Source organism: Streptomyces sp. WAC 06738, from assembly GCF_003945505.1.
In the GTDB taxonomy this organism is placed as follows: Bacteria; Actinomycetota; Actinomycetes; order Streptomycetales; family Streptomycetaceae; genus Streptomyces.
This window is the reverse complement of sequence record NZ_CP029618.1, coordinates 56,618-113,599: the sequence shown is the minus strand read 5'-3', so window position 1 is coordinate 113,599 and position 56,982 is coordinate 56,618. Positions and strand designations below refer to the sequence as shown.

Annotated in this window: 46 protein-coding genes and 4 pseudogenes (2 of these 50 only partly in view); 30 read left to right on the top strand and 20 right to left on the bottom strand. The window is 72.9% G+C overall.

Going from position 1 to position 56,982, the window contains the following annotated elements; translation table 11 throughout:
* On the top strand, nt 1–8,053 hold the 3' portion of the coding sequence (locus tag DMB38_RS00480; protein WP_240661871.1) for a type I polyketide synthase. 6,800 nt of this gene lie to the left of the window's left edge; 8,053 of the gene's 14,853 nt are visible here — the last part of the coding sequence; its start codon lies off the left edge, out of view; it ends in the stop codon at nt 8,051–8,053.
* 127 nt (nt 8,054–8,180) lie between these two features.
* On the opposite strand, the gene DMB38_RS00475 is transcribed toward DMB38_RS00480, so the two are convergent.
* From DMB38_RS00475 to DMB38_RS00460, 4 genes are all read right to left on the bottom strand, one after another.
* Nucleotides 8,181–9,098: a 2-oxo acid dehydrogenase subunit E2 gene (locus DMB38_RS00475; protein WP_125933459.1), complete on the bottom strand. Its 918-nt coding sequence runs from the start codon at nt 9,096–9,098 to the stop codon at nt 8,181–8,183.
* Nucleotides 9,095–9,322 carry an acyl carrier protein gene (locus DMB38_RS00470; protein ID WP_047014281.1) on the bottom strand — a complete coding sequence of 76 codons (228 nt, stop codon included), beginning with the start codon at nt 9,320–9,322 and terminating at the stop codon, nt 9,095–9,097. Before DMB38_RS00470 ends, DMB38_RS00475 begins: the two co-directional genes overlap by 4 nt.
* A 28-nt stretch (nt 9,323–9,350) precedes the next feature.
* On the bottom strand, nt 9,351–10,133 hold the full coding sequence (locus tag DMB38_RS00465) for an alpha/beta fold hydrolase (RefSeq protein ID WP_240661869.1): 783 nt from the start codon (nt 10,131–10,133) through the stop codon (nt 9,351–9,353).
* Between the two features lie 206 nt (nt 10,134–10,339).
* On the bottom strand, nt 10,340–13,069 hold the full coding sequence (locus DMB38_RS00460) for a LuxR family transcriptional regulator (protein ID WP_125933457.1): 2,730 nt from the start codon (nt 13,067–13,069) through the stop codon (nt 10,340–10,342).
* 421 nt (nt 13,070–13,490) lie between these two features.
* Between DMB38_RS00460 and DMB38_RS00455 the strand changes: the two genes are divergently transcribed.
* Nucleotides 13,491–13,751, top strand: coding sequence for a DUF6059 family protein (locus DMB38_RS00455; protein WP_125933456.1), 261 nt, complete (start codon nt 13,491–13,493; stop codon nt 13,749–13,751).
* A gap of 321 nt (nt 13,752–14,072) precedes the next feature.
* Here the strand turns inward: DMB38_RS00455 and DMB38_RS00450 are convergent, their stop codons facing one another.
* Nucleotides 14,073–14,540: a pyridoxamine 5'-phosphate oxidase family protein gene (locus DMB38_RS00450; RefSeq protein ID WP_125933455.1), complete on the bottom strand. Its 468-nt coding sequence runs from the start codon at nt 14,538–14,540 to the stop codon at nt 14,073–14,075.
* Nucleotides 14,541–14,682: 142 nt separating this feature from the next.
* On the opposite strand from DMB38_RS00450, the gene DMB38_RS00445 reads away from it, so the two are divergent.
* On the top strand, nt 14,683–17,565 hold the full coding sequence (locus tag DMB38_RS00445; protein ID WP_125933454.1) for a LuxR C-terminal-related transcriptional regulator: 2,883 nt from the start codon (nt 14,683–14,685) through the stop codon (nt 17,563–17,565).
* Here the strand turns inward: DMB38_RS00445 and DMB38_RS00440 are convergent.
* Nucleotides 17,558–18,013: a DUF1801 domain-containing protein gene (locus DMB38_RS00440; RefSeq protein WP_125938724.1), complete on the bottom strand. Its 456-nt coding sequence runs from the start codon at nt 18,011–18,013 to the stop codon at nt 17,558–17,560. The two genes, DMB38_RS00445 and DMB38_RS00440, sit on opposite strands and share 8 nt — an antisense overlap.
* A gap of 270 nt (nt 18,014–18,283) precedes the next feature.
* Between DMB38_RS00440 and DMB38_RS00435 the strand changes: the two genes are divergently transcribed.
* Nucleotides 18,284–18,670 carry an SH3 domain-containing protein gene (locus DMB38_RS00435; RefSeq protein ID WP_125933453.1) on the top strand — a complete coding sequence of 129 codons (387 nt, stop codon included), beginning with the start codon at nt 18,284–18,286 and terminating at the stop codon, nt 18,668–18,670.
* Nucleotides 18,671–18,734: 64 nt separating this feature from the next.
* Here DMB38_RS00435 and DMB38_RS00430 read toward each other — a convergent pair whose 3' ends face one another.
* The 3 genes from DMB38_RS00430 to DMB38_RS00420 all read right to left on the bottom strand — a co-directional run bounded on the left by DMB38_RS00430 (nt 18,735) and on the right by DMB38_RS00420 (nt 21,713).
* The gene (locus DMB38_RS00430) at nt 18,735–19,748 is read right to left on the bottom strand and encodes a squalene/phytoene synthase family protein (protein ID WP_125933452.1); all 1,014 of its coding nucleotides are present in this window, start codon (nt 19,746–19,748) and stop codon (nt 18,735–18,737) included.
* Nucleotides 19,735–20,457: a tRNA-dependent cyclodipeptide synthase gene (locus DMB38_RS00425; protein WP_240661867.1), complete on the bottom strand. Its 723-nt coding sequence runs from the start codon at nt 20,455–20,457 to the stop codon at nt 19,735–19,737. Before DMB38_RS00425 ends, DMB38_RS00430 begins: the two co-directional genes overlap by 14 nt.
* A gap of 239 nt (nt 20,458–20,696) precedes the next feature.
* Complete coding sequence (locus tag DMB38_RS00420) at nt 20,697–21,713, bottom strand: glycoside hydrolase family 6 protein (protein ID WP_125933450.1); 1,017 nt, start codon at nt 21,711–21,713, stop codon at nt 20,697–20,699.
* A 601-nt stretch (nt 21,714–22,314) separates the two neighbouring features.
* Here DMB38_RS00420 and DMB38_RS00415 point away from each other — a divergent pair.
* From DMB38_RS00415 to DMB38_RS00375, 10 genes are all read left to right on the top strand, one after another.
* On the top strand, nt 22,315–22,959 hold the full coding sequence (locus DMB38_RS00415) for a hypothetical protein (protein ID WP_125933449.1): 645 nt from the start codon (nt 22,315–22,317) through the stop codon (nt 22,957–22,959).
* A gap of 131 nt (nt 22,960–23,090) precedes the next feature.
* Entirely contained in the window at nt 23,091–23,723 is a 633-nt protein-coding gene (locus DMB38_RS00410) for a superoxide dismutase family protein (RefSeq protein ID WP_125938723.1), read from the top strand.
* Nucleotides 23,724–23,740: 17 nt separating this feature from the next.
* Nucleotides 23,741–24,637 (top strand): DUF3152 domain-containing protein, encoded by an 897-nt coding sequence (locus DMB38_RS00405; RefSeq protein WP_125933448.1) that lies wholly within the window; start codon nt 23,741–23,743, stop codon nt 24,635–24,637.
* Nucleotides 24,638–24,882: 245 nt separating this feature from the next.
* Nucleotides 24,883–26,355 (top strand): AMP-binding protein, encoded by a 1,473-nt coding sequence (locus DMB38_RS00400; protein WP_125933447.1) that lies wholly within the window; start codon nt 24,883–24,885, stop codon nt 26,353–26,355.
* A 180-nt stretch (nt 26,356–26,535) separates the two neighbouring features.
* Entirely contained in the window at nt 26,536–27,639 is a 1,104-nt protein-coding gene (locus DMB38_RS00395) for an acyl-CoA dehydrogenase family protein (RefSeq protein ID WP_125933446.1), read from the top strand.
* 14 nt (nt 27,640–27,653) lie between these two features.
* Nucleotides 27,654–28,346: a transglutaminase-like domain-containing protein gene (locus tag DMB38_RS00390; RefSeq protein WP_125933445.1), complete on the top strand. Its 693-nt coding sequence runs from the start codon at nt 27,654–27,656 to the stop codon at nt 28,344–28,346.
* Nucleotides 28,347–28,352: 6 nt separating this feature from the next.
* A complete protein-coding gene (locus DMB38_RS36005; RefSeq protein ID WP_164715899.1) occupies nt 28,353–28,508 on the top strand; it encodes a hypothetical protein in 156 nt (51 codons plus the stop codon).
* Nucleotides 28,492–29,346 (top strand): indole-3-glycerol-phosphate synthase, encoded by an 855-nt coding sequence (locus tag DMB38_RS00385; protein WP_125933444.1) that lies wholly within the window; start codon nt 28,492–28,494, stop codon nt 29,344–29,346. Before DMB38_RS36005 ends, DMB38_RS00385 begins: the two co-directional genes overlap by 17 nt.
* Before the next feature lie 284 nt (nt 29,347–29,630).
* Nucleotides 29,631–31,925, top strand: a complete 2,295-nt coding sequence (locus DMB38_RS00380) for a molybdopterin cofactor-binding domain-containing protein (RefSeq protein ID WP_125933443.1) — start codon at nt 29,631–29,633, stop codon at nt 31,923–31,925.
* A 15-nt stretch (nt 31,926–31,940) separates the two neighbouring features.
* Nucleotides 31,941–32,417, top strand: a complete 477-nt coding sequence (locus DMB38_RS00375; protein ID WP_125933442.1) for a (2Fe-2S)-binding protein — start codon at nt 31,941–31,943, stop codon at nt 32,415–32,417.
* A 10-nt stretch (nt 32,418–32,427) separates the two neighbouring features.
* Here DMB38_RS00375 and DMB38_RS00370 read toward each other — a convergent pair whose 3' ends face one another.
* Entirely contained in the window at nt 32,428–32,829 is a 402-nt protein-coding gene (locus tag DMB38_RS00370; RefSeq protein ID WP_125933441.1) for a Rid family hydrolase, read from the bottom strand.
* A gap of 100 nt (nt 32,830–32,929) precedes the next feature.
* Between DMB38_RS00370 and DMB38_RS00365 the strand changes: the two genes are divergently transcribed.
* The gene (locus tag DMB38_RS00365) at nt 32,930–33,313 is read left to right on the top strand and encodes a helix-turn-helix domain-containing protein (protein WP_125933440.1); all 384 of its coding nucleotides are present in this window, start codon (nt 32,930–32,932) and stop codon (nt 33,311–33,313) included.
* A 23-nt stretch (nt 33,314–33,336) separates the two neighbouring features.
* On the opposite strand, the gene DMB38_RS00360 is transcribed toward DMB38_RS00365, so the two are convergent.
* The gene (locus tag DMB38_RS00360; RefSeq protein ID WP_125933439.1) at nt 33,337–33,723 is read right to left on the bottom strand and encodes a VOC family protein; all 387 of its coding nucleotides are present in this window, start codon (nt 33,721–33,723) and stop codon (nt 33,337–33,339) included.
* A 91-nt stretch (nt 33,724–33,814) separates the two neighbouring features.
* On the opposite strand from DMB38_RS00360, the gene DMB38_RS00355 reads away from it, so the two are divergent.
* Both DMB38_RS00355 and DMB38_RS00350 read left to right on the top strand, forming a co-directional pair.
* Nucleotides 33,815–34,090, top strand: a complete 276-nt coding sequence (locus tag DMB38_RS00355) for a hypothetical protein (protein ID WP_047014262.1) — start codon at nt 33,815–33,817, stop codon at nt 34,088–34,090.
* A 77-nt stretch (nt 34,091–34,167) separates the two neighbouring features.
* Nucleotides 34,168–34,497 (top strand): hypothetical protein, encoded by a 330-nt coding sequence (locus DMB38_RS00350; RefSeq protein ID WP_125933438.1) that lies wholly within the window; start codon nt 34,168–34,170, stop codon nt 34,495–34,497.
* 12 nt (nt 34,498–34,509) lie between these two features.
* Here the strand turns inward: DMB38_RS00350 and DMB38_RS00345 are convergent.
* Nucleotides 34,510–36,326, bottom strand: a pseudogene (locus tag DMB38_RS00345) (alkyl sulfatase dimerization domain-containing protein).
* A 237-nt stretch (nt 36,327–36,563) separates the two neighbouring features.
* On the opposite strand from DMB38_RS00345, the gene DMB38_RS00340 reads away from it, so the two are divergent.
* Together DMB38_RS00340 and DMB38_RS36525 are read left to right on the top strand one after the other, a co-directional pair.
* Nucleotides 36,564–36,842: a hypothetical protein gene (locus tag DMB38_RS00340; protein WP_125933437.1), complete on the top strand. Its 279-nt coding sequence runs from the start codon at nt 36,564–36,566 to the stop codon at nt 36,840–36,842.
* A 332-nt stretch (nt 36,843–37,174) separates the two neighbouring features.
* Nucleotides 37,175–37,498, top strand: coding sequence for a phospholipase A2 (locus tag DMB38_RS36525; protein WP_240662655.1), 324 nt, complete (start codon nt 37,175–37,177; stop codon nt 37,496–37,498).
* 121 nt (nt 37,499–37,619) lie between these two features.
* On the opposite strand, the pseudogene DMB38_RS37625 reads toward DMB38_RS36525, so the two are convergent.
* The 5 genes and pseudogenes from DMB38_RS37625 to DMB38_RS00310 all read right to left on the bottom strand — a co-directional run.
* Nucleotides 37,620–37,793 (bottom strand): annotated as a pseudogene (locus DMB38_RS37625) (nuclear transport factor 2 family protein); the annotation flags it as partial.
* Nucleotides 37,794–38,135: 342 nt separating this feature from the next.
* The gene (locus DMB38_RS00325; protein WP_125933435.1) at nt 38,136–39,389 is read right to left on the bottom strand and encodes an FAD-dependent oxidoreductase; all 1,254 of its coding nucleotides are present in this window, start codon (nt 39,387–39,389) and stop codon (nt 38,136–38,138) included.
* Nucleotides 39,386–40,822, bottom strand: coding sequence for an NAD(P)/FAD-dependent oxidoreductase (locus DMB38_RS00320; protein ID WP_125933434.1), 1,437 nt, complete (start codon nt 40,820–40,822; stop codon nt 39,386–39,388). The genes DMB38_RS00325 and DMB38_RS00320 overlap by 4 nt, the downstream gene beginning before the upstream one ends.
* A complete protein-coding gene (locus DMB38_RS00315; RefSeq protein ID WP_125933433.1) occupies nt 40,819–42,246 on the bottom strand; it encodes an FGGY family carbohydrate kinase in 1,428 nt (475 codons plus the stop codon). Before DMB38_RS00315 ends, DMB38_RS00320 begins: the two co-directional genes overlap by 4 nt.
* Nucleotides 42,243–43,781 carry an amino acid permease gene (locus tag DMB38_RS00310; RefSeq protein ID WP_125933432.1) on the bottom strand — a complete coding sequence of 513 codons (1,539 nt, stop codon included), beginning with the start codon at nt 43,779–43,781 and terminating at the stop codon, nt 42,243–42,245. Before DMB38_RS00310 ends, DMB38_RS00315 begins: the two co-directional genes overlap by 4 nt.
* 201 nt (nt 43,782–43,982) lie before the next feature.
* Between DMB38_RS00310 and DMB38_RS00305 the strand changes: the two genes are divergently transcribed.
* The 6 genes and pseudogenes from DMB38_RS00305 (at nt 43,983) to DMB38_RS00285 (ending at nt 49,862) form a co-directional block, all read left to right on the top strand.
* A complete protein-coding gene (locus DMB38_RS00305) occupies nt 43,983–44,759 on the top strand; it encodes a DeoR/GlpR family DNA-binding transcription regulator (protein WP_125933431.1) in 777 nt (258 codons plus the stop codon).
* Nucleotides 44,760–45,074: 315 nt separating this feature from the next.
* The gene (locus DMB38_RS00300) at nt 45,075–46,205 is read left to right on the top strand and encodes an MFS transporter (protein ID WP_276314987.1); all 1,131 of its coding nucleotides are present in this window, start codon (nt 45,075–45,077) and stop codon (nt 46,203–46,205) included.
* A 175-nt stretch (nt 46,206–46,380) separates the two neighbouring features.
* The gene (locus DMB38_RS00295) at nt 46,381–47,367 is read left to right on the top strand and encodes a PHB depolymerase family esterase (protein WP_125933430.1); all 987 of its coding nucleotides are present in this window, start codon (nt 46,381–46,383) and stop codon (nt 47,365–47,367) included.
* Between the two features lie 287 nt (nt 47,368–47,654).
* A complete protein-coding gene (locus DMB38_RS00290; RefSeq protein ID WP_240661865.1) occupies nt 47,655–49,253 on the top strand; it encodes a serine/threonine-protein kinase in 1,599 nt (532 codons plus the stop codon).
* Nucleotides 49,254–49,289: 36 nt separating this feature from the next.
* A pseudogene (locus tag DMB38_RS37415) lies at nt 49,290–49,391 on the top strand (GntR family transcriptional regulator); the annotation flags it as partial.
* A gap of 15 nt (nt 49,392–49,406) precedes the next feature.
* On the top strand, nt 49,407–49,862 hold the full coding sequence (locus tag DMB38_RS00285) for an FCD domain-containing protein (protein WP_276314986.1): 456 nt from the start codon (nt 49,407–49,409) through the stop codon (nt 49,860–49,862).
* A gap of 24 nt (nt 49,863–49,886) precedes the next feature.
* Here DMB38_RS00285 and DMB38_RS00280 read toward each other — a convergent pair whose 3' ends face one another.
* Nucleotides 49,887–50,810, bottom strand: coding sequence for an NAD(P)-binding domain-containing protein (locus tag DMB38_RS00280; RefSeq protein WP_125933427.1), 924 nt, complete (start codon nt 50,808–50,810; stop codon nt 49,887–49,889).
* Between the two features lie 383 nt (nt 50,811–51,193).
* Between DMB38_RS00280 and DMB38_RS00275 the strand changes: the two genes are divergently transcribed.
* Entirely contained in the window at nt 51,194–51,829 is a 636-nt protein-coding gene (locus DMB38_RS00275) for an alpha/beta fold hydrolase (RefSeq protein WP_125933426.1), read from the top strand.
* A 66-nt stretch (nt 51,830–51,895) separates the two neighbouring features.
* Here the strand turns inward: DMB38_RS00275 and DMB38_RS00270 are convergent, their stop codons facing one another.
* Nucleotides 51,896–52,234, bottom strand: a complete 339-nt coding sequence (locus DMB38_RS00270; RefSeq protein ID WP_125933425.1) for a DUF6191 domain-containing protein — start codon at nt 52,232–52,234, stop codon at nt 51,896–51,898.
* Between the two features lie 181 nt (nt 52,235–52,415).
* On the opposite strand from DMB38_RS00270, the gene DMB38_RS00265 reads away from it, so the two are divergent.
* The gene (locus tag DMB38_RS00265) at nt 52,416–53,216 is read left to right on the top strand and encodes a MerR family transcriptional regulator (RefSeq protein WP_125933424.1); all 801 of its coding nucleotides are present in this window, start codon (nt 52,416–52,418) and stop codon (nt 53,214–53,216) included.
* Entirely contained in the window at nt 53,213–54,427 is a 1,215-nt protein-coding gene (locus DMB38_RS00260) for a glycosyltransferase (RefSeq protein WP_125933423.1), read from the top strand. Before DMB38_RS00265 ends, DMB38_RS00260 begins: the two co-directional genes overlap by 4 nt.
* Nucleotides 54,428–54,556: 129 nt before the next feature.
* Here the strand turns inward: DMB38_RS00260 and DMB38_RS00255 are convergent, their stop codons facing one another.
* Complete coding sequence (locus tag DMB38_RS00255; RefSeq protein WP_125933422.1) at nt 54,557–55,189, bottom strand: TetR/AcrR family transcriptional regulator; 633 nt, start codon at nt 55,187–55,189, stop codon at nt 54,557–54,559.
* A 138-nt stretch (nt 55,190–55,327) separates the two neighbouring features.
* Between DMB38_RS00255 and DMB38_RS00250 the strand changes: the two are divergent.
* Together DMB38_RS00250 and DMB38_RS00245 are read left to right on the top strand one after the other, a co-directional pair.
* Nucleotides 55,328–56,899: pseudogene (locus DMB38_RS00250) on the top strand (bifunctional 3-(3-hydroxy-phenyl)propionate/3-hydroxycinnamic acid hydroxylase); the annotation flags it as partial.
* A 75-nt stretch (nt 56,900–56,974) separates the two neighbouring features.
* Nucleotides 56,975–56,982, top strand: the beginning of a protein-coding gene (locus DMB38_RS00245; protein ID WP_206337792.1) for an alpha/beta hydrolase. 838 nt of this gene lie beyond the right edge of the window; only the first 8 of its 846 coding nucleotides appear in the window; its start codon is at nt 56,975–56,977; the stop codon falls past the right edge of the window.

The window sequence follows — 56,982 nt, the reverse complement described above, 5'->3', positions numbered from 1 at the left end:
CACCCTCGGCCCCGCCGCGCCGGTCCCCGACACCGCCGCCCAGCACCACCCCGACCTCACCGCGCTCCTCGCCACCGACGACCAGCCCACCGCCGTCGTCTACGCCCCCGCACCCGGCGCCCCCACCCCCGCCGCCGCCCACCAGGCCGTACGCGACCTGCTCAGCCTGTTGCAGGACTACCTCGCCGAACCCCGCCTGGCCGACACCCCCCTCGTCCTCCTCACTCGCCACGCCCACACCGCCGAGCCCGACCCCGTACACGCGGCGCTCTGGGGCCTGGCCCGCACGGCGCAGGCCGAGCAGCCGGACCGTATCCACCTGGTCGACACCGACGACCACCCCGATACCCGCACCCACCTCCCGCGCGTCCTCGCCCACGCGCTGACCTCCCCCCAACTCGCCCTCCACGTCGGCACCCCCCACACCCCGCACCTCACCCACCTGCCGCCCCCGGGCGACGCGGTACAGGCACTCGGCCGCCGCAACGGCACCGTGCTGATCACCGGCGGGGCCGGGGCGCTGGGCGGGCTGGTCGCGCGTCACCTGGTGGCGGCGCACGGCGTACGGCACCTGCTGCTCGCCGGCCGCCGCGGCATCGACACGCCCGGAGCGCCCGAACTCCAGGAGGAACTGCGGGCGGCGGGCGCGGAGGCCACGTTCGCCCGCTGCGACCTCACCGACCGCGACGCCGTGGCCCGGATGCTCGCGGACCTGCCCGACGACCGCCCGCTGACCGCGGTCATCCACGCCGCAGGCGTCGTCGCCGACGCCACGATCGCGTCCCTCACCCCCGAGGCGCTGCGCGACGTCCTGGCCCCCAAGATCGACGCCGCGTCGCACCTCGACGAGCTGACGCGCGACCTCGACCTCGACGCCTTCGTCCTCTTCTCCTCGATCGCCGGCGTGCTCGGCACTCCGGGCCAGGGCAACTACGCCGCGGCCAACGCCTGGCTCGATGCTTTGGCCGCCCGCCGCCGGGCCCAGGGCCTGCCGGGACAGGCCCTGGCGTGGGGCCTGTGGGGCGACGTCGGCGGCAGCGGCGGCATGGGCGCCGCGCTCGGCGAGGCCGAACTCGCGCGCTGGCACCGCAGCGGCATCGCCCCCCTGACGCCGGAACTCGGGCTCGCCTCCTTCGACGCGGCCCTCCGCACCCGTACGCCGAACCTCGTCCCCGTACGCATGGACCTCCCCGCGCTCCGCGCGCAGGCCGAGGCCGGCGAAGTCCCCTACCTCCTCCGCGACTTCGCCCCCCGCCGCCGCGCCCGCCGGGTCGCGGCGGCAGGGACCGCGACCGGCACGTCCGCTCTCGCCGCCCGGCTGGCGGGGCTCGACGCGGAGGCTCAGGACGCCGAGCTGGTCGGGCTCGTCCGCACCCAGGCCGCGCTGGTCCTCGGCTACGACGACGCCGCAGCCGTCGACGCCGACCAGGACTTCAAGGCACTCGGATTCGACTCCCTGACCGCCGTCGAGCTGCGCAACCGGGTCAACGCCGCGGCAGGCGTGCGCCTCGCCCCCACGGTCGTCTTCAACTACCCCACGCCCGCCGGCCTCGCCCGCCACCTGCGCGAGGAAGTCCTCGGAGCCGCCACCGCCTCCGCCGCGACGGCGCCCGTGACCGCCGTGGACGCGGACGACCCCGTGGTCGTCGTGGGGATGGCGTGCCGCTATCCCGGCGGCGTCACCTCGCCGGCGGAGCTATGGGACATGGTCTGGTCCGGCGGCGAGGGGATCTCGGAGTTCCCGGTCGATCGCGGCTGGGGGGCCGATCTGTTCGATGCGGATCCGGGTAAGTCGGGGAAGTCGTATGCGCGTCATGGCGGGTTTCTGCATGATGCGGGGGATTTCGATGCGGAGTTCTTCGGTGTGTCGCCGCGTGAGGCGCTGGCGATGGATCCGCAGCAGCGGTTGGTGCTGGAGGCGTCGTGGGAGGCGTGTGAGCGCGCGGGTGTGGACCCCGACAGCCTGCGCGGCAGCCGCACCGGCGTCTACGTGGGCGTCATGTACCACGACTACGCGCCCCGCATGTCGACCGAACGGCAGGAGATCGAGGGCTACGCGCTGACGGGGAACCTGTCGAGCGTGCTGTCGGGACGGGTGGCGTACGCGTTCGGGCTCGAAGGCCCGGCGATGACGATCGACACCGCGTGCTCCTCGTCGCTCGTCGCGCTGCACCTGGCGGCACAGGCGATGCGGAACGGGGAGTGCGATCGGGCGCTCGTCGGCGGCGTCACCGTGATGGCGACGCCGAACACCTTCGTGGAGTTCTCGCGGCAGCGGGGTCTTTCGCCGGACGGCCGCTGCAAGGCGTTCGCGGAGGGTGCGGACGGTACGGGCTGGAGCGAGGGTGTCGGGCTGCTGCTGGTGGAGCGGCTGTCGGAGGCGCGGCGGCAGGGGCACGAGGTGCTGGCCGTGCTCCGCGGCTCCGCCGTCAACCAGGACGGTGCGTCGAACGGGCTGACCGCGCCCAACGGGCCGTCTCAGCAGCGGGTCATCCAGCAGGCGCTGGCCAGCGCGGGACTGAGCGCCGGACAGGTCGACGTGGTCGAGGGCCACGGGACCGGGACCAAGCTCGGCGACCCCATCGAGGCGGAAGCGCTGCTGGCGACGTACGGGCGGGAGCACTCCGACGACCGGCCGCTGTGGCTCGGCTCGATCAAGTCGAACCTCGGCCACACGCAGGCCGCGGCCGGTGTCGCGGGCGTGATCAAGATGATCGAGGCGATGCGGCACGGCGCACTGCCGCAGACCCTGCACGTGGACACGCCGAGCACGCATGTCGACTGGGATGCGGGTGCGGTGTCGCTGTTGACGGAGGCGCGGGAGTGGCCGGAGACGGGTGAGCCGCGGCGGGCGGCGGTGTCGTCGTTCGGGATCAGCGGCACGAACGCGCACGTCATCCTGGAGCAGCCGGCAGCCGAGCCGGTGCGCGAGGAGCCGGGTTCGGCTCCGCTTCCGGTGGTGCCGTGGGTGGTGTCGGCGCGCAGCGCGGAGGCGTTGCGGGATCAGGCGGCGCGGCTGGCGGAGTTCGTGACGGCGGCCGGGGGAGGGGTCTCGCCGGTCGACATCGGTTCGTCGCTGCTGTCGAGGGCGACGGGCGACTACCGGGCCGTGCTCGTCGGTTCCGACGCGGACGAACTCGGCGCCGGGCTCGCGCGGTTGGCCGAGGGAGAGGCCGCGCCGGTGGCGCCGGGCGGCGGTGTGGGTCTTCTCTTCACCGGTCAGGGTGCGCAGTGGCCGGGGATGGGTGCGGGGCTTACGGGTTTTGGGGTTTTCCGTGAGGTGTTCGAGGAGGTTTGTGGGGGGTTCGATGGGCTGCTGAGTCGGCCGTTGGGTGAGGTGCTGGCCGATGCGGGCGCGGGTGGGTTCATTCATCGGACGGAGTTCACGCAGCCGGGGTTGTTCGCGTTCGAGGTGGCGATGTTCCGCCAGCTCCGTGCCTGGGGTGTGGAGCCGGGTGTTCTCGTGGGCCACTCGGTCGGTGAGCTGGCCGCTGCGCACTGCGCGGGGGTGTGGTCGCTGGAAGATGCGTGCCGTCTGGTGGCCGCTCGCGGGCGGTTGATGGATGCGCTGCCGCCGGGTGGTGCGATGGTGTCGCTGCGCGGCAGTCTGGATGAGGTCCGTGCTCTGGTGGAGGGCAGTTCCCAGGTCGACGTGGCGGCGGTGAACGGACCGCGGTCGGTGGTCATTTCCGGCGATGAGCGGGAGATTGAGGGGCTGGTGTCGCGCTGGGAGGCGGACGGCGGCCGGGCCCGGCGGCTGCGTGTCTCCCACGCCTTCCACTCGCCGCTCATCGAGCCGATGCTTGCCGACTTCCGCCGAGTCGCCGAGGACATCGAGTACCACCGGCCCTCCCTGACGCTGGTCTCGAACGTCACCGGCCTGCTTGCCGATGCGGAGACGGTCTGCGATCCCGAGTACTGGGTCCGCCACGTACGCGAGGCGGTCCGCTTCGCGGACGGCGTCCAGGCCGCCGCCCGCAGCGGCGCGTCGATGTTCATCGAGGTGGGGCCCGCCCCGGTCCTGACCGCCATGGGACAGGAATGTCTCCCGGACGCGCCGATCCAGTGGATCGCCCTCTCCCGCGCACCGCGCGACGAGGAGCCGAACGGCGCGGCGGGCTCCCGTGCCGCGGCCATGCTGATGTCCGGTGTGGGCTCCGCCTACGCCGCCGGGGCGCGCGTGGACTGGCACGCGGTGTTCGCGGGGTCCGGCGGCCGGAGGGTCGCGCTGCCGACGTACGCGTTCCAGCACCGCCGCTACTGGCTGTCCGGCCCCGTCTCCGCGGGTGACCCGGCGGGTCTCGGCCTGGGGGCCTTCGGGCATGGGCTGTTGGGTGCGGCGGTGACCGTGGCGTCGTCGGGTGCGGTGGTGCTGACCGGTCGTATTTCGCGTGCCGAGCACGGCTGGCTTGCGGGGCATCGGATCCAGGGCCGTGTGCTGGTCCCGGGGGCCGCGTTGGTGGAGATGGCGCTGCGGGCAGGGGACGAGGCCGGCTGCCCCGTTCTCGAAGACCTCACCCTGGAAGCCCCGTTGGAGCTGCCGGAGACCGGAGGCGTGCAGATCCAGGTCACCGTCGACCCCGCCGGGGACGACGACTCGGCTCGTACGGTCAGCGTGCACGCCCGTCCCGACGACGATCCCGATCGCCCGTTCACCCGGCACGCCACCGGCCGCCTCACCCCCGCCACCGACGACACGAACGGCGAACCGTGGCAGGCCGCATGGCCCCCCGCGGGCGCCACGAGCGTGGACCTCACCGACACGTACGGCTGGCTGGAGAAGCAGGGCTACGAGTACGGCTCCGGCTTCCGCGGTCTGACCGCGCTCTGGCAGGACGGGACGACCCGCTATGCCGAGGTCGTACTGCCGGAGGAGCACACGGGAGAACACGGACCGGACGCCTTCGGGCTTCACCCGGCCCTCCTCGACGCCGCCCTTCACACGCTCCTCGTCGACAGCGGCGACAGTCCCGACGCCGGTATCCGCGTGCCGTTCTCGTGGTCCAAGGTGGCGCTGCACGCCACCGCCGCCAGCCACCTGCGCGTCAGGGCCACCACCGTCGGCCCCGACACCGTCGAGATCACCCTCTACGACACGCAGGGCGGCCTCGTCGCCGAGGTCGGCGAGCTGACCCTGCGCACCCTGCCCGCCGGCCCCCGGCCGACCGGCATCCCCGACCACCTCTACGCCCTGCGCTGGACCCCGCAGCAACTCCCGGCCGACGCGACGGACCTCACCGGCTGGGCCACCCTCGGCCCCGCCGCGCCGGTCCCCGACACCGCCGCCCAGCACCACCCCGACCTCACCGCGCTCCTCGCCACCGACGACCAGCCCACCGCCGTCGTCTACGCCCCCGCACCCGGCGCCCCCACCCCCGCCGCCGCCCACCAGGCCGTACACGACCTGCTCACCCTCCTCCAGCAGTACCTCGCCGAACCCCGACTCACCGACACCCCCCTCGTCCTCCTCACCCGCCACGCCCACGCCCTGCCCACCGACCCCGACCCCGCGACCGACCCCGCGCACACCGCGCTCTGGGGCCTGGCCCGCTCCGCGCAGGCCGAGCACCCGGGCCGTATCCACCTGGTCGACACCGACGACCACCCCGACACCCGCACCCACCTCCCGAACGCCCTCGCCCACGCGCTCACCCACCCCCAACTCGCCCTCCACCACGGCACCGCGCACACCCCCCTCCTCACCCACCTCCGCGACGATCCGCCGCTGACCCCGCCCGCCGACGCGGGCGCCTGGCGGCTGGACACCGCGACGCCCGGCACCATCGAGTCCTTGCGACTGCTGCCCGCGCCCGAGGCGTTGGCGCCGCTCGCCCCCGGCACGGTGCGGGTGTCCGTGCGCGCCGCCGGGCTCAACTTCCGCGACGTGCTCATGGCGCTCGGGATGTACCCCGGCGAGCAGATCATGGGCAGCGAGGGCGCCGGCGTCGTCACCGAGGTGGGCCCGGGCGTGACGGACCTCGCGCCCGGCGACCGGGTGCTCGGCCTCCTCCCGCACTCCTTCGGCCCGGTCGCCGTCGCCGACCGGCGCATGCTGGCGCCGATGCCGGAGGGCTGGACGTTCGCGCAGGCCGCCGCCGTGCCCGTCGTCTTCCTCACCGCGTACTACGGCCTGCGCGACCTGGGCCGGCTGGCCAAGGGCGACGCGGTGCTCGTGCACGCCGCCACCGGCGGCGTCGGCATGGCGGCCGTCCAACTGGCGCGGCACTGGGGCGCGGACGTGTACGCCACGGCCAGCCCGCCGAAGCAGGGGCTGCTGCGCGAGCTGGGGCTGCCGGAGGAGCGCATTGCCTCCTCGCGCGACCTCGACTTCGTCGAGCGGTTCCGGCGCGCGTCCGGCGGCGCCGGCATGAACGTCGTCCTCAACTCGCTGGCCCGGGAGTTCGTGGACGCCTCGCTCGAACTGCTCCCCGCGGGCGGGCGGTTCGTGGAGATGGGCAAGACCGACATCCGCGCCGCCGCCGACGTCGCGGAGCGGCACCCGGGGGTCGCCTACCAGGCGTTCGACCTGATGGAGGCGGGCCCCGACCGGATCCGCGAGATGCTCGCCGAGATCGTCACGCTGCTGGAGTCGGACGTGCTCACCCCGCTGCCGCTGCGCACCTGGGACGTGCGGCGCGCGCCCGAGGCGTACCGCTTCATGAGCCAGGCCCGGCACGTCGGCAAGATCGTGCTGACCGTACCGGTGCCGCCGAACCCCGCCGGCACGGTGCTCGTCACCGGCGGCACGGGCGCGCTGGGCGCGCAGGTCGCACGCCACCTGGCGACCGTCCACGGCGTACGGCACCTGCTGCTCACCAGCCGCCGCGGGATGGACGCGCCCGGGGCCGCGGCGCTCCGGGCCGAGCTCGCCGCGCTCGGGGCCGAGGCCACCATCGCCGCGTGCGACGTGTCGCGGCGCGAGGACGTCGTACGGCTCCTGGCCGGCGTACCGGCGGAGCACCCGCTCACCGCCGTCGTGCACGCGGCGGGCGTGACCGCGGACGGCACCGTCGAGACGCTCGACGGTGCCGCCGTCGACCGGGTGCTGGCACCCAAGGTGGACGCGGTCGCGCACCTGGACGAGCTGACCCGCGGCCTCGACCTCGGCGGCTTCGTGCTGTTCTCGTCCATCGCCGGCACCCTCGGCACGGCGGGGCAGGGCAACTACGCCGCCGCCAACGCCTGGCTGGACGGGCTGGCGCAGCGCAGGCAGGCCCAGGGCCGGCCGGCGGTCTCGCTCGCCTGGGGCTACTGGGCCGAGGAGAGCGAGCTGTCCGGCCACCTCAGCGACGCGGACGTGGCCCGGCTGAGCCGCACCGGCATCCTGCCGCTGGCCACCGACGAGGGCCTGGCGCTGCTCGACGAGGCCGTGGCGCTGGGCGATGCCACCGTGGTGCCCGCGCGGCTGAGCACGCGCGCCGAGGAGGGCGTGGCGGTGCCTGCGGTGCTCCGGCAGGTGGTCAGGCCGGCGCGGCGCACGGCCGCGGCGGACGACTCGACCGCGGCGGGCGGCTCGCGGGCGCAGCTCACGGAGCTGCCGGCGGCGGAACGGGCGGAGGCGCTGGTGCGTCTCGTACGTACGCACGCAGCCGCTGTGCTCGGGCACGGCTCGGCCAACTCCGTACCGCGCGATGCCGCGTTCAAGACCATCGGCTTCGACTCGCTGGCCGCCGTGGAACTGCGCAACCGGCTCAACGCCGCGACCGGCCTGCGGCTCCCTGCCACGGCCGTCTTCGACAACCCGACAGCGGAGGCGCTCGCCGCCCTGGTCGACGGAGAGCTGCCGGGCGCACCGGCCGCGGCAGCCCCTGCGGACGCCGGGGCGGGCAGCCTCGGCGAGCTGGAGGACATGCTGGCCGCGGGCGCGCTCGACGAGCAGGAGCAGACGCGGCTCGCCGCGCGGCTGAAGGCCCTGCTGTGGCAGCTCGAAGACGTGCGGCAGGGCGGGGCGCAGGAGGCCGGCGCGACGGCCGGGGAGCCCGGCGACGCGCTGGACGCGGCGAGCGACGAGGAGATGTTCGCGATGATCGACCGGGAGCTGGGCCGGGACTGACTCCCGCGTCCGCCCCGGCCGGTGGACCGGGGCGGACGAAAAGACCGCCGGCCCGCGACGAGAGTACGCGGGCCGGCGGGGCAGGCGGCGGGGGTGTCGAACCCCCGCGGGTGCGGTGCGGAGAGGGTCAGGTGCTCGGAGCGGGCGAGGCCGGGTCGCGGGCGTCGACCGCCTCGTGCACGACCTCCTCCTGAGCGGCAGGTTCCTCCGCGGCAGGCTCCCCGGACGGCTCTTCCGCGACCGGCTCGGCGACGTCCGCCTCCCCGGCGGCAGCCGTCTCGGGGGCCGCCTCCGGCGCGTACCCCTCCAGGAAGTCCTTGAGTTCGGACAGCACGTCGGCCGCCTCCGCCCCGTCGATCACCCGGTGGTCGAAGGCGAGGCTCAGCCGCATCACCGGCGCTACCACGACGGCACCGTCCCTGACGACCGGGCGGTCCACGATCCGCCCGAGGCCCAGCGTGACGGTCGTGCCGCCGACCGAGTGGAAGCCGTCCACCGCGCGGTGGCCCAGCGAGGTGACGGCGACGGTGCCCCGCAGCTCGGGCCGGTGCGCGAACGACCGCGTCGCCAGCCGGAACAGCGTGCGGCCCACCGGCACGGGCAGCCGGTGCAGCTTGCGCACCGCCTCGAACTCCGGCATCGTCTCGGGGTCCCCGTCGCGCAGCCGGTCCACATGCTGCTGCACGTCGTCCAGGCTCGACTGCTCCAGCCTCGGCACGACCGAGGACAGCACCACGCGGCGCCCGCCCAGGGTCTTGTCCAGCGTCACCTTGCCGCCGACGGTCGCGTAGCGCGCGACCTTGGGGCGGAGCCGGCCGCGGATGGCCGCGTTGGCCTCCGGGTGCGCGGCCAGCACGCTGCCGGACGCCTTGAGGACGTACGAGACGACCGAGTACCGGCGGCCGGCGAGCCGGGCCTCCGCCCGGTGCTCCTGGATCCGGCTCATGTCCACCTCGGTGTCGAGGAAGACCGGCGCAGAGGCCCGTATCTCGTCGCAGTGGTAGAGCGTGTGGCGGCGCTCTGCGGGGAAGCGGCTGACGCTCACGCCGCGACCGCCGCCTTGTGGATGCCGCTGAGGCTGCCGGCCTCCAGCAGGTCCGGCAGCGACACGCTGCGGCCGGTGCGGCGCTCGATGGCCGCCGTCAGCCAGAGCAGGTGCACCGAGTCCCAGCCGGCGATCTCGTCCAGAGGCCGGTCGGCGTCCTCGACGGACACCGGCAGCCCCAGTTCGTCACGGATCAGCACCACAAGATCGTCGATGGTCGTCATGAAGCGGGCACTACCTTTCGGGGATGGGTCAACGGGGCTGCGTCGCGGGCGCGTTCGTGAACGCCCGGATGTCGCGCAGGAGGGCGGTGGCGACGGCCCGCTCCGCGCCGTCGAGGTAGAAGTGGCCACCGGGGAACCGCTCGATGCGGAACGCGCCGGAGGTCAGCGGCTCCCAGGCCGCCGCCTCGTGCTCGGTCACCTTCGGGTCCGCGGTGCCGGTGAAGACGCTGACGGGGCAGCGCAGCAGGAAGCTCCGGTCGTAGCGGTACGTCTCCACGGCGGTGTAGTCGGCGCGCAGCGCCGGAAGGATCATGGCGCGCATGTCCGGGTCGGCGAGGATCTGCGGGTCGGTGCCGCTCAGCTTGGTGATCTCGTCGATGAGCCCGTCGTCGTCGCGCTGGTGCACGGTCTCGACGCGCGGCGTCGCCGGCGAGTGCCGGCCCGAGGCGACCAGCCCGAGGGGCGGGTTGGCGCCGTCCCGCTCCAGCCGGGCGGCGGTCTCGAAGCCGACGACCGCGCCCATGCTGTGCCCGAAGAGGACCAGGGGCAGGTCGGTCAGCGGCCTGAGCGCGGCAGCCACGCGGTCGGCGAGGGTGCGGACGTCGCGCAGCGGCTGCTCGTGCCTGCGGTCGTGCCGGCCCGGGTACTGCACGGCCACCAACTCGACCGACGGCGGCAGTTCCCGCTGCAGCGGGAAGAACGTGGTCGCCGCGCCGCCCGCGTGGGGCAGGCAGACAAGCCGTACGTCCGGCTGCCGGGCCGTGCCGAAGCGGCGCAGCCACGTCTCGTCGAACGGGATCTCAGTGGGCACCGTGCCAACGCCTTCCCGCGCTCTCCCGGGTGCGAGAGGCGGCACACGTGGAGAGCGCACCTTGAGCACTCCGACTCGCTTGTGGACCGCGACGCTACGGACACCGGTTGAAAGCCCGACAAAGAGCTTCTAAAGAGGTACGGACCGGGGGACGGTGCCAGGGGGCGCGGTGCCGGCGACGGCCGCGCCCCCGCGGCGTGCGGTGGTCAGGGCGGGATGCTCTTCAGCCGTGTGCCGATGTCGGCGCGCTGGGAGATGCCGAGTTTCTGGTAGATGCGGGTGAGGTGCTGCTCGACGGTGCTCACGGTGATGTGCAGCCGGTTCGCGACCTGACGGTTGGTCAGGCCCTTGGCGACGAGCGCGGCCACGCGGTGCTCGGCCCGGGTGAGCAGCCGCTCCTTGCCCAGGGTGTCGTGCACGGCCTTGCTGGTCCGTTCCGGTACGGGCGTGCGCGCCACGGCCTGGTCGGGCAGGCAGTTGCGGGCGATGTGCGCGCCCGCGGCCTGCGCCCTGGCGGCCCAGGATTCGTGCCCGAGCCCGCGCAGCGCGACGCCGAGTTCGTGCAGCGTACGCGCCTGGTCCAACCGGTCGCCGGTGGCGAGGAGTTCGTCCATCGCCCGGAACAGCAGCCCGGGGCGCTTGTGCGGCGGCGCCAGCCGGGCCTGTAGCCGCAGCACCATCGCGTGGTCGCGACCGCCGTGGCCGGGGGCGCGGGCCGTGTGTTCGGCGAGCATGCGGGCGGACATCTGCTGGTCGCCCAGGTGCAGCCACGCCTGGGCGACGTAGAGCCGCCAGGGCACCAGCGTGGGGTGGTCGACCAGGGTGCGCTCGGCGACCTTCCCGATCCGCAGGAAGTCCGCGAGCGCCGAGTGCGGCCTGTTCGTGGCGAGGTGGAAGCAGCCGCGGATGCAGAGGTAGCTCATCCAGTAGACGCTCTTCTCCCACGCCGGGGGAATCGGCTTGGCGAACACCCGCGCCACCTCGTTATAGCGCCCCATCTCCATGTGCAGCGCCGCGAGTACGGCCTCGGCCGCGCACGCGTAGCCCGTGCTGCGCTCCGTGATGACGCTCTCCACCAGCCGGACGCAGTCCAGGCCGGCGGCCAGCTTGCCCTGCCGCAGCGCGACGATCGCCTGCTGGAGCGAGAAGATCGCCTGCCAGCCGGGCGCGTCCCGGCTCGCCGACTCCTTGACCAGCCACTCGCACCACTGCCAGGCCGCGTCGAGCCGGTCCGCGATGACGAGGGCCTTGATCGAGCTCGCCAGCGACCAGACCGTGGCGTCGGAGAGGGTCGAGACCTCCAGCAGGTTCTCGGCGGCGGCGGCCCAGTCGCCCCGTCCGCCGAAGAGGAACGTGCCCTCGAAGGTCTTGAAGAGGGAAGTCGCCGACGCGTACGGGCTCTGCGAGCCGCCGTCGGCCGGCGGGAGCCGCGCGTTCTGCGCCTCGCCCTCCTGACCGGCCTCCCGGCAGTCCTGCCCGGATGAATGGTGGCTGTACCAGGCCCACAGCCAGGCGATGCTGGGGTGGTCGCCGGCGCGCACGTCCGCGGCGCTCGACTCGGCGCCCTGCCGCTGCAGCACGGCGAACGCCTCCTCGACCTTGCCGTAGCTGAAGAGCAGGTCCGCGAGGCCGTCGTACGCCGTGCTCGGCATCTTGCCCGCGTGGAAGGCGCTGAGCAATGCGGTGAGATGCCGGATTTCCGTGGCCGCGGGGCTGATGCGCTGCGTGATGAGCGCCAGGCGCATGTATATCTCGATACGGTCCGGGCCGCTCGGGCTGTTTTCCAGCGCCAGTTCGAGATACCTGACGGCCAGCCGTATGTCTTCCTGTCCGATGGCCGTCTCCGCGGCGTCGCGCAACGCGGACCGCTGCCACGCCTCCGCCGCGTGCCGGGCGGCGAGGAGATGCCGGGCGACTTCCGTGGTGGGACTGCCGGCATTGTTCTGGACCACCGCCGCGCGCCGGTGCAATTCGTTTCGCTGCAGGGTGCCGAGGTCCGCAAGAATTTCCCGGGGAGCGCTCTCGTGCCGGAAATTCGTACCGTCCAGGAGGCCGGAGTGGCGCAGCGCCTCCAACTGCTGGTCCATGACGGCCGGTGAAATACGCGTCATGCCCGACAGCAGCTCGGGCGCCGCGGAATCCCCGAGCACGGAGATGAGCCGCCCCAGCTCCACGGCGGTGGCGCCGCTGCGGTAAAGGCAGGACACGACGGCACGGCCGTACATCCCCAGCTCCGCCGCGGACTCCGCGCCCGTCGGCCGGGCCTCCATGTCCTCGTCCCGCAGGTCCTCGAGGAGCGCGCGCAGCAGCAGCGGGCTGCCGCCGCTGAGGTGGTGCAGCAGCTCGATCCACTGCTCGTGCGGGCGGTTGACGCGCGTGGTGACCGCCGCCCGCACCCCGCGCTCGTCCAGCGGACCCAGGTGGATGCGCTGGGCGTTCGGCCGCCGCAGCAGCTCCGTCTTGACCGGCTGGTCGCGATGGCGCAGGTGCGGGCAGTGGGACAGCAGGATGAGGGTGCGCCGGCTGCGGTGCCAGCCGACCGCCTGGAGCAGGAAGTCCAGCTCGGACCAGGGGATGTCCTGCACGTCGTCGATGCTGATCACCACCGCGCCGTTCTCCGCGACATGCGGCAGCGCGGCACTGAACTGCAGCGCGGGCGTGGCCCCCGCGGGGCCCTCGCCGGGCGGCGGGGCGGGCACCTGCGCGACGAGCTGCTGGAACAGGGAGATGGGCGGGTGCGCCGCGGTGCTCCTGCCCTGGACGCTGAGAATGGTCGCGCCCATATCGGCCGCGTGTTCTGTGATGGCGTGTAAAAGAGCGCTCTTGCCGCACCCCACGCCGCCTTCGATCAGAATTGTGCGCGACATTCCGTGGAGACAGCGAGAGAAAGCAGACCGCAGCGCCTCGAATTCGGCCGCACGGATGACGAAAGCCATACCGGATTACTCACCTCCCGTTGGCACAATTGATTCGTCGTGGGAATCGATTGCGCCTGAGCAAGTCCAGGTCATACGGCGCTCAGGGGAAGCACCGTACCGCGTATTCGGTTAGTAGTTTCACAGGTCGAGTTTGGTTACGCAAGGCCGGGTTTTCTCAGGTCCCGAGATTATGCCTAGGTCCGTTTTGCGCCATTCATCCTGGCCTTGTCGTGGTGCTGCGGAGTATACATCCCCTGGGACAATCGCATCGGTCCGCGAGCGCCGCTCCCGACTTACGGGAGCGAAGGTGGGCGTACCGGACGGCGCGTGAGCCCCCGAGGTGCGCCCGCGGGTCCCATCGTGGCGCCGCGGACGGTCCGTAGGGGGTGGCGCAGCGAGATTTTGGCGGGACTTTGGCGCCGCGCAACAGTCTGCCCGGATGGTTGCTGCCCTTGCCTGGCTGCTGCGCGCGCTGCAGGAAGCCTTGACGTCGCTCGGCCGGGTCTGGTTCTTCATCCCGCCCGCGCCCCCTGCCTCGCCCCCGCCCCCGCCTCCGCCTCCACCGGGTCCCGTCCCGGGGCACCCCGAACGGCTGCGCCCCGACGTCCCGCTCACGGAGCAAGAGGAGGCCCTGCGCCGCCAGTTGGACGACATAGCCCTGCCCGACGCCATCGGCGAGGAGAAGGGCCCGGGGGCGTAGCCGCACGGACACCGGCGGTCAGGCACCCGGGCAGAGCCCGTACGAGGACGAAGGGGCCGCCGTACGCGGCAGGCGGCAAAGGGGAAGCCCCGGTCGGAGGGGGGATCCGACCGGGGCGGTCTGAGGGGATACGGAGGGCGGTCGCCTCGCGGCGAAAGGCTCCATGGGGCTTCAGCCGAACGATCTTCCCCACGGGCGAGAGGTGAGGCCCGGGGACACTGTTCCCTCCGTACCCACGCCCGGTTCAACGGGAGGTGACCTCCGGTTGTTCCATGCCCGCCTCCGGGAGGGTGTGAAGCGCGACACAGCGGGGCCGCGGTGTCAGTCCAGCCAGCGGCCACCGCGCATCAGCTCGCGCCCCGGCAGCTCGTTCACCTCGCGCCACGCCTGGATCCGCCGCGGGGTGATCCGGAACCAGCGGTACCGGGCGGCCAGCCCGCGCGGGTCGAAGCCCGAGCGCGCCGCGAAGCGGTCCCCGTGCTCCCGCGGCAGCGCCTCCAGCTCGAAGAACTCGACCTCGCCGTCGATCACCGTGACGTCCCGCGTCGGCCCCAGCGCCAGCCGCGCGGTTCCGGTCGCGGCCAGGTTCCTGCCGGTCTGGCTCTCCGCGGGCGTCGCCACCCACAGCGCCTCGCCGTCCCAGGAGAACGACAGCGGTACGAGATACGGCATGCCGTCCGGCGCCGCGCTCGCCACCCAGACGTCGACGTCGTGGGCCAGCCGGTGCTCGGTGTCCCGGCGGCGCAGCGCGCGGGTGCGGGGCTCGGCGGGGTGCGTGGCTGCGGTCATCTCTCGCTCCTGGTCGTCGTGAGGCTCGTACGCGATCCGCCGGCCGGAACCGCACCGGGCCCGATCGCCACCACAGCCTCGCCCCGCCCACCCCCGCACCGCCTCCGTGCTGACCACGGAGAACACCGCGGATAATGAGATCGTGTCCACCCCGCCGATCTCCGCCCGCGAAGCCGAAGTGCTCGCGCTCCTCGGCGAGCACCTGAGCAACGCCGAGATCGCCGGCCGCCTCTTCATCTCCGTACGCACCGTCGAATCGCACGTCTCCTCCCTCCTGCGCAAGCTGCACCTGCCCGACCGGCGCGCCCTCGCCCGCCACGCGGCCGCCTCCACCGCCCGCCCCGGGCAGGCCGCGCCCGCCCTGCCCGCGCCGCTCACCTCGTTCGTCGGCCGCGCGCGGGAGCGCGCCGAGCTGGCCGCCGCCGTACGGGAACGGCGGCAGGTGACCGCCGTGGGCCCCGGGGGCGTCGGCAAGACCCGCCTCGCGCTCGCCGTCGCCGGCGACCTGGCCGGCGAGTTCGCCGACGGCGTGTGGTTCGCCGACCTGGTCCCGGTCACCGAACCGGCACGGGTGGGCGCCGCGGTCGCCGCCGCGGTGGGCGTGGGCGAGCAGCCGGGACGCGACGTGGACGACGCCGTACTCGCCGCGCTCGCGGACCACGACGCCCTGCTCGTCCTGGACAACTGCGAGCACGTACGCGAAGGAGTCGCCCCGCTCCTGGAGCGGCTGCTCGCCGCCTGCCCCAAGCTGCGCGTGCTCGCCACCAGCAGGGCCCGCCTCCTGGCCCCCTTCGAACGCGCCTTCCCGGTGCCCCCGCTGTCCCGCGACGGCGGCGACGAATCCGACGCCGTGGCCCTGTTCATGGACCGCGCCGCCGCGGTCGGCTGGCCGCCGGGACCGGGCGCGAGCGCGGGCGTCGCGGCCGTCTGCGAACGGCTCGACGGCATGGCGCTGGCCATCGAGCTGGCCGCCGCCCGCTGGGCCACGCTCGGGCTCGACGGCTTGACCGCGGGCCTCGGCGACCAGCTCCGGATCCTCACCGGCGGCGCCCGCGCGGACGACCGCCACCGCTCGGTGCGCGCGGTCCTCGACTGGAGCCACGACCTGCTGGAGCCGGAGGACCAGGCGCTGCTGCGCCGGGTGTCGGTGTTCGTCTCGCCGTTCACCGCCGCGGCGGCGGCCGAGGTCGCCGGAGACGGCCCGCAGGACGCCGCCGCCGTCGCCGACGGCCTCGGCCGGCTCGCCGAGCAGAGCCTCCTCGCCGTCGCCCCGACCGCGGCCGGCACCCGCTACCGGGCCCTGGAGACCATCCGCCAGTACGGGGCCGGGCACCTCGCCGCCGCGGGCGAGGAGACCGCCGTACGCACCCGCCACCTCGGTTGGTGCACCGCCGCCGCCGAGGAGCTGACCGGCGCCGGCGGCCCGGACTGGCGCGCCCGGTTCGACGACCTCGCCGAGGACCTGCGGGTCGCGCTCGGCTGGGCCGCTGCCCGGCCGGAGCTGCGCGCCGGCGCCCACCGGCTCGCCCTGTCGCTGGCCGGGCTGGCGTTCACCCGCACCCTGCTCGGCGAGGCCCAGCAGCGGTACGAGCAGGCCGCGGCCCTCGCCGATGACGATGGCGCCGCGGTCGCGCTGCGGCAGGCCGCGGCGGTCGCCGGCTGCCGGCGGCTCGGCGACGACGTGTACCGCCTGCACCGCGCCGCCGCGGAGGCCGCCGAGCGCGCGGGCGACCCCGCGGCCGCCGGCCGCGATCTCGCCGAGGCCGCCACCGCCGCGTACCGCTTCTCGACCTCCTTCGTCCGGCTCCCCGCCGTCACCGAGGTCACCGCGATGCTCGCCCGCGCCCGGGAGCTGGCCGGCGCCGACGCCCGCGCGGCCGCGGCCGTCGCGCTGGCCGAGGCGGCGGTGGTCAGCGACGCGTACGGCGCCGTGCAGGGCGACGCGGAGAACGCCGTGGCGGAGACGATCGAGCGCGTCGAACGGGCCGTCGCCCTGGCCCGCCGCGCGGCCGACCCGGTGACGGAGTCCGCCGCCCTCGACGCCCTGTCCGGCGCCCTGAGCTGGGCCGGCGACGCCTTCGCCACCGCATCCGCCACCCGCCGCAGGACCGAGGCGCTGGCGCCCCTGCCGCCCACGCCCGCCGCCACCCACGAGCGGATGGACGCCCTCGCCATGGCCGCCGGCACCGCGGTCGGCGCCGGGGAACTGGAGCGCGCCCGCGAGTGGGGCAGGGAACTCGCCGAGCACCCGCTGCTCGCAGAAGCAGGCCACCACGCCACCTCGTGGCTGCTCGTCGCCGACGCCTTCGCCGGCCGCGCCGACGAAGCCCTCGCCCACGCCGTCCGCTTCCGCGACTCCTTCGAGCACAGCGGCGGGCAGCAGTCCCTCTCCCTCGCCGCCGGAGCCGCGTCGGTCGCCATGGTCCACGGGCTGCGCGGCGACGACACCGCCCGCGCCACCTGGCTCGCCCTCGCCGCCCGCGCGGACACCACGCCGGAGCACCGGCACGGCTACGGCGCGGTCTTCGACGCCACCGTCCTGCTCCACCGCGGCGACGCGCGGGCCGCGCTGGAGCGGGTCGCGCCCGAGCCGGAGGAGGTGTGGAAGTGGGTGTGCTGGATCTGGCTGCACTGGTACGTCGCGCTGCGCGCGGAGGCGGCGGTGCTCGCCGGCCACCCGGCCGCCCGCGAGCGGATCGCCGCGGCCCGCGGCGTCGTCACCGGCAACCCGGTCGCCGCCGCCCAGGTGGACCGCGCCGAAGCGCTGCTCGACGGCGACCTGTCGCGGCTGCCCGCCCTCGCGGGGGCGTTCGCCGCGGCGGGGAGTCCGTACCAGGCGGCCCGGACGCTGCTGCTCGCCGGCGGCGACCACACCGCGACGGGGGAGGCGGCGCTGGCCGGCCTCGGCCTCGTACCGGACGACACGGGCACGCGGGACGCCGGACCGCAGGACGCGGAGCGGAAGGACGCCGCACCCGAGGACGCCGGACCGCCGCCGCGGCGGCGCCCGCGCCCGGCTAGCTGACCGCCTGCTTCACCAGCGCCGCGATCCGCGCCTCCACCTCGTCCGTCACCTCGGTCAGCGCGAAGCCCGCCGCCCACATCGTGCCCTCGTCCAGGTTCGCCAGATCGCTGAACCCCAGCGTCGCGTAGCGCGCGTTGAACTTCCCCGCGCTCTGGAAGAAGCAGACGACCTTGCCGTCCCGCGCGTACGCCGGCATGCCGTACCAGGTCTTCGGCGCCAGCTCCGGCGCCGTCGCCGTGACGACCGCGTGGATCCGCTCGGCCATGACCCGGTCCGAGCCGTCCATCTCCGCGATCTTCGCGAGCACGTCCCGCACCGCCTCCGCCGCCTTGTCCGCCTTCGAGCCGCGGCGCGCCGCCTTCTTCCGCTCCTGGGCGTACTCCTTCATCGCGGCCCGCTCCTCGGCCGAGAACCCCTCGTACGCGCCACCGGTCTCGCTCGTGCCCATGATCACTCCCGCCTTCCCGGCTCCGGCCCGGTCCTTCACCGGGCCGATCGCCATGCGCACAGCCTCGCTCCGGAGAGCCGCGGAACGCCTCCGTGCCCACCACGGAATCCGTCACGGACGTACCCGCCCGTGGCCCAGGGCCCCGCCCGGATTGGGCTGGACGGGGGGCAGTTGGGTGTGTCTGCCCGTAATAGTGCGGCGCCGCGACCGGCTTCTCCTACGGTTCTCACGTTCCGCTCTGGTGCGTAGCACCGCGAAAGGAGATCCCCGATGTCGATCCGCAAGGCTGCCGCCGCCCTGGTGGCCACCGCCGCCCTGACCCTGGGCGCGCTCGCCACGACGCCGTCGCTCGCCGCAGCCGACTCCGAGGGGCAGAAGGCGCAGGCCGCGCCCGCCGCGCAGGTCAACCCGTTCCCGTACCGCGGCAAGGTGCTCGGCAACAGTGTCGTCTACAAGCGGGCCAAGCCGACGACGCGCAGCGACATCCTCGGGTGGGCCGACTCCGGGACGATCGTCCGTATCCAGTGCAAGGTCATCGGCCAGAACGTGCTGGGCAACAACAGGTGGTACCGCGTGCCCGTGCGCGGCGGCGGTTACGGCTACATGTCCGCCCGCTACGTGCTGAACCTGGACCAGATTCCCTTCTGCCGGCCGTGACCCCGCCGCGGCTCACCCCCGCCGCCACGCCCGGCCGGTCCCACCGGCCGGGCGTTCGCATGGGCTAGCCGCGCGTGCGCTGTGCGGGGATGCCCGGAATGCGAGGGGGGTGCGCGCGGCGGTGCCGCAGGGTGCGCAGGTACGAGCGCGCGGTGGTGCCGCCGGCGCGCGCCGTGCACAGCAGGCGGGTGCTGCGGCGGCGTTGGAAGATGTCGTAGTCGTCGCGGACCAGCTCGGCGAGCACCGTACGGCCCAGCTCCAGGTACTGCCGTGGCAGTTCCTGTCCCGACGGGTGGACGTGGCGGTGCCAGCCGTCCGCGAGCCGGAAGAAGCGCCGGATCCGGTCGGCCTCGAAGCGGACGGCCTCCCGCAGCGACGGGGTCATCCGCTGCCGGGCGGCCGCGGTGGTGAGGTCCTCGCGGCCGAGTCCGTGGCGTTCGAGGTCGGCGAGGGGGAGGTAGACGCGGCCCAGGAGGGCGTGCTCGGAGATGTCGTCGAGGAAGTCGAGCATGTAGACGCCGTAACCCAGGGCGATGGCCTTCACCGTCGCCTCCTCGTCGACCGGCTCCAGCAGGGTGTTGACCCAGATGCTCATGTCCCCGCTGACGGAGCGCATGTGGAGCTCCAGATCCTCGAACGTCGCGTACGAGCTGGTGTCCAGGTCAGTCCGCAGCGTGCGCAGGAAGCGCCGGATCCCCTCCGGATCCATGTCCCAGGTACGCACCGTGTGGGCCAGCGCCCGGCAGATGAGCACGGCCTCAGCGGTCACGGGCCCGGCGCCGGTGCCCGTGGTGGCGGCGGTGCCCGGGTCGATCCGGCGCAGCGCCTCGTGCCGCAGGGCGTCGAATCGCTCGGCACGCTCGTGCATGCCTTGCTCGGTGGTGTCGAGGACGTCGCCCGCGTACCCGCAGAACGCGAGCATCGCGTCGTAGTACGGGCGTTTGCCGGGCGGCAGCAGGAAGCGCGCGATGGGAAACGCCGCGGAGTTGCGGCGCCTCAAGTACCGGCCGCAGGCGGCGTACGCGGCCTCGGCCTCCGTACCGCGCAGCCCGGCGGCGCTCAGTTCATGGGCGAACACCCTGCACCTCCCCTTCCGCCGGCACCGGGCGGGCCTCGTGCGCCGGGCGGATCAGCGCGTACCCCTGCGAGGGCGGGGGGCGCAGGCTCCCGCCGCGGGAGAAGAGCAGTTCCGCCGCCGGAATGGGCCGGTGGTAGAAGCACACCGACGAGGCGACGCCGAACACGTCGGCGGAGCCGAGGAAGAACGGCAGCTCGGCCTCCAAGTACCCCAGTCCCGCCTCGACCTGGCCCGGCGAGGGCTCCGTGCCCCGTAACTGCGAGCGCAGCGCGGTCGCGCTCATCTCCAGGCAGCAGCGGCGCAGTTCCGCGTCCTCCGCGAGCCCTCGAACCACCTGCGCGCGCAGGCTCCGGTAGACCGCGTCGCCGGCGAGCGCCGACAGCGGGTGCACGTGCTCCGCGCCCGGCGCCCCGATCCCCGCCTGCTGCCACGACCGCAGGATGCGGCTGCGCGCGGTGGCGGTCTCCCGGGTGGTCTTGCGCTTCGCGTACGCCGCCGGGTGCCCCGCGACCAGCAGGTTGTCGTGGTAGCAGGAGTCGGGGACGACGACGTCGATCGTCTCGAAGCGCGCGTGCAGCCACCGCAGCAGCCCGCGCAGCAGGTCGCCGTTGAAATAGCTGTTGCCCAGGCTGACTCCGACGACGACGTGGACGCCGGACTCGAACACCCGGGCGCAGTTCGGTGTCAGGGGCGTGTCGGTGAATTCCACCAGGGATACCTCCGAGAGGTTCCCGCCGGTGACGGGGACGGAGCCCGGGGCGGGAGACGAGGGACGGCGAACCGATCCGGGCGATGGGGGCACCACTAGATCGTCCGTTGATTACCCATAGCATCCATGTGGACACTGAAAGTGAAGACGCGTGCGCTAAAGCGCCCCCGCGGTACGCCCGCGCCCCCGACTGCGCCGCTGGGATCCGCGGGACCCGCCGCGGCGGTCGGCCGTCGCCGTCAGCCGCCCGGTGTCCCGTCGTCGTTCGCCGCGGCGGCGCGGGCCAGGGCCAGGGCGTACCGCGGCCACCACCGGCCGGCCGGCGGGCCGCCGCGGCAGGTGCCGTCGGAGTCGCCGGGCCGCTTGATCCACAGGTACGCGGCCACGCCCTCGACGCCCGTCCGCGTCGTCGGCGGCCGGCCCAGCGCGCGGCCGGGCGGGTTGCACCACTTCTCGTCCGCGCCGCCGCGCAGCGGGCCGTTGCCGTTGCGGCTGGTGTCGATGACGAAGCGGGCGCCGTCGAGCAGTTCCGACAGCCGGCGCCCGTAGCCGATCTCCGACTCGGTGGTCTGGAAGTTGGAGACGTTCAGCGCGAAGCCGTCGGCCCGGTCGACGCCGGCGGAGCGCAACGACCGGGCCAGGTCGGAGAGGTGGGAGATCCAGTTGGAGTGGCCGGCGTCGAGGTAGACCTCGACCCCGGGGTGCTGCTTCAGCCGCGTGACGGCCCCGGAGAGGAGTTCCAGGCGCTCCGGGTGGTACGCCGGTGGCGTGCAGCCCGCCACCATGTGCGCGACGGCGTCCGGCTCCAGGACCACCAGCGCCGGGCCGTCCCCGATGGCGTCCGCGAAGGCGCCGATCCAGGCGCGGTACGCCGCGGCGTCCGCCGCGCCGCCGGCGGAGTGCTGGCCGCAGTCGCGGTGCGGGATGTTGTACGCGACGAGCACCGCCCGGTGCCCCGACGCCGCCGCGCTCGCGACCGCCCGCTCCACGTCGGGGCGGGGGTCGTCCCACCTCGGCCACGTCGCCACGGGGCGCTCCGCGATCTGCTCGAGCAACTCCGCGTCCGCGCCGCGCCCCTGCCGCCGCCACTCCTGCACCTGCCGGGCGGCGGCGGAGTCGGGATCGACCCAGAGCGGCACCGTGGCCGCCGGCTTCCCCTGCCCGCCCGCGGCATCCCGGGCGCCGGCCGGGGGCGGGCAGCCGAGGGCGACCCCGAGAAGCACGACGCACACGAGCGTACGGATCCGCGCTGACATCTCTTCCCCTGCGAATAGGCGCCGAGAATCGGTCGTGATCATGGCACGGGCAATCGCTCGCGCACCGTAACCCTGATGCCCGTCCGAGCCCGGACACCCGACCGGGCGAGCGCCTTCACCGGCCGCCGCGCCGTACCCCCTTCACCCGGACGGGGCACATCCGCCCAGGCCCGTACGGCGGCGCCGTATCGCCCCTGAACTGCGCAGACATGGCAATCCGCGAGGGCCGCGGCCCGTACCGGCGGGGCATGGATATGCACCCCGCCGAATTCACCGCTTTCCTCGAATCAGCAGCGATTCCCCTTCCGCCGCGCCCGGATTCCGCGCCCGGCACCGCTACCGGAGGACCCGGCCATGCCCCGCATACCCGCCGCGGCCGACGCCGCGCCCGCCGAGCCGGGGTGAAGCCTCCGTGCGGTACTCGCCGGGCTTGACCCCCTCCGTGGGCAGAGAGCGCCGACACCGGCGGGTGCCGCACGGAGTTCTCTGCGCCAATGCGGTGACGCGCGCCGTGGCGCGGCCGGGCAAGGCCCGGGTTCCTGCATGCGAAAAGTAGGTTATGTAGCTAATCATCCACTATGCGCATGCGAGCGATGGGGCCATGAAGAGACTGACGAAATACCTTGATCTGCCGCTGGTACAGCGGTTCCTGGGCAACCGCTTGGCGATCGGTGCCGCGTGCGCCCTCATGGTGGTGACGGGAGTGGTGGCCGCCATGCTGACCACCGGCGGAACCGAACCGGTCAGCGACGCCAAGTCGGCCGTACGGGAGACCGCGGCCGAGGCCGCCGAGCCCGGGGACCAGCCCGAGGGCCGGTCCGGGAAAGAGCCGGGGGAGCAGGCCGGGGCGCGGTCCGGCCAGGAGGAGGCCGCGGAATCCCCGGGCGGGGCGCGGGATTCGGCGAAGTCCGGCGAGCAGCCGCCCGCGCCGTCCGGAGGCGAGCACCACCCGTCGCGCCGCTTCGCCGGGGACGGCCACCGGCTCGCCACCTCGTTCGGCAACGCCACGTTCTTCGTCGGCGCCGCCATCGCCCCCGGCACGTACGCGACCCGGGGCTCGGACGGCGAGCCCGGCGGCTGCCGGTGGGCGCGGCTGGTCGACAACCGCGGCGAGTTGATCCCGGTCATCAGCGGCTCCACCTGGGGACCGACCCGCATCACGGTCCACGACGCCGAGTTCGTCCGGAGCACGGGCTGCCAGACCTGGAGCCGCGTCGGCTCCGGGGGCCCGCACCACGGCAAGTAGGCGCGGCCCGGGGCCCGTCGCCCGCCGTATCACCCGGACGCCACGCGCGTACGACACGATTGCCACGCCCGGCGCCGCCAGGGTGGAGGCGTACGTGCAGGCGCGTGGAGCGGCGGCGAGGAGTGGTGGCGATGATGGCGGTGGCGAGAGCGGCGAAGGCGGCGCGGCGGCACCGGGGCAGGGCGGCGGCGCTGGCCGCGGTGCCCGCGGCGGTGGCACTGCTGGTGTCCGGGGCGGCCGGCCCCGCGCCGGCGTCGGCCGCGCAGGGCGAGGACCCCGATGTCGTCGCCCGCGAGGCGTACTTCCTGCCGCCGGAGAACGCCGAGCCCTACGACGGGCTCACGTACGATCCGGCGCTCGTGCCCGCGGGCGCCGGCATCGGCGTGGTCGAGGTGGGCAGGCACGGCACGACGCACCTCCGGCTCACCCTGACCGGCCTGATTCCCGACCGTACGTACGGCGCACACGTCCACACCCAGCCCTGCGGCAGCACCCCCGACGAAGCCGGGCCGCACTACCAGAACGAGCCGGACCCCGTGCAGCCGTCCGTCGACCCCGCGTACGCCAACCCCGACAACGAGGTGTGGCTCGACTTCACCACCGACCTCCGGGGCAACGCCGAAGCCACGGCGCGCCAGGACTGGCGGTTCCGGCCGGGCGAAGCCCGCTCCGTCGTCATCCACGAGCACGCGACGACGACGCACCCGGGCGAGGCCGGCATGGCGGGCGCGCGACTGGCCTGCCTGTCGGTGCCGTTCGCGTAGCGGGGGAGTGGTCAGGGGTGGCCGGTCGTACGCGCAGGTCGACGCGGATCGCGGCGGGCGCGGTGGCGCTCGCGCTCCTCGGCGCCGCCGGGGTGGTGGTCTGGCTCTTCGCGCTCCCTCCGAGCCTCGTCCCCGACGCCCTGCGCTCCCACGCGCCGCAGGCCGTCGCCGACGACGCCAAGCCCCCGCCCCTCCAGGTACAGCAGCGTGCGCCGGGCTTCCGCGTGCCGTACCGCGCGCCCGCCTCCGGGCTTCCGCACAGCTCGGGCTTCGCCGCCGGCGGCTCCGCGGACATGCCCGCCCTCGGTGACCTGCTGTACCGGCGCCGGATGAGCGAGACCTTTCCGGTCCCGGCCGGGCTCGACGGCCCCGGCACCTTCGAGACCGTCCCCGGCCACGATCCGGCCCCGGGCACGGGCCGGGTGGTGCGCTACCGCGTCGACGTCGAGGACGGCGTACCCCTGGACGGCCGGATGTTCGCCAGGGCCGTACAGGAAACCCTCAACGACGCGCGGAGCTGGGGCGACGACGGCCGGCGGACCTTCGAGCGCGTCTCGACCGGGCCCGCCGACTTCACCGTCACCCTCGCCAGCCCCGGCACCACGGGGGAGTGGTGTGCCATGTCGGGCTTCGACACCACCGTCGACAACGTCTCGTGCGACTCCGGCATGACCGAGCGCGTCCTCATCAACGCCTTCCGCTGGGCCCAGGGCTCGACGACCTACGGGGACGACATGTTCGGCTACCGCCAGATGCTCATCAACCACGAGGTGGGCCACCGGCTGGGGCACCTGCACGCCTCCTGTGCACGGGACGGGGCGCGCGCGCCCGTGATGATGCAGCAGACGCTGTCCCTCACCACCGACGGCGCGCGGTGCGAGACGAACCCCTGGCCGTACCCGGACCGCGGCTGACCCCTGCCACCCGGCCAGGCACCCCTTCTCACCCGTTCAGCGCACCACGGGGTGCGGGGTCCCCCGACTCCCGGCCGCCCCGGCCGGACTCGCGGAAACGTGGCTGATCAGCGGTCCCGGCACGGCGGCCGAAGGCATCCTACGGGCAGTCCGCAGAGCGTTGTTCGAGATGCGGCAAGCCGCCTTCTGTTCCCATCCTGGGTGCGGCGGAAAGCTCGTCGAACAGGAATGTGGAGGACCCCCGCATGGCTCTCCCACTGGCGGAACGAATAGCGACGGTCGCGCGTCGGCACCCGGAGAACCCCGCACTGTTCTGGCAGGGCCGTGCGGTGTCGTACCGGGACCTGCTGGCGATGGCCCGCACCGCGGAGAAGAGCATCGCCGCCCTCCGCATCCCGGAGGGAAACCCCGTCGCCGTCGTCGCCGCGAAGTCGCCCGAGAGCATCGCCGTCCTCCTCGCCTGCATGCACACCGCCAGGCCCGTGCTAGTGCCCGCCGCCGACGTGACCGGCAGACCGCTGGACGGACTCCTCGCCGAAACCGGCGCCCTCGTGCTCCCCGACCCGCGCGCCCTCACGACCGGCACCGCGGGACCGGCCGTCGCCGGGAAGCCCGCCGAGAGCCGGGTGCCCGAGGGCACCGCGCTGATCCTCACGACCTCGGGGTCCACCGGCTTCCCCAAGGCGGTGCCGCTGCCCGCAGCGGCGATCGGCGCCTTCGTGGAGTGGGCCGCGGCGACGTTCCGCATCCGGGTCGGTACGTGCGTACTGAGCTACGCGCCGCTCAACTTCGACCTCAGCCTCTTCGACGTCTGGACCACCCTCTCCCACGGCGGCCAGGTCGCCCTGGTGGCGCAGGACCGCGCCGCCCAGCCCGGCCACCTGCGCACACTGCTGCGGCAGTGCCCGGTGCACGTGGTCCAGGGCGTGCCGATGCTCTTCCAGCTCCTCGCCGCGGCCGAAAGGCACCCCGGCGGCGACGAGTTCGCCTCGGTCGCCGACGTCCTCGTGACCGGCGATTCGCTGTCCTCCGCAGGACTCGCCGCGCTGCCCGGCCTCTTCCCCCGGGCGCGTATGCACAACGTCTACGGCTGCACGGAGACCAACGACACCTTCGTCCACGAGATGGACCCCGACGCCGACCTCGGCCGCTACGGCGCCGTGCCGATCGGCCGCCCCGTCGAAGGGGTCGCCGCGGACATCGTCACCGACGACGGCACCGTCCTCGAAGGCCCGGGGCACGGCGAGCTGATCGTCACCTCCCCCTTCCAGACCAGCGGCTACCTCGACCCGGCGCAGCACGCCAAGTCGTTCGTCGGCCACCCCGACGGCGTGACCCCCGGCCCGTACTACCGCACCGGGGATCTCGTGACCCGCCACCCCGACGGCGCGCTCACCCTCGACGGCCGCAGCGACTTCCTCGTCAAGATCCACGGCATCTGCATCAACACCGCCGCCGTCGAAGGCGCGCTGCGCTCCCACCCCGAGGTGGCGGACGCCGTGGTCTTCGCCCTGCCCGACGAGCGCACCGGCAGACGGCTGCACGCCGTCGTGCACCGCGCCGCCGGGTCGATGCTCAACAGCCTGCGGCTGCGCGAGCACGTCGCCGCGGAGCTGCCGCGCGCCGGCATCCCCAGCAGCATCGAGTTCGTCGACGCGCCGCTGCCGCGCACCGCCACCGGGAAGATCGACCGGCGCAGCGTGGCGAACAGCCTCTGACCGCGGATCCCGTACGAGGAAGGAACGGACGGCGCCGCCCTACGGCTCGTCGAACGGCTGCGCGCCCGCCGCGGGACCGAGACGGCCAGGCAGGTGGCCGGTGCCCGCACCTAGCGACCGCCCCATCCGCCACCCGCCGCTCACCGACCACCGGCAGCAACCCGAGCAAAGGAGCCCGCAGTGATCGCGTGGTCGAAGGACGACGAAAGGCTGAGAGAGGGGATCGACCAGTGGTTCGGGAAGTTCGGCCAGGACTTCTCGTGCCGCGACGGGGAAGCGGCCTTTCCGCGCGAATCCTGGCTCGCCGTCATGGAATCCGGGCTCCTGCGCCTGCCCTTCGACGAGAGGTGGGGCGGCCTCGGCCGCTCCCTCCTCACCACCATGTACGTCCTGGAGGAACTGGGCCGCGGCTGCCCCGACAGCGCGCTGAACTTCGCCATCACCACCCACATGGTGAGCACCGGCATCGCCCTCCAGCGATTCGGCTCCACCGCGCTCAAGGACGCGTACCTGCCGCGGATCACCGCCGGCACCGCCATCGGCGCCCACGCCGTCGCCGAACCCGACAGCGGCTCCGACGCCCTCGGCATGCGGACGGCCGCCACCGCCGACGGCGACTGCTACCGCCTCAGCGGCTCCAAGGCGTTCGTCGGCAACGGGCCCGTCGCCGACCTCGTCGTCGTCTACGCCAAGACCGAACCCGCCGCGGGCCCCCTCGGCATCACCGCCTTCCTCGTGGAACGCGACACGCCCGGCCTCACCTTCGGCGGCCCCACCGAGGAGACAGGGGCGAAGTCCCCGCCGCTGTGCTCTCTCGTCCTCGACGACTGCCGGGTGCCCAGGACCCACATCCTCGGCCGCGTCGGCGCCGGGTCCCTCGTCCTGGACCACGTGATGACGTGGGAGATCCTGTGCTGCTTCATCGTCAGCGCGGGCGAGATGCGCCGCCGCCTCGACCGCTGCGTCGCGTACGCGGGAGAGCGCAGCGCCGTCGGCGACTTCCCGCCCGTCGCCCGCCGGATCGTCGACATGAAGATCGGCCTGGAGACCTCCAGGAAGTGGCTCTACGACACCGCCGAGAAGTTCACCGCGGGCCGCAAGGTCACCGCCGACCTGGCGATCGCGAAGCTCGTCGCGGGCCGCGCCGCCCTCGACTCCGCCATGGCCGAGTACGGCCTCGAAGAGGAACTGCGCAGCGCCCCCGCCGTGACCTTCCACTCCGGCACCGCGGAGACGCAATACCACCGGATAGCCGCGACGCTCGGTCTGGGGCGCGCCGCCTGACGCGGGAGGACACAATGACGACGACCACGGACCTGGAAAGCGCCCTCGCCCCCACCGAGTTCCTCAACTCCGACGACCCCGGCGTCCGCACCTTCGTCCGCCGCGCGCTGCCCCGGGACAGGCTCGGCAGCAGGGACGCGGCCGTACGCCTCTACTACGCGGTGCGCGACGGCATCGACTACGAGGTCTACGGCGCGGACCTGTCCCGCACCGGCGTCACCGCCGGGCAGGTGGCCCGTACCGGCAAGGGCGTGTGCATCCACAAGTCCGTGCTCTACGCCGCCGCCCTGCGCGCCGCCGGCATCCCCGCGCGGCTCGTGCTCACCGACGTGCGCAACCACCTGCCGTCGCCCGCGCTGCGCCGGCTCACCGGCGGCGACATCTTCCGCTACCACGCCTTCACCACCGTCCACCTCGACGGCAGATGGGTGCGCGCGACCCCCGTCTTCAACCGGCTGCTCTGCCGCCTGTACGGCATGCGTCCCCTCGACTTCGACGGCCGAGCCGACAGCGTTCACCATCCGTACGGCGACGACGGGACCCGCCACATGGAAGTCGTCCGCGAGCACGGCGAGTTCGACGACCTGCCGTACGAGCGGGTCCTCGACGGGATGCGCGCAGCGCACCCCGGCATCTTCGCGGACCCCACGAGCACCCGGCTGGTCACCGGCTCGCTCCACGCCGACGCCGGCGCGCGGAAGGGCTGAAGTCGCGTGTGGATCAAAGTGTGCGGCATCACCGCGGAGCACTACGGCGGCACCGCCGCCGCAGGACACCCCTTGCCGGCGCTCGCCGGCGTCGACCGCCGCGCCCGGGACCGGGTGCGGCGACCGGTCAAGCAGGAGGAACGACATGCCCTTTTCGGCTGAGAGCACCCCCGTGAAGGCGACGGACCAGCGCTTCGGTGACGCGCTCGCCGTGGCCGACCTACCCGTGATCATGGAGATCAAGCAGTGCGGGGCGGGAGGTGAGGACCTGCTGCAGGGCCGTACCGCCGGCGACCTGGTGCGCCGCTACGAGGAGTTGGGTGCGCCCGCGCTCTCCGTCGTCACCGGCTCGTGGTTCGGCGGCACGGCCCGGCTCCTGGACGAGGTGGTCGCGGCGACCTCACTGCCGGTCCTCGTCAAGGACTTCTTCACCAAGGAGAAGCAGATCAGACAGGCCGCCGAGGCGGGCGCGGCGGCCGTGCTGCTCACCGCCACGATCCTGCCGCACCGGCTCATGGGGGTGCTGATCGACGCCTGCCTGGCCCACGGCGTCACGCCGTTCGTCGAGATCACCTCCGGCGCCGAACTGTCCGCGCTCACCCGGCCCGAGGCGTGCGTCGTGGCCGTGAACAACAAGGATGTCCGCGTGCGCGAGAGCGACGAGCCCGGCCTGGGCCGCAGCCACGACCTGCTGCCGCGCGTCCGGGCCGCCGGCGCGGGGCTCGCCGTCAGCGCGAGTGGCATCGCCACCCCCGAGGAGGCCGCCGGGCTGCTCGCGGCGGGCTTCCGCGGTCTGCTGATCGGCACCGGGCTGCTGCGCGCGGAGGACACGGACGCCTGGTTCGGCGACCTGCGCGCACTGCTGCCCGGCGCGGAACAGGCGGCCGGGGAAGGACAGCGGCGTCATGCTGATGAGTCGTCCGTACGGACGGAGGCAGCCGGCCCTGCGGAACGGGCGGCCGCGAGGAGCGCGCCGAGCCCGGGCGCCGCCGCGGCCTGACACCGGCAGCCCGGGCGCCGTAGCCGGTCACCGGCCGGACGTACGCGCCCGGAGCCCGCCCTCCGCCCCGGCGCCGACTCCACCGCGCCGGGGAACAGCAGGGCCTGTCCGCGACGATGCTGTGCGCGCCCTCAGCGGGCGACCGGGCGGCGACCGACCGCGCGGGGCCGGATCTCTTCTGTGCCGGGCATCGCCCCGGCCGGTACGTTCTGGTACTCCTCTTCCACGGGCCCGTAGCCCGCGGCGGCGGCACCCCAGGGCAACCGGGCGGAAGGAGCCGGACGATGACCGGACCGAACGGCGCACGGCCGTACGAAGGACCGGGCCGGCGAAGGTTCCTCGGCTACGTGCTGGCCGCGCCCACCCTCGTGGCCGCCGCCCGGCTCGCGCCCGCCCCCGCGGCCGGTGCCGCCCCCGCCGCGCCGGACCTCACCGAACTCCTCGACCTCAACGACGTCATGACCGCCGCCGCGCTGCCCACCTCCGGTCTCATCACCGTCGAGATCGAGGCCGACGGCACCGTCTCCTTCGCCCTGCCCCGGGCCGAGGTCGGACAGGGCATCACCACCTCCACCGCCATGCTCGTCGCCGAGGAACTCGCGGTGCCGCCCGAGCGGGTACGGGTCACGCTGGCCGAGGCCCGCCCCGAGCTGCTCTTCAACCAGCTCACCGGCGCCTCCAACACCACCATCGCCACGTACACCCCCATCCGTGTCGCCGCCGCCGTCGCCCGCCACCGGCTCCTCACCGCCGCCGCGGCCGAACTCGGCGCGCCCGTCGCGCACCTGACCCTGCGCGACGGCGCCGTCCACGACCGCTCCGGCGCCGCCGTCGGCATCGGCGCCCTCGCCCCCAAGGCCGCCGCCACCCGCTCCGAGCCCGTCGAGGTCCGGCTCACCGCCCGCGAGGACTTCACGGTCATCGGCCGGCCCCACAACCGTATCGACGCCCGGGACGCGGTCACCGGCCGCAAGAAGTTCGCGATGGACCTCGACGTCCCCGGCGCGAAGCCCACGATGGTCTGCCGCCCGCCGACCATCAACGGCAAACCCGGCGCCGTGGCCAACCTCGCCGAGGTCGCCGCCATGCCGGGCGTCACGGACGTCGTGCCGATCGATACCGGCGTGGCCGTACGCGCCGCGACCTTCGGCCAGTGCATCGATGCCGTACGAGCCCTGCGCGTCGACTGGCTGCCCGGCACCGCCGAGGGCAAGTCCGACGAGACCGTGCTCCGTGAACTCGCCGCCGCCGAGCCGCCGATGGGACTGCCCCCGCTCACGCCCCACGTGGAGGGCAAGTTCACCTTCCACTTCCGCAGCAACAGCGCGCTCGAACCCAACTGCGCCATCGCCGACGTACGACCCGACCGCGCCGAGGTCTGGTCGGCGCTCAAGTCGCCGGTCGTCGCCAAGGAGGCCATCGCCGCCAGGCTCGGCCTGCCCCTCGGCCGCGTCACCGTCCACGTCGTCCAGGGCGGCGGGTCCTTCGGCCGCAAGCTGTTCTTCGACGCCGCGCTGGAAGCCGTCGAGGTCTCCCGCAGGATCGGCAAGCCCGTGAAGCTCATGTGGCACCGCGCCGACGACGCCCGCCAGGGCCGTACGCACCCGATGGCCACCTCCCGGGTGCGCGCCGACTACGCCGGCGGCGCCGTCCTCGGCTTCAGGCAGCGGCACACCAGCGTCGCCACCGACTTCGGCCACGGGCTCGGCGAGCTGTTCACCGCCATGGCCGCGCGGCTGCCGGTCGGCGACATCGGCTTCTCCCAGACCTTCTTCCACCTCACCCAGTCCATGCCGTACGAGTTCGGGCCGGCCACCCGGCTCCTCAACGAGACCGACAAGGGCTTCAACACCGGCAGCATGCGCAACGTCTACTCGCCGGACGTCGTCTGCGCCCGGGAACTGGTCGTGGATCGGCTCGCCGCGAAGATGGGCAAGGACCCGTACGGCTTCCGCCGCGACTTCCTGCGCGACGCACGCTCCCGCGCGGTCCTGGCGAAGGCCGCGGAAGCCGGCGACTGGGGGCGGCGGATGCCCGAGGGCACCGCGCAGGGCATCGCCTTCCACTCCGAGTACAAGTCGGTCAGCGCCGCCCTCGTGGAGATCGACTGCCGCCCCGAGACCGTGAACCGCCCCATCCGCGACGGCGTCGCGGGCCCCCGCGTCACCAAGGCCGTCTTCGCCGTCGACGTCGGCCTGGCGGTCAACCCACGCGGGCTCGAGGCCCAGATGATGGGCTGCCTCATGGACGGCATCGCCCAGACGCTGACCTCCAGCCTTCACCTGCGGGACGGGCACTTCCTGGAGGCGAGCTGGGACAACTACTTCTACACCCGGCAGTGGAACACCCCGCCCGAGCTGGAGATCATCGTCATGCCCGACACCTCCGACGAGCCCGGCGGCGCAGGGGAGTTGGGCGTCGCCGCGTCGATGGCCGCGGTGGCGTGCGCGTACGGGCGGGCCACCGGGACGATGCCGACCGTCTTCCCGATCAACCACGGCACGCTCTCCTTCGAGCCCAAGCCGACCGTCCCGCCCATCCCCGCGTCCCCGACCGACGGCCTGGACCAGGCTCGCTGAGGCAAGGAGACCCCCGTGCCCGAGCACACCTTCCGCGTCAACGGCGAGCAGGTCACCGTCGACGCTGCCGACGACGAGCGTCTGCTGTGGGTGCTGCGCGACATCCTCGGCATCACCGGGCCGAAGTACGGCTGCGGCATCAACGTCTGCAAGGCGTGCACCAGCCACCTCAACGGCAAGGCGGTCAACCCCTGCGCGATCCCGGTCGGCGAACTCCGCCCGGCCGACGAGGTCACCACGATCGAGGGCCTCGCGGACACCGTCGACGACGAGCTGCACCCCATGCAGCAGGCGTGGCTCGACCACGACGTCGTCCAGTGCGGCTACTGCCAGCCCGGCCAGATCATGGCCGCCGTCGCCCTGGTGCGCCGCGTGGCCGCCGAGGGCCGCGAGATCACCGACGACGACCTCGACGGCCTGCGCAACATCTGCCGCTGCGGCACCTACGTCCGTATCCGCGAGGCCATCAGGGCAGGCGCGGAACGGATGTGAGACGGGTCGCTCAGGCGGGCAGCCGGGTGTCCACGACGACGGCGATCTCGACGAGCTGGCCGGGGAAGGCCAGCTCGGTCACGCCGACGACGGTGCTGGCCGGGCGGTGGGCGCCGAAGTAGGCGAGGTTGCCGGCCGAGATCGCCTCGGCGTTCTGCTGGAGGCGCACGCCGTACACGGTCTGCGAGACGATCTGGTTGCGGGTGGCGCCGTAGTGCTCCAGGACTTTGTCGAGGTTGGCGTACGTCAGCGTGAGCTGCGCGGCGCAGTCGTCCGCGTAAGCGAATTCGCCCGCCTCGTCGAAGGCGACCTGCCCGGAGACGTGGATCAGCTCGCCGGACCTGATCGCCTGGGCGTAGCCGAAGTCGTTCTCGGCTGCCACGCCGTGGTGGAAGGCGTCGGTGGTGGCCATGGTGAGGGTCCTTCCCTGTGCTCTCTTGCGGTTACTCGGAAACTGTAAGAGAGTGAGCGTTCACCTGGAAGAACGCACTTTTCGGTAACTGAGGAACCAGATGGTGACCAAGCACGAACTCGGGGGCCTGCCCGAGGACGCGGACCTCAGGCGCGCGGACTCCCTGGCCCGGGAGATCTTCTCCGACGTGGCCAACAAGTGGGCCTTGCTGATCATTGAGGCGCTCGGCGAGCGCACCCTGCGCTTCGGCGAGCTGCGCAACGAGGTCGACGGCGTCAGCCACAAGATGCTCACCCAGAACCTGCGCACGCTGGAGCGGGACGGCCTGGTCGACCGGAAGGTCTACCCCACGGTCCCGCCGCGGGTCGAGTACACCCTCACCGAGCCGGGCCGCGCCCTGCGGGCCACGGTCGACGCCATGTGCGGCTGGACCCAGCAGTACCTGGGCCACATCGAGGACGCGCGCAGCCGCTTCGACGCCTGACGGCAGAAGCGGCACGGAGGGCGTCAGCCCACGGGCAGCACCCGGGAGCGCAGCAGACAGAACTCGTTGCCCTCGGGGTCGGCGAGCGGGTACCAGCTCTCCTCGCCCGTCTGGCCGATGTCGACGTGCCTGGCCCCGAGCGCCAGCAGCCGCTCCAGCTCCGCATCCTGGTCGCGGTCGGTGGCGTTGACGTCGATGTGCAGGGGCAGCTTCCCCTTGCGCGGCTCGCTGCTCGCGCTCAGCACGAGCGTGGGCTGGAGGCCGCCGAAGCCTGCGTCGGGCGGCCCGATCTCGATGGTGCCGTCGTCCTCCCTGCCGAGCTCGACGTAACCGAGGACGTCGCTCCAGAACGCGGCGAGCCGCTCGGGGTCGGCGGTGTCGATGACCAGTTCGGTGATGCGGCATGCCATGCGAGCAGCATACGGGCCGCTCCCCGGCGCCGCGCGGCCCCGGGTGGCCCGGCCGGGGCGGACTGTCAGTGGCGGCTGAGAGGCTGGGGTCATGGACAGGGACGAGGAGCTGCTGCGCGGCCGGGTGTACGGCACGGAACACGACGATCCGCACCCGGGGCCGCGGCCGGGCAGGGACTACGCGGAGTTGGTCGGCGGCCCCCTGGACGGGCTGCTGCTCGACATCACAGGGTGGACGGCGGCGGAGACTGCCGCGGGCGCGGCCCTCCCCACCGAGCTGGGCCGCTTCGGCGCCGGCGGCCGCGCCACGTACGCCCCCGCGCCCGGCTCTCCGGGGCGCTGGGTCTGGGCGGGCGACATAGCCTGAACGCCCGTGTGGCCGCGCGGACTTCGGGAAGCGGAATCCGGCCTGGTAAGGCGCGTGCCCGACGTAGGGTGCCGCGTATGAAAATCTTCGGATGGCTGCTGTTCGTCTGCGGCCTGTACTTCCTCGTGCAGGGATTCGCGATGCCGATGATCGCGGAGCGCTCTGACGTGGAGAGCATCGAGTTCCAGCAGATCCGCGAGTCCAGCTCGTACCTCGGCATCGGCCTCATGATCGGCGCGGTGGCCTGCGGTGTACTGGACCGCGGCCCCGGCGGTTCGACCCAGCACGCCGCGCAGCAGCCCCCGGCGTACCCGGCACAGCAGCCCTACGGCGCCCCGCCGCCTCCGCAGCAGCCGCAGCAGCCGCAGCAGCCGCACGGCGGCTGGGGCCCGCCGCCCGCGGGCTGATCCCGCGCGACCTCAGGGGGTAACGACGGCGAAGTCCGGGTCGGGCTTGTCGAGGACGGACAGCAGGGTGCGCAGCACGCCCAGGTCGCCCGTGTGCTCGATGTCTTCCGGATCCTCACCCGCGAGCAGCGCGAGCAACTGGGCCTTGGTCAGCGTCAGCAACACGTCCGCCGGCTCCGCGGCATGGCCGTCGAGGCGGTGGTGGGTGAAGGCGCCGTGCGAGAGCGTGGCGCGGTGGTGCTCGCCGAGGTCGGTGACGTGCCAGTCCAGGGTGAGGTGGAGATCCCACGCCCGGGGCCGTCGACGACGATGGCGACGGAGTCGAGGAGCTGCTCCACGCTGAGGGCGGCCATCAGGCTGCTCGCGGCGATATCGGTCCGGCCGACGCCTTCGCGCAGCTCTCGGGCGCCGACGAGATAGCAGTTGCGCCAGGTGGCGCACTCGGCGCCGTGGCCGAGCCGTTCGAAGACGCCGGCGAGCGTGTTCCTGGCGCCGGTGTGGTCGGGGTCGGCGAACACCGCGTGCTTGAGGAGCTGCGCGGCGAAGCGCAGATCGCCGTCCTCGGCGTACGCGCTCGCCTTGGCCACCAGGGCGTCGACGCCGCCCATGCACTCGGCGTAGCGCTTCGCGGTCTCGGCCGGCGGGTGCTCCCACAGCGAGGCGGGATGGCCGTCGTACCAGCCGAGATAGCGCTGGTAGATGGCCTTGACGTTGTGACTGACGGTGCCGTAGTAGCCGTGCGTGTGCCAGGCGGCGGCGAGCGACGGCGGCATCTCGATGATCTCGGCGATCTCGGTGCCGGTGTAGCCCTGGTTGGCCAGCCGCAGGGTCTGGTCGTGGAGATACGCATACAGGTCCCGCTGCTCGGTGAGGAAGTCGCGCATCGCCTGCTGCCCCCAGGTCGGCCAGTGGTGGGAGGCGAACAGCACGTCGGCGCCGGCGGCGAAGAGCCGTAGCGCCTCGTCCAGATAACGGGCCCACACCCGGGCGTCGCGGACGACGGCGCCGCGCAGGGTCAGGATGTTGTGCAGGTTGTGGGTGGCGTTCTCGGCCATGCACAGCGCGCGGTGGTCGGGCAGCAGAAAGTTCATCTCCGACGGCGCCTCGGTGCCCGGCGTCATCTGGAAGACGAACCGCACCCCGTCGATGGTCTCGGTCTGCCCGGTGTGGGTGATGTCCGTGGTGGCGGGCAGCAGCGCGGGCGTACCGGTGGAGGCGGTGAAGCCCAGCCCCATGCCGACCAGCCCGGCGGGGCCGCGCTCCAGGTTCATGCCGCCGTAGTAGAAGCCGCGGCGCAGCATCGCGGTGCCGGCGTAGACGTTCTCCGCCACGGCGTGCTCCAGATACCCGGCCGGGGCGATGACCGGCACGTCCGCGTCCTTGTCGAGGACCCCGAGGATGCCGCCGAAGTGGTCGAGGTGCGAGTGCGTGATGACCACGCCGGTGACGGGCCGGTCGCCGCGCTGCGCGCGGTAGAGGGCCAGCGCGGCGGCGGCGGTCTCCCGCGAGATCAGCGGATCCACGACGACGACCCCTTGGTCGCCCTCGATCAGGGTCATGTTCGACAGGTCGTACCCGCGCACCTGGAGCACGCCCTCGGTCACCTCGTACAGCCCGGCACGCGCACACAGCTTCGCCTGCCGCCACAGGCTGGGGTCGACGGTGTCGGGATGGTTGCCATCGGGAAGGGAACTGAGGAAGGCGGTGTCGTCGAAGTCCCACACCACCCGCCCGTCCGCGGCCGTGACCTGCCGCTCGGCGGGGCCGGCGAGGAAGCCGCGGTCGGCGGCCTCGAAGTCGCCGCGGTCGCTGGGATCGGGCGTGGCCATACAGGTCCTCCCACGGGGGTAAATGCCGTGATACCAGCCTCTGACAGGCGCGTATGCCGGACTTGCCGGGCCGGGCCGTTCGAGTGACACGCGTAGAACAGCCGGCTCTTCGAACCTGACGATCCGAATCCTTGTGATCGTGTCCCGGTCAGGTCACCAAACAGTCACACCGGAAGACACGGGCCGCCGCGGTCGGACAGGATTCACCGGTCCGAACACGTATTTGCTAGGGGAATCATGCACAAGCGCACTGCCCGTGTATCCGCTCTTGCTGCGGCTGCGGCGGCACTGACCTTCGCCGTGGCCGGTTGCGGTAGCGACAGCGAGGGGGATGAGGCAGCCTGCAAGGAGGCCATCACCCAGCAGCTCAAGGACGCCGCGGCGGGCAAGGAAGGCGCCGGCGAAGAGAAGCCTGAGGCCTGCGAGGGTATCGATGACAAGACCGGCCGGCGTCTGGTCCAGGAGGTCACGGACGAGGAGATGAAGGGCATCGAGGAGTCCCTCGACGCTCCCTGACCGAAACCGGCGCCTGCCCGGCGCGGGGGCGAACAAGCCCTCCGCGCCGGGCAGGCCCCGCTTCGGCCGACCGGGCGGTCCGGGAGACCCTTATGGGCGGATTCGTGCCCGGGTCTGCATGATCGCGTCAGCGATGCGCAGCCTCCCGGCATGAACAAGATCAGCCGCATCCTGCGCGCGAAGCTGTCGACAGCAGCCGCCACCCTGGCCCTCCTCACAGCGGCCACCCTCGGCGCCACCACGGCCCAGGCCGCCGGCACCGACTCCGCTCCCGCAGCAGCGCCGACGCCGCGCGAGCAGGCCGACGCCCTCATGAACCTCACCTACGGGGAATTCGCCGAAACCCCGCACGTCCCCCGTTCAACTGGACGACCGACGGCTGCTCCGTCCCCACCGGCTACGCCCCGTACAGCGAGGTGTTCCGCCCCGCGTGCGCGCTCCACGACTTCGGTTACCGCAACTACGGCGGCAAGCACGAGCTGAAGCTGAGCCCCACCCGCGAAACCAAGAACTGGATCGACGACCGCTTCCGCACCGAGATGCGCCGCATCTGCGACGACCGGGACGGCTCCCCCCTCTCCCACCTCACCTGCCTCAACGCCGCCGAGGCGTACTACGAGGCGGTCCAACTGGGCGGCGACAGCTCGTTCTTCTAGAGCACGAGACCACGCGGAGATCAGCAACGCCCCACCCGCTGATCTCCGCCGGGGGGGCCGCGCCCGTGCCCTGCGCCGAAGGAAGGTGCCGGCTCAGCCCTCGCGTCGGCCGCAGCGCAGATCAGGGCTGCCCGGTCTGGAAGGGGCTGATCTTGCCGCCGGTGACGGTGAAGGTCCAGCGGGTGTGCATGCTTTCCCACGTGGTGTTCGTGTACGTGGCGACCAGTAAGCGGCCGTCGGCGGACACGGTTTCGATGTCCATGCGGCCCACCGCCGAGAAGATCTCCCGTTCGGCCTCCTGCCAGCGCGGCCGCGAGGCCCAGCCCGCCGGGTTGATCAGCGCCTCCCCGGAGTGGACCCGCTCGCGGCGCGCCGCCCCGTCCGCGGACCAACGCAGGTTCGCCGACCGCCCGGTGTGCACCACCAGCACGTGTACGGGCGGCCCGATCGGCAGCGGCGCCGTGTCCGACACCCCGGCGGCCCGCTCCACCGCCCGTTCCACCACCGCGTGGCCCAACTCCCGCCCGCTACCGTGCAGACACGTCAAGTGAGGCTTGAGCCTCGCCCGCGGGCACCGGGGCGACGTGTACCCTGCCGCGCCCGGCCGCGAACCGGGCCGACTGCCACCGCCGGGCGGTTACCGCACCTCGATGTGCACCGGGCCGCCCGTGGGCGAGACGCCGTCCAGCAGGGCCGACGGGATCCGGAAGGCGCGGCCGGGGGCGGCCGGCCAGGGGAGCCGGCGGGTGGTGACGGTCCCGGAATCCTGCCGGACGGTGACTCGGGGAAAGCGGACGAAGGTGTCGGTCCACAGCAGCAGCCGGCCGTGGGGCGGTGCCGGATCGCCGGGCCGCAGGACTTGCGGGGCGATCCAGCGGAACGGGGCGTCCGCGATCAGGCGTACGCCCTCGGCGGGCCGGCGTTCGCCGTCCAGATGGCGGCGGACCTGCGCGGCGACATGGCGGCCGTCGAGGGCGGCGATGTCCGCGGTGTCCACTGGATGCAGGAGGTTGCCGGCCGCGAAGACCCCGGGGCTGCTGGTGCGCAGTGCGGTGTCCGTGAGTGGTCCGAGCGTGCCGGGGTCGAGGGTGAGGCCGGCTGCGCGGGCCAGTTCGTGGTCCGGGATCCAGTCGCCGGTGAAGACCACGGTGTCGCAGGCGACCGTGCGGCGGCGGCCCGTGTCGAGGTGCTCGATCTCCACGGCCTCGCAGCGGTTCTTTCCGATGACGCGGGTGACGCGCGTACGGGTGGCCACGGGCACGCGCAGCACCGTCCGCCCGGCGGCGTTGAACGCGGCGTAGGACTCCGCCTTCGGGTGCTCGCTGACCATCAGGGCGGGGGTGCAGCCGGCTTCGCGGAGGGTGAGGGCCGCGGACCAGCTCACGAGTTCGCCGCCGACGATCACGGCGCGTCTGCCGACGGGGCGGTGGTGGAGATGGACGAGATTCTGCAACTGACCGGTGGTGAGAACCCCTCCGGGGCGGTCTCCTGGGATGCGGCGTGCGGTGCGGGGACGCTCCCGTGCGCCGGTGGCCAGCACGATGGCCCGGGCCCGGATGCGGTAGCGGCCCTCGGGGCTGGTGACCTCGACGGTATCCGCGTCGGCCCAGCCGGTCACGGTGGTACGCGTCCGGATCCCGGCCCCGGCCGCGGCGGCCCGGTCGACGAGACGGCGGGCGTACGCGGGCCCGGACAGCACGCGGTGAAGGTCACGCAGCCCGTAGCCGGTGTGGTCGCTGTGCCGGGGGATCCCGCCGGCGGCCGGTTCGCGGTCGACGACCAGGATCTCGCCGGCCCGGCCCGCGGCCAGCTCGGCGGCGGCGGTCAGCCCGGCGGGGCCTGCGCCGATCACGAGCACGTCGGTGGTGGTGAGAGGCGGCTGGTGAGTCATCGGTCGTCCCCGCTGTGGTCGTGGCAGCCGTCGTGAGAATGGTGCTGCTCGTACAGGGCGGCGACGGCCGCGCCGCAGTAGAAGCCCTGGCAGCGGCCGTTCATGGCGCGGGTCCTGCGGCGCAGTCCGTCCAGGGTCCGCGCGGGCACGGCGGCGTGGCAGGCGTCGCGGATCTCGCCCTCGGTGACCCGCTCGCAGAAGCAGGTGAGGGTGCCGTAGGCGGGGTCGCGGGCGATGAGGTCCGCGTCCTGGTATGGGCGCGTGGAGGCTTCGCCGATGTTGGGCATCCGCGGCGGCTCGGGCAGTGTCTCGCGCGCCCGCATGGCGAGGCCGGCGTCGGCGAGCAATCCGCGGACGTGCTCGGCGATGGCCATGCCCGCGGTCAGCCCCGTGGAGCGGATGCCGCCGACGAGGACGTAGCGCTGTGGCGGGTCGGTCTCGATGAGGTAGTCGGGGTGGTCGATCGCGGCGCGCAGGCCCGCGTAGCTCGCGGTGACCTCTTCGGTGAGCAGGCGCGGCATCAGGCGCGCGCCCTTGGTGAGGAGGAAGTCGAAGCCCTCTTCCGACGTGGCCGTGGCGGTGCGGTCGGTGAGGTCCTCGGCGGTGGGGCCGAGCATCACGTTGCCGTAGACGGTCGGGGCGATGAGCACCCCCTTGCCGCGGGACGAGGGCACCGGAAGGATGATCTTGTTCGCGAGCGGGCGGGCCAGCTTGTCGAAGACGAAGAGCTCGCCGCGGCGCGGGGTGACCGTGAAGCGGTCGTGCCCGAGGAGGCGGTCGACGTGGTCGGCGCCGAGGCCGGCCGCGTTGACGACCCAGCGGGCCCGTATGTCACCGGCCGCCGTGTGCAGGACGGTCGCCTCGTCCCCGGGGGCGATGCCGGTGACGGCGTGCCGGAGCAGGAGGGCGGCGCCGCGCCGCTGTGCGTCGGTGGCCAGCGCGAGGTTGGTGGTCCAGGTGCAGATGATGGCCTCGTCCGGGACGGTCAGACCGCCCAGCGCCCCCTCGCCGAGGTCGGGCAGGTCCCGGTAGACCTCGTCGGGGCCGACGATCCGGCAGTGTTCGTAGCCGTTGGCCTCGGCCTTCTCCTTCAGCCCGGGCAGGGCGTCCAGCTCCTCGCGGGTCCAGGCCACCAGGATGGCTCCGGTGCGTTCCACGGGGATGCCGGTGGCCTCGGCGTACGCGCCGAGCAACCGGTAGCCGCGGGCGACCAGTTCGGACTCGAGCGTGCCGGGCTTGGCGTCGAAGCCGGTGTGGAGGATCGCGGTGTTGGCCTTGCTGGTGCCGTCGCCCACGTCGTCGCGGGCCTCGAGCAGGGCGACGGCGAGGTCGTATCCGGACAGTTCGCGGGCGATGGCCGCGCCGACGATGCCTCCGCCGATCACCGCGACGTCGAAGACGCCGTCGTGCGGACGAGGGGGGGTGGCGGTCATGCGGGATCTCCCTTGGCGGCTTCGGCGGCGGCTGCCCACGCCGTACGGAACTCTTCGGCCCGTTCCCGGGGCCATCGGGGCTCGTAGACGGTGGTGGGCTGCCAGTCGCCTACGGCCTCCTCCAGGCTGAGCGCCGGATCGAGGGCGCAGCGCGCCAGGGCGGCCGCGCCCAGGGGAGTGGCGTGGCCGTGGGGGTAGACGTCCACGGGGATCTGGGCGATGTCGGCCTGGGCCTGCATGAGGGCGGCGGAGTTGGTGAGGCCGCCGTCCACGCGCAGCCGGCTCAGCGGCCTGCCGATGTCGCCGGCCACCAGCGCGCACAACTCGGCGACCTGCGCCGCGATGCCCTGCAGCACCGCACCGACGAGGTGCTCGCGGCGGGTGGCCAGCGTCATGCCCGTGAAGGAGGCGGTGGCGTCCGGGGCCCACCACGGGGCGGCCAGCCCGGCGAACGCGGGGACGCACAGCACCCCTTCCGTATCGGTGGCGGCGAGCGAGTCCAGTTCGGTCGCGGACCGTACGAGGCCGAGGTCCTCCAGCCAGCGCACCGCGGAGGCGACGGTGTAGACCTGCCCGTCCACGCAGTACGTGGTGTGGCCGTGCCGCTGCCAGGCCACCGACGTGGTCAGTCCGGCGCCGGAACGCACCGGGTTCCGGCCGGTGTTGGCCAGCAGGAACGCACCGGTGCCGTAGGTGCACTTCGCGGAGCCCGGCTCCAGACAGCCCTCGGCGACCAGCGCCGCCTGCTGGTCGACGACGAGCCCGGCCACGGGGACGGCCGGGCCGAAGGCCCGGGTGGTGCCGGCGATCTCGTCGGAGGCGACGATGCGGGGCAGCCGCTCGCCGCCCAGGCCGAAGAGGCCGAGGAGTTCGTCGTCCCAGGTGGCGGTGGTGAGATCGAGGACGAGGGAGCGGCTGGCGGTGGCGGCGTCGGTGACGAACTCCCCGGTGAGGTGGTGCACCAGCCAGGTGTCGGTGGTCGTGACCACCCCGTCGCGGGTGAGGTGGCGGCGCAGCCAGGCCATCTTGGGCGCGGAGAAGTACGGGTCGAGCACGAGCCCGGTGCGCCGCGCGATGTCGCCGGCCCGGTCGGCCAGTTCCGCGCAGACGGATTCCGCCCGCCGGTCCTGCCAGACGAGGGCGGGGGAGAGCGGCGCGCCGGTGGCCGGATCCCAGGCCAGGACGGTTTCGCCCTGGTTGGCCAGGGCTACGCAGTCGATCGGCCGGCCGGCCTCGCGGACGGCTCGGCGGCCGGTGCCGAGGACGGAGCCGAGCAGTTCGTGCGGGTCCTGCTCGACGCCTCCGCCGGGGAGGTAGGCGGGGCGGATCGTCTCCTCGGCGAGGGAGACGATCCCCTCCTCGGCGTCGACGACGATGGCCTTGGTGCCGGAAGTGCCCTGGTCGATGGCGAGGATCGCGCTCATCGCGCGTCCCCTTCGGCGGCCTTGGGCCGCGGGATCGCGGTGTCGGCCGTGTCCAGCGACCGGTCGACGTCGGCCAGGTCGGGCATGGTCAGGCCGGCCCGGCCGCTGCGGAGCAGCAGACCGGCGAAGTACACCGCGCCGATCGCGAAGAGGACCAGCACGTAGATCCACGGGGCCCGGAACGAGGCGTCGCGGAAGATCAGCAGCTCGTAGAGCAGCCACACGGCCGCGACGACGAGGACCGGGATCTCCCAGCGGCCCAGAGTGAAGCCCCGGGACGGCGGCAGGGAGCGGCGCTTGGCCGCGTACATCGCGACGGTTCCCGCGTAGATGAGGGCGGGCAGCAGGGTGCCGGCGGAGAACAGCTCGAACAGCGCGTCGGTGGACTGGGAGAAGACCGCGAGGATGATCTGGGCGATCAGCATCATGAACACCGAGGCGTTCAGCGGCGTCGCGGTGCGCGGGTGGATGCGGCGCAGCAGTTGCCAGCCGGGGAAGCGCTCGTCCCGGGACATCGCGTACACCAGCCGGGTGCCGCTGAGGGTGATCACGAGCCCGCACGAGAAGATCGAGATCACCACCAGGACCAGGAGGATCTTCCCCACCACCGAGCCGAGCACGGCGGTGATCACGGTGGCCACCGGGGTGTCCGACGCGCCGACGCCGTCGACGCGCCCGGCCGCGGCGGTGATCGCGATCAGGAAGAGCAGGCCGAGCACGCCCAGGGAGATCACGGCCTGCACCATGGCCCTGGGGATGACGCGGGCCGGGTTCTTGGTCTCCTCCGCCAGGTTGGCCGCGGACTCGAACCCGACGATGGTGAACGCGCCCAGCAGGAACGCCAGGGCGAAGGGCCCCGCCTCGGTGGCGCCGCCCAGCGCGTAGTACCCGCTCTCGGGAACGGGACCGGCCTCGAAGAGATGGCCGAAGTCCAGCTTGCCGGTGAGGGCGCCGACGACGAAGAGCAGCACGGTCAGGGCGATCATGCCGATGAGCTGCACGGTCACCGCCGTGCTGTTCACCCGGTGGGTGAAGCGCGTCGAGGCGGCCACCAGGACGGCCTGGAGCAGCACCACGACGGCGGTGATCACCCAGGCGTTCTGGGTGGTGCCGACGTACTGGAACAGCTCGGGGAGGATCGTCGAGGCGATGGTGTAGTCCACGGCGACGAGGACCACCCCCAGGAAGGCGAACGAGACCCAGCCCATGATCCAGCCCCATACCGGCCCGACGATCCGCGACACCCACTGGTAGGAGTAGCCGCTGATCGGGATCCTGGCCGCGAGGGCGCCGAAGACGAGGGCGATGGAGAGCTGGCCGACCACGGAGATCGGCCAGGCCCAGATGCCGCGGGGTCCCGAGGTGCTGAGGACGGCTCCGTAGGTGGTGAAGATCCCGGTGGCGATGGAGACGAAGCCGAAGGCCACGGAGAACGAGGCGTACCAGCCCAGCTCGCGCGCCATCCGCTGCGGGGGCGGGCCGCCGTCCTGGCGGGCCGGCTCCGCTCCCGGGGGACGCGCCTCTACGTCTGCCATAGCTCGACCGCCTGACCGTTCGTGTGGATTTCTGACTGAGAATTCCTGTGATTGTGGATCCATGCCCGAGCATAGTCAAGTGGATGTCGTGGAGGTCGTCCGCGCTAGTGCTCGGGTGCTCGGTCCGGCGGGCCCCCGTGATGCAGCCGTAGGATGCAGTCACAGCTCCACAAAAACGGTCACGTATCCAAGGGGTGAGTCGTGCTCGCTGCCGAGCGACACCGCAAGATCGTCGCCGAGATCTCCCGGCTCAAGTTCGTCACCACCGATGACCTGACCACCCTGCTCGGCGTCTCCCAGGAGACGATCCGCAGGGACCTGGCCCTCCTCGAACGGCGCGGTGAGCTCACCCGGGTCCACGGCGGCGCCACCAGCCGCCAGGAGCCGGTCGGGGAGGAGGCCCCCTTCGCGGAGCGCAGCGGCATCCTCGCCGAGGAGAAGGCGGCGATCGGCAAGGCCGCGGCCGCCCTGGTCAAGCCCCACCAGACCGTCGTCATCGACGTCGGAACCACCGCCCTGGAGGTGGCGCGCGCCCTGCCCGCCGACCATGTCGGTGTCATCGCCACCCCCTCCCTGCTCGTGGCCGCGGAGGTCAGTAGTCGCCCCGGCGTCGAGGTGCTGGTCAGCGGCGGCCGGGTGCGCGCGGGCGACCTGGCCTGCTCCAACGTCCGGGCCGTGGAGTTCTTCGCCGACCTGCGCGCCGACACCGCCTTCATCGGCTCCGGGGGCATCGCCCAGTACGGACTGACCGACTTCCACCTGGACGAGGTCGCCACCAAGCGCGTCATGCTGGCCAACGCCGCGCACCGCTACGTCCTCGCGGACTCCAGCAAGCTCGGCCGCACGGCGGTGCACCGGGTGTGCGAACTGCACGGGTTCGACACCCTGATCACGGACAAGCCGTGCCCGCCCGAGCTGAACACGGCCCTCAGCCTGGCAGGTGCCCACGTCATCGTGGCGAGACGGGCGCGTCGCTGAAGCCGGCGACGGTGCCGACCAAAAGCCTCCGGACTCGTCGCGCGCCCGGGCGGTGTGCGTCCGTCGGGGTGAGCCGAACGCGAGCCTCCCCGGACCTTCCGGCTCCGTGGGCTAGGCAGGCGGTGTGAATCCCCTTCGTACAGCCGCGACCACCCCGGTCGACGGCCCGTCCCCGTCGGGAACGTGATGGCCGGCCACAGGGCCGGGGGCGGCGTACCGGGCACGGGCGTCGGGTGAAGCGTGGCCGATCGCAAGCTCCACAGCGGTCCACAGGCCCGCCGGCCGGGATATCTGGCAGCGGCGGGTGCCTTCGCGGTGGGCATGCTCGGCACGACGCTGCCCACCCCGCTGTACGGGCTCTACCGGCAGGAGATCGGATTCTCCGAGCTGATGGTCACGGTGGTCTTCGCCGTCTACGCGGTGGGCGTCATCGTCGCCCTGCTGGTGGCCGGCGACTTCTCCGACATCCTGGGCCGGCGGCCGATCCTGCTGTGTGCCGCGGCACTGGCCGGGGCGAGCGCCCTCTTCTTCGTCTTCGAGCAGGGGCTGCCTGAACTCTTCGCCGGCCGGGTGCTTTCCGGCTTCTCCGCGGGCCTGTTCAGCGGCACGGCCACCGCGGCCGTCCTGGACCTGGCGCCGCCGGGACGCCGGGCCCGTGCCGCCTTCGCGGCGACCGCCGCCAACATGGGAGGTCTCGGCCTCGGCCCCCTCCTCTCCGGGATCCTCGCCGAGTACGCGCCCTCGCCGCTGAAACTGCCCTTCCTCGTGCACCTGGCTCTCCTGGCGGTCGCCGCCGCGGTCATCTGGATGCTTCCCGAGACGGTGCACCGCCGCCGTCCCCGGCCGTCCCTGCGGCCCCAGGGCATGACGATCCCTCCGGTCGTCCGCGGGGTCTTCGTGCCCGGTGCGCTGGCGGCCTTCGCCGGTTTCTCCATGCTGGGGGTGTTCACCGCGGTCGCCGCGGACTTCATGGCGACGGTCCTGGGCGTGCACAACCTCGCGGTCGTCGGCGCCGTCGTCTTCTCCGTCTTCTGCGCCTCGACCGGAGGCCAGTTGCTCATGGGCCGCGTGGGCCCGGTCAAGGCACTGCCGCTGGGCTGCGTCGTGCTGGTCCTGGGCCTCCTGCTCCTCGGGGCCTCGCTGCTGGCGGAGTCGCTGCCGATCCTCGTCGTCGGCGCGGTCACCGGCGGCGTAGGACAGGGCCTGTCCTTCCGTGCGGGCCTGACAGTGATCGGTTCGGCGGCGCCGGAGCTGCAGCGAAGCGCGACCCTCTCGGCGTTCTTCGTCTTCGCCTACGTGGGGATCTCGCTGCCGGTGGTCGGGGTCGGCGCCTTGACGGTGGAACTGGGGGTGCGCAGCGCCGGATTGGTCTTCGCCGGTTGCGTGATCCTGCTCGTCTCCGCGGTGGCCGCCTATCTGAGGCTGCGACCGCCCGCGGTGGGCTGACCCGCCGGGCGCGGCCGGCGGTGGAGTCCGGCCACAGGCCGGAGCCGGCAGGTGTGTATGGCCTCTCCGATGGCGTGGCGGCGGTGCGTGCCTAGCGTGCGAGACCGGGGCACCCGGCACAGGGACGGCCTGGCCGGGTGCCCCATCCCTCACCCCCCCACGACGGGAGAACGCCATGGCGGTTCGTGACCGTGCCCGTGCTCGCCCCCGCGCGGTGCTCTTCGCGCTGTTCGCCCTGGTCGCCGGAGTGCTCGCGGCGCCGGCGAACGCCTCGGCGGCGGACCTCACGCGGGTCACCGGCTTCGGCTCCAACCCCGGCAACCTCGCCATGTACGCCTACGTGCCCGACGGCCTGCCCGCCGGCGCGCCGCTGGTGCTCGCGCTGCACGGGTGCACGCAGAGCGCGAGCGACTACCACGGCCATTCCGGCTGGGCCGAGTTGGCCGACGCGCACGGCTTCGCGGTGGTCTACCCGCAGACCACGAGCGTCAACAACGCCAACTCCTGCTTCAACTGGTTCCAGTCGGGCGACACCGCGCGCGGTCAGGGCGAGGCCCTCTCCGTGAAGCAGATGGCCGATCACGCCACCGCGCTCTACGGCACGGACCCCGACCGCGTCTACGTCACCGGCCTGTCCGCCGGCGGCGCCATGACCGCGGGGCTGCTGGCCGCGTACCCCGATGTCTTCGCCGGCGGCTCCATCGCCGCGGGCATCCCGGCCGGTTGCGCGCGCAGCCTCGTCGACGCGTACACGTGCATGTACGTCTCGCCCGGCAAGACCCCGCAGCAGTGGGGCGACTTGGCGCGTGCCGCCTCGGGCGGCTGGAGCGGGCCGTGGCCGCGGGTGGCGATCTGGCACGGCACCGGCGACACCACGGTGGTGCCGGCGAACGCGGTCGAGTCGCGCGACCAGTGGACGGACGTATGGGGTACGGGCCAGACGCCGGCGGAGACGACGACGCTGCCCGGCGGCACGACGAGGGCCTCGTACGAGGACGCATCCGGCCGCTCCGTGGTGGAGACGTACACGATCTCCGGCATGGCCCACGGCCTGCCCGTCGACCCGGGCACGGCCGCCGGGCAGTGCGGGACCACCGGCACGTACTACCCGGACCGCATCTGTTCCAGCTATTACACCGCGCAGTTCTGGGGCCTGATCTGACACCTGCACACCACCGGGCCCGGCCCTTGGCCGGGTCCGGCGCTGCCCCGCTGACCGCTCGTCACCGAACCCGCCGCGGGATGTGTCCCGCGCCGCACGGCCCAACCCGACCGCGCCCCGCCGGACTTGGGATCGGCAGACCCGGCTACGGTGTCGGGTCAGAAATCGGGCTGCACGCCCGGTCCGTCTGTGCGTACGGCGAAGTCCCCGGCAGCCGGACGGATATCGTGTCAAGGTCACGACACCGGACGCGAGTTTGTACACGGGCGCAGGATGAGGAGCATCACGTGGGGGACGGCACGGGGGCTGACCGGCCCGGGCGGCTGGTCGCGGGACGGTACCGCCTGTTGGAGCGGATCGGCCGCGGTGGCATGGGCACCGTCTGGCACGCCGAGGACGAGGTTCTCGGCCGGCAGGTCGCGCTCAAGAAGCTGCATCTGCCGCCGCACCTGAAGGACGGCGAGCGCGCCACCCTCTTCGAGCGTACGAGGCGCGAGGCGCGCAGCGCCGCCCGGATCACGCATCCCAACGTCGTGGTGGTGCACGACGTGGTGGACGACGAGGGACTGCCCTGCATCGTCATGGAGTACGTGCCCGCCCCCGCCCTCGACGAGGTGCTGAAGAAGGACGGCCCGCTGGCGACCGCCGAGGCGGTCAGAATCGGCATCGGCGTGATCGCGGCGCTGCGTGCCGCGCACGCCGCCGGGGTCCTGCACCGCGACGTGAAGCCCGGCAACGTGCTCCTCGGAGCCGATGGGCGCGTCGTCCTGACGGACTTCGGGATCGCGGTCGTCGCGGACACCTCCACCCTCACGCGCACCGGTGAGATGGTCGGTTCCGTCGACTTCTGCGCTCCGGAACGCCTCAAGGGTGCGGACCCGGCTCCTTCCTCCGACCTGTGGGCCCTGGGCGCGACCCTCTACCAGGCCGTGCAGGGGCGGCCGCCCTTCCGGCGGGCCACGCCGCTCGAAACCGCCTACGCGATAGCCGTCGATCCGCTCGAACAACCCGTCGGCGGCCAGGCGTTGGGCCCTCTGATCGCGGAACTCCTCGCCAAGGACCCGGAGGCCCGGCCCTCGGCACCGGAGGTGGAGCGGCGACTGCGGCACCTGGCGGGCGCCGGCCCGGTCACGGATGCGCGCCCCACCGTGCCCGAACTCCCGGCCACCGTGCCGCCGGCACCACCGGCGTACGGAACGGACGCCGCGACGGTGCGTCACGGGCGCGGACGAGGACGGCGTACCGGCGTGTGGGTGACGGCCATGGCCGTCACGGTGCCGGCGCTGCTCGCCGGCGCGTACTTCGCGCTGCCCGACGAGGACAAGGACTCCGGCAGCGCCGCCCCCGAGAAGAAGCCCTCCGCATCCGCCACCCCGAAGCCGAAGCCCAAGCCCGATCCCGTCCCCGCTCCCGTACCGGAGGGCTACCAACTGGTGCGGGAAGAGGAGTTCGAGATCTCCTTCCCCGTCCCCGAAGGCTGGACGCGGCAGGACCTGGAGGAGGAAGAAGAGGGCGTCGCCTACATAGACCCGACGGGCATGGCCGGCTTGCGCGTCGTCGCCCTCGACTACGCGAGCACCGACCCCCTGCAGCACTTCAAGGACAACGAGTCCAAGTCCATCCAGGAGGGAAAGCTCCCCGGCTACCGCCAACTGCGGATGCAGAGGACGACCTACCGGGGCATGCCGGCCGCGATCTGGGAGTTCACCTGGCAGGGCCGTGCCCGCGAATGGCGCGCCCGGGACCTGGGGTTCGGACGCCCCGGCGAGAAGGAGTACGCGATCTACCTCTCCACGCCCAGCGCGGACTGGGATCGCCACGAGCCGGTCTTCGAGAACGTGAGCGACGGCATCCGCCTCAAGACCGGCGCATCCGGGACCCGTTGACCCGGCACTGTCGTAGAACTCCCGCGGGTCGCGCCCGGCGTGCGCCTGAGCGAACGCGACATGGTCGAGCGCTACGGAGCCAGCAGGACGACCGTACGCGCGGCCGCCGCCCGCCTGATCCACGAGGGCCTCCTGGAACGCACCACGCGCGGCATGCTGATCCAGGAACGGCCGCGCGAGCAGATCCTCCAGGTCTACGACGCCTGGGCCCTTCTGGAGGCCGCCGCCGTCGAACAGGCCGCCCAGGCCGCAACCGAGGCGGACCTGCAAGAGCTCGAACGGCTGCTGACCGGCCACCGCCGGCACGACGGCGGCCAGGGCAACCGCCTAGACCTGCACCTGAAGTTCCACGAAGCGCTGTGGGATGCGTCCCACAACCCGGTGCTGGTCGGGCTCCTGCTCAGCCTCAACACCCGCCTGCTGCAGGTCGCCACCTCCACCCTCGCCCAGCCCGGGCGGTGGCAGGTCGCCCTCGACGAGCACGGCAAGATCCTCACCGCACTACGTGCCGGCAGCGGCCCCGAAGCCGCCGACCTGGCCCGCGACCACATCCTCAGCGCACGCGAGGCCCGGCTGGAGATGTGGCGCAACGAGCACCACCGGCCGTGACGAAACTCGCCCCGGGCGCACCAGTCAGCCGGGGCCGCGCCGGGCGGGCCGCAGCACCTCCCACAACGCGGCAGCGACGGCGACCTCCGTACCGGCGAGACCGACGGAGCAGAAGACGGTGATCTCGTCGGGGCTGGACCGGCCTGCCGCAGCGCCGGCCAGGGCAGCGCCCAGGCCGATCATCCGTTCGACGGGCAGAACGTGGGGTTCACCGTAGGCGGCCGCCTGGGCGACGGAGTCGGTGAGGATCACGTCCGCCCGCTCCGCCAAGGCCGCAGGCACCTCATGGCGCGAGACGGTCTTGGGACCGAGCGTCGTCACATGCGTCCCGGGCGCGATCCACTCCACATCCAGCACGGGAGTGGTGCTGTTCGTAGCGAGGACCACGACGTCGTGGTCACGTACCGCTTCCTCCGCACGAGGTACCGCCCGCACCCGGACCCCCAACTCCTCCGCGGCCCGCTGCGCGAACGCTTGCGCGCGTTCCGGTCTGCGGGACGCGACCGTGGCCTCGACCACCTGCCGCACAGCGCAGATGGCCCACAGTTGGGTCCAGGCGTGCCTGCCTGCTCCGACCATCCCGAGCCGTATCGGCCCGGGACGCGCCGCCGTGTCCACCGCTACGGCCCCGATCGCACCGGTGCGCCGGGCACCCAGCTCGTCGCCGTGCACCACGGCCCGGAGCCGGCCGCCGTCACCGTCCCAGAGGGCCACCAGTTGTTCCGCCCCGACGAGGGTGTCGTAAGCGCGGAAGCCGAAGAGTTTCTCCGCGCGCAGGTGTCCCGCCGTGAACACCAGGCGGCCGTCCCCGAGGTCGGCGTGGACCCGCGGCGGCGCGTGGAGAGCACCTTCGTGCGCCGCCGTGAGAGCGTTCCGTACGGCGCGGACGGCGGTCGGAGCGTCGAGAAGAGAGCGTACGTCGTCGTCATCCAGTAAGAGCACGGACATGACGCACACCCTTCGCGCGAGGAGTACCGGTAGGAGATCACGCTGCCGGGCACAGCGCGGTGCGGTCATCCGTCCGGAGCCGGAGAGGTCTCCGCCATAGGGCCTACGCCCCGGACCGGGGAACGGCCGCGGCGCCGTGGCCCGTGCCGACCGACCCCGTCAGCACCCTCCTCGCCGGCCGGACGCCAGGGCGCCGCGAACGGCGCGCCATCGCTCGGAAGCGTGCGCAACGGCCGAGGGCTTTCCGGCAGAGCCGCGCGGCTGAACTCCTTCCCACGTCCAGCGACGCGCCGTACGGAGTCCTCGTGCATGCTCTCGATTGCCCCATCCTTGTCCTGGACCGACTCTCAGCAACACCGTCCCAGAGAAGCCGGGAGGCGACCATGCCCGTCGAGAGCGTGACCCTCCGGATCGCCGGCACGCAGCTCAACGGCGACCTGGCGATGCCCGATGAGGCCGCGGGCCTGGTGCTGTTCGCCCACGGCAGCGGCAGTTCGCGGCACAGCCCGCGCAACCAGGCCGTCGCAGCCCAGTTGAACGACCGCGGTTTCGGCACCCTGCTCCTGGATCTGCTCACGCCGGCCGAGGACCAGACCGATGCGGTCACCCGCGAGCACCGCTTCGACATCCCCCTGCTGGCCCGCCGGCTCAGCGGCGCTGCCGACTGGCTCGCGACCCGCGCCACCGATCTGCCCATCGGGCTCTTCGGCGCCAGCACCGGCGCCGCGGCGGCCCTGATCACCGCCGCTGAGCGTCCCGAGCTCGTACGGGCGGTGGTCTCCCGCGGCGGCCGCCCCGATCTCGCGGGCGGCGCGCTCGCTGAGGTACGCGCACCGGTGCTGCTGCTCGTCGGCGGCCGGGACGAAGCCGTGATCAAGCTCAACGAGGAGGCCGCGCAGCAGCTCACCGCACCGTACGAACTGCGCGTGATCCCGGGCGCGACGCACCTGTTCCCGGAGCCGGGCGCGCTGGAGGAGGTCGGCGACGCGGCGGCGGACTGGTTCACGCGGATGGCCTAGGCCGACTGAGCACGCAGCGCGGGCGAACCTGCCTCCTCAACGCATCCGCGCCGGCGGCTCAGCGGATCACCGCGGTCCGCATTCCTGCCGGGCGGTCGGCGGCATCCGAACGACTGCGGTCCCTCCCTCCAGGTCCACCGTCGTGCGGTTCGGCGGCGCCCCGTCCTCCTCGTCATCGCGCATCACGAGTGCCGACTGGCGCTCCCTCAGCTCGTTCTGCTTGCCCGGCGAGAGACTCGCGTGCAGTTGCTCGAACCCAGTCGCCGATATCTGGCCCCGCCCCGCCGCGGACCGCCACGGAAGGACACCGGCCCTGCCCACCTGCAAGAGAAACTGATCGACGAAGGCGACCACCGTCAGCAGGATGACCAGACCGGGCAGAGTCATGAAGACGAGGAATGACATGACTTCAGTATCCGGTCCGCACCGCTTCCCGCGGGGGTCCCCGGCGCGCCTGTCCGCGGCTCAACGAATGATCTCCGCGCCTTTCGTCGCCTACACGCCCCGCGCCGTACCCGCTCCGAGTGCGAGTTGACCCTCCCCTTACGTCAGGCTTGAAGCTGTACGTCGACGAAAGGGCAGGTGGATGAGCTACTCCGTGGGGCAGGTCTCGGCCTTCGCCGGCGTGACGGTGCGGACACTGCATCACTACGACAAGGCGGGACTGCTGTCGCCCAGTGACCGCAGCCACGCCGGATACCGGCTCTACAGCGAGGCCGACCTGGTCCGTCTCCAGCAGATCCTCTTCTACCGCGAGCTCGGCTTCCCCCTCGACGAGATCGCGGCGATCTTCAAGGAGCCGCAGGCGAACCCCCTGGAGCGGCTGCGGGCCCGGCAACGGGAGCTCAGTGAGGAGATCGCCAGGCTGCAGCGGCTGGCCGAGGTGGCGGAACGGGCGATAGAGGTCCAGAAGACCGGAGTGTCGCTGACTCCTCAAGAACGCTTCGAGGTCTTCGGTGAGGTCACCTTCGACCTGAGTTATGCCACCGAGGCAGATCTGAAATGGGCCGGATCGCACGGGAAGCACGAGGCGATGACGCGCGCGGCCGCCCACACCAAGGAGGATTGGCGTCAGCTCATGGAGGAAGCCGCCGCCTGGCGCACGGAGCTGCTCGCGGTCTTCGACGAAGGGGAGCCGAGCGACGGCGAGCGGGCCATGGACCTCGCCGAGGAGCACCGCTTGCACGTCGCTCGCTGGTTTGCCGCCTGCCCGCCTGACATGCACCGACGCATCGCGGACGACTTCGTCGCCGACCCGCGCGCCTTCGCTCTGGTGGTACCGCCCTCGCAGCAACGCCCGGGCCTGGCCGCCTATACACACCACGCTGTCCATGCCAACGCGGCCCGCCACGCACGTGGCGGCAGCGATCTCGAGGAGGGCCGATGAGGGTACTGATCGCCACGGCCGGATCGCGCGGCGATGTCGTGCCCTACACGGGCCTGGGCGCTGAACTGCGCCGCGCCGGGTATGACGTCGCCCTCGCCGCCACAGACACCTTCGCCCCTCTCGTACGCGACGCAGGGCTGGAATTCCGCCGTCTGCCCGCCGACACGCGAGTACGCGGCGGCGGCACAGGCAAACGTGAACTGATGCGGACCGCTGCCGCGTTCATCACCGAACTCGGCCAGGGCTTCGCCGACGCGGTGGAGGAGGGCACGGACTTGCTCCTGCTGTCGACCACTACGGCCCCGCTCGGCTGGCACTTCACCGAGGCCACGGGCATACCGAGCCTCGGCGTGTACCTCCAGCCCACCGCACCGACCGGCGACTTCCCGCCCGTCGTGACGGGCTCCCGCTCGCTGGGGCGTCTCGCCAACCGAGCAACCGGACGCTTCGCACTGCGGATGGCCGACCGCGTCTACGAACAGGCGGCCGCGAAGCTGCGCGACCGCCTTGAGCTGCCCCCGGCCTCTCCCTCCGAGATGCGCCGACGACGGGAACAGGAAAATTGGCCCATTTTGCACGGCTTCAGCGCGACCCTGGTCCCCCGTCCCTCCGACTGGCGTTCCGGCCTGGAGGTCGTAGGCAACTGGTGGCCCCATCACGATGAGTCCGAACGGCTACCCACCGAGCTTGAGGACTTCCTGTGTGCCGGGCCCCGGCCCGTCCTCATCGGCTTCGGGAGCATGGCGTCCGGTGACGGGGAACGGCTGAGCGAGATCGCTGTACGAGCCCTGCGCCACGCCGGGCTGCGGGGAATCCTCCAAGCCGGCAGCGCCGGACTCGCCGCCGACGGGGACGACGTGCTCACCATCGGGGACGTGCCGCACGCCCTGCTGTTTCCACGGCTTGCTGCGGTGGTCCACCATGGCGGGGCCGGCACCTCGGCCGCCGCGCTGCGGGCCGGGGTGCCCGCGGTCACCGTGCCGGTGACCGCAGACCAGCCGTTCTGGGCGAGGCGACTCGCCGCCCTCGGCGCCGCCACCGAGCCGATCCCCTTCCGGTCCCTCACGGCCGAACGGCTTGCCGACTCGCTTGAACAAGTGGTGAAGCAACAGGCACACGGCCGAGCCGCCGCAGGAGCGGCGAAACGTTTGGTGACCGAGAACGGAGCAGGCCGGACACTTCAGTTCATCCAGCAACTGGCCGATGGATGACCCGCATTGCCTTCTGGCGGAGCCCGGAACGCTGGACAGCGATGAAGGCGTCACAGGCTCACCCCTGTGCGGTTCAGGCGCTCGATTCGGCGTGGCCGGTCGCCGGACATCGGGCGGCGCCGTCCTTCCTCACGCCTTGTTCGTCGCAGCCATACGCATCGCCGCCTCGTAGACGAGCCGGGCGTGCAGTTCGAACATCGCCACCAGGTCAACGGCGTCACCGTTGATCTCCCGCTGCACGAACAGCCCGTCCGCGCCGGCGACGGCGTAGGTCGTCAGCGAGTTCAATGCCGCCTCGTCCAGGTCCTGGACGAGCGTTTCGATGATCTCGGCGATTTTCACCCGCGCGGTCTCCCGGACCTGGAGGAACACGGTGCGGCCGCGGGGTTCGGCGGGGCGTCGTTCCAGCGCGAGCATCAGACCGAGGCGGAGGAAGTCGGGGGCGTCGAGCAGTGACTTCGCCACCATCCGGGCTGTGGTGGTGACGCGCTCCAGCGGCGTGCCCGCCTCCTCACCCGGCAGCTCGACGGCGGCCAGCCAGGTGTCGAAGCTGCGCTCGATGACCGCGGCGAGCAGGTCGTCCTTGTCCTTGAAGTGCCAGTAGATCGAGCTGGGGGGCAGACCGCACGCGGCGCTGACGGCCGCGATCGACGTGCCCTCGTATCCGCGCTCGCCCGCGATCTGCACGGTGGCGTCGAGGATGCGTTGCCGCGATTCCACCCCGTTCGCGCGCTTCCTCCGGGTCGTCTGCGCCTTCGTCATGGCAGGTGTGCCTCTCGCAGTGATACTTCACGCCGGCTGCTTGACCCCGCTCGGCGTGCTGCTTACCGTAGCATTCGCTCCAATTGGAGTGAACGCTACTTCAATGACTGTGGACGTGGCCGGCAGTGAGGTGGCCTGATGGGTGAGATCGGGGCCGCGCAGGAGACCGACGCCGGTGCCTACGACGTGGCCGTGGTCGGTTACGGGCCCACGGGTGTGACCGCGGCGAACCTGCTGGGCGCGATGGGCTTACGCGTGGTCGTCCTGGAACAGGATGCCGGGATCTTCACGCGGGCCAGGGCCATCTCCACCGATGAGGAGGTCGTCCGCATCTGGCAGCGGATCGGCCTCGCCGAGCGGCTCAAGCAGGACATGCTGACCGACAGGCCGGTGGACTTCGTCGATGCGACCGGCCGCGCATTCCTCAGCGCACGGCCCACCCCGCGCGGCCACGGCCATCCGCCGCAGATGTTCATCTACCAGCCCGCGCTGGAGCAGGTCCTGCGCGACGGTGTCGACCGCTATCCGAACGTGACGGTCCTGCTGGGGCACAAGTGCCTGCGCCTGCACCAGGACGCGGACCGCGTGGAGCTGACCGTGGCCGGCATGGCGGACGACTCCGTCCACCGGGTGCCGGCCTCCTACGTCATCGCGGCCGACGGCGGATCCAGCCTCATCCGCGCCCGGCTCAACGTGGGCTACGAGGGCAGGACCTACGAGGACCGCTGGGTGGTCATCGACACCAAGATGCTCAAGCCCTGGCGGGACCACGACAAGTTGCGCTTCCACTGCGATCCGGCCCGCCCGGCCGTGGACTGCCCGACCCCGCTCGGTCACCACCGGTGGGAGTTCCCGATCCTGCCCGGCGACGACGAGGAGCACCTGACCACCGAGGAGGCCGTGTACCGGCTCGTGGCCCGGTACGGCATCTCCCGCGACAGCGTCGAGGTCCTGCGCGCCACCGTCTACAGCCACCACGTGCGCTACGCCACCCGCTTCCGCAAGGGGCGGGTCTTCCTCGCCGGTGACGCCGCCCACGCCATGCCGCCGTGGATCGGCCAGGGCATGGCCGCGGGCGTACGGGACGTGGCCAACCTCTGCTGGAAGCTCGACGCGGTCCTGCGCGGCGAACTGCCCGGGACAGTGCTCGACAGTTACGAAGCCGAGCGCAAGCCGCACGTCAAGGAGGTCACGAAGCGGGCGGTGCTCGTCGGCCGCATCATCACCGAGCGCCGCCTCCCGGTCGCGCGTGTGCGCAACGGAGCGTTGCGTGCCCTGCACCGCATACCGGGCTTCGACGAGCGGTTGCAGGACTCAGTCTGGATCCCCGTGGCACGCTACGACGCCGGCCTGCAGGCCCGGCCCCGCACCAAGGCGACCGGCCGTCAGGTCCCCCAGCCCTGGGTCACCGGCCCCGACGGCAACCGGGTCCGCCTCGACGACGCACTCGGCGCCCGATGGCTCCTGCTGCACGCCCGCACGGTGACACCCCAGCCCGCCTGGGCCCCCTCCGGTATCCCGTCTCTGACCATCACACCCGCCGGCTCCCGGCCGGCCGAGGGCACCCTCGTCGACAGCGATGGTGTCCTGCTGGCCTGGCTGGCCAAGCACAGCACGGCCACGCTCGCCGTGCGTCCGGACGCCTACGTCTACGCGGCGGCCCCCGCGGGTTCCCTGCTGCCGCCACCGCCCCGGGGTTTCCTGCCGTCCACGTCCCGCCGACCGCGTGCACCGCACAGTAAGGACACCGGCATCATGACGACGACACCGACCGGCCTGCCGGCGATGCAAGA

What these genes read in the sequence shown, in the direction of transcription:
- DMB38_RS00470 (WP_047014281.1), bottom strand. Translation starts at nt 9,322, where the DNA reads ATGACGACCATCGACGATCTTGTGGTGCTGATCCGTGACGAACTGGGG.
- DMB38_RS00460 (WP_125933457.1), bottom strand. Translation starts at nt 13,069, where the DNA reads ATGGCTTTCGTCATCCGTGCGGCCGAATTCGAGGCGCTGCGGTCTGCT.
- DMB38_RS00455 (WP_125933456.1), top strand. Translation starts at nt 13,491, where the DNA reads ATGGTTGCTGCCCTTGCCTGGCTGCTGCGCGCGCTGCAGGAAGCCTTG.
- DMB38_RS00450 (WP_125933455.1), bottom strand. Translation starts at nt 14,540, where the DNA reads ATGACCGCAGCCACGCACCCCGCCGAGCCCCGCACCCGCGCGCTGCGC.
- DMB38_RS00440 (WP_125938724.1), bottom strand. Translation starts at nt 18,013, where the DNA reads ATGGGCACGAGCGAGACCGGTGGCGCGTACGAGGGGTTCTCGGCCGAG.
- DMB38_RS00435 (WP_125933453.1), top strand. Translation starts at nt 18,284, where the DNA reads ATGTCGATCCGCAAGGCTGCCGCCGCCCTGGTGGCCACCGCCGCCCTG.
- DMB38_RS00420 (WP_125933450.1), bottom strand. Translation starts at nt 21,713, where the DNA reads ATGTCAGCGCGGATCCGTACGCTCGTGTGCGTCGTGCTTCTCGGGGTC.
- DMB38_RS00415 (WP_125933449.1), top strand. Translation starts at nt 22,315, where the DNA reads ATGAAGAGACTGACGAAATACCTTGATCTGCCGCTGGTACAGCGGTTC.
- DMB38_RS00410 (WP_125938723.1), top strand. Translation starts at nt 23,091, where the DNA reads ATGATGGCGGTGGCGAGAGCGGCGAAGGCGGCGCGGCGGCACCGGGGC.
- DMB38_RS00400 (WP_125933447.1), top strand. Translation starts at nt 24,883, where the DNA reads ATGGCTCTCCCACTGGCGGAACGAATAGCGACGGTCGCGCGTCGGCAC.
- DMB38_RS00390 (WP_125933445.1), top strand. Translation starts at nt 27,654, where the DNA reads ATGACGACGACCACGGACCTGGAAAGCGCCCTCGCCCCCACCGAGTTC.
- DMB38_RS00385 (WP_125933444.1), top strand. Translation starts at nt 28,492, where the DNA reads ATGCCCTTTTCGGCTGAGAGCACCCCCGTGAAGGCGACGGACCAGCGC.
- DMB38_RS00380 (WP_125933443.1), top strand. Translation starts at nt 29,631, where the DNA reads ATGACCGGACCGAACGGCGCACGGCCGTACGAAGGACCGGGCCGGCGA.
- DMB38_RS00370 (WP_125933441.1), bottom strand. Translation starts at nt 32,829, where the DNA reads ATGGCCACCACCGACGCCTTCCACCACGGCGTGGCAGCCGAGAACGAC.
- DMB38_RS00365 (WP_125933440.1), top strand. Translation starts at nt 32,930, where the DNA reads ATGGTGACCAAGCACGAACTCGGGGGCCTGCCCGAGGACGCGGACCTC.
- DMB38_RS00360 (WP_125933439.1), bottom strand. Translation starts at nt 33,723, where the DNA reads ATGGCATGCCGCATCACCGAACTGGTCATCGACACCGCCGACCCCGAG.
- DMB38_RS00355 (WP_047014262.1), top strand. Translation starts at nt 33,815, where the DNA reads ATGGACAGGGACGAGGAGCTGCTGCGCGGCCGGGTGTACGGCACGGAA.
- DMB38_RS00350 (WP_125933438.1), top strand. Translation starts at nt 34,168, where the DNA reads ATGAAAATCTTCGGATGGCTGCTGTTCGTCTGCGGCCTGTACTTCCTC.
- DMB38_RS00340 (WP_125933437.1), top strand. Translation starts at nt 36,564, where the DNA reads ATGCACAAGCGCACTGCCCGTGTATCCGCTCTTGCTGCGGCTGCGGCG.
- DMB38_RS00325 (WP_125933435.1), bottom strand. Translation starts at nt 39,389, where the DNA reads ATGACTCACCAGCCGCCTCTCACCACCACCGACGTGCTCGTGATCGGC.
- DMB38_RS00320 (WP_125933434.1), bottom strand. Translation starts at nt 40,822, where the DNA reads ATGACCGCCACCCCCCCTCGTCCGCACGACGGCGTCTTCGACGTCGCG.
- DMB38_RS00315 (WP_125933433.1), bottom strand. Translation starts at nt 42,246, where the DNA reads ATGAGCGCGATCCTCGCCATCGACCAGGGCACTTCCGGCACCAAGGCC.
- DMB38_RS00310 (WP_125933432.1), bottom strand. Translation starts at nt 43,781, where the DNA reads ATGGCAGACGTAGAGGCGCGTCCCCCGGGAGCGGAGCCGGCCCGCCAG.
- DMB38_RS00295 (WP_125933430.1), top strand. Translation starts at nt 46,381, where the DNA reads ATGGCGGTTCGTGACCGTGCCCGTGCTCGCCCCCGCGCGGTGCTCTTC.
- DMB38_RS00285 (WP_276314986.1), top strand. Translation starts at nt 49,407, where the DNA reads ATGCTGATCCAGGAACGGCCGCGCGAGCAGATCCTCCAGGTCTACGAC.
- DMB38_RS00280 (WP_125933427.1), bottom strand. Translation starts at nt 50,810, where the DNA reads ATGTCCGTGCTCTTACTGGATGACGACGACGTACGCTCTCTTCTCGAC.
- DMB38_RS00275 (WP_125933426.1), top strand. Translation starts at nt 51,194, where the DNA reads ATGCCCGTCGAGAGCGTGACCCTCCGGATCGCCGGCACGCAGCTCAAC.
- DMB38_RS00270 (WP_125933425.1), bottom strand. Translation starts at nt 52,234, where the DNA reads ATGTCATTCCTCGTCTTCATGACTCTGCCCGGTCTGGTCATCCTGCTG.
- DMB38_RS00265 (WP_125933424.1), top strand. Translation starts at nt 52,416, where the DNA reads ATGAGCTACTCCGTGGGGCAGGTCTCGGCCTTCGCCGGCGTGACGGTG.
- DMB38_RS00260 (WP_125933423.1), top strand. Translation starts at nt 53,213, where the DNA reads ATGAGGGTACTGATCGCCACGGCCGGATCGCGCGGCGATGTCGTGCCC.
- DMB38_RS00255 (WP_125933422.1), bottom strand. Translation starts at nt 55,189, where the DNA reads ATGACGAAGGCGCAGACGACCCGGAGGAAGCGCGCGAACGGGGTGGAA.